We start from the raw sequence: 55,889 nt of genomic DNA on the forward strand, positions 1-55,889 counted from the left end.
GGATCGGCCTCAGCCGCATCGATCAGGAGGCCATCGCCGACCAATCGCTGGTGCCGGCCACGACCTACGGCGACGACGACTTCGACCGCTGGGGTGCGCCCGACGATGAGCGCGCGAGGCTCCGCGAGACGTTCCTCTCCGATGCCGCCGTGGTCGACATCCGTGCCGACCTGCTGCTGGAGCCCAGCGACACTCTCGACATCCCCGGCCGCACGATCCGCGTGCTCGCCACCCCGGGCCACACGGCCGGCAGCGTCTGCTTCGTCGACGAGGATGCCCGGCTGGTGTTCACCGGTGACCACGTTCTGCCGATGATCTTCCCCGGCATCGGACTCGGCGGCCGGATGCCCGGCAATCCGGTCTCGACCTACCTCGACTCGCTCGGCAGCCTCGCGCCGTTCGACGACTGGGAGGTGCTGCCCGGCCACGGCTACCGGTTCACCGGGCTCGGCGAACGCCGCCGGGAGTCGGCCGAACACCACGACCGCCGCACGCGGGAGACCGCGGCCGTGCTGGCCGGGCATCCGGAAGCCAGCGTGTGGCAGGTCGCGGAACAGCTGCACTGGACGGCCGGCTGGGACGGCCTGAAGGGCGCGTACCGCCGTTCCGCCCTCGCGCAGACCGAGATGCACTCGGACCGCGTGCGGAACGGCGACTGGGCGAGCTACATCGGCTGAGCGATCCGGATGCCCCCATCCTCGCCCCACTCCCCCCCAACTCAATCGATCCACCGAATTCTGTCGCTCACAGCCTTGCAGAGCGACAGAATTCGGCGGATCGACGGTGGGGGGCGGAGGCGGTGGGGGCCGGAGGTGGGGTGGGGGTGGGGAGGGGGCGGAGGAGGGGGACGCGCGCGCTACACCTCGAGGTGACGCTCATCGACGCCGTTGTAGGCGCTGAGGGGGCGGATGAGCGAGTTGGCCGCGAGCTGCTCTGCGATGTGGGCGGTCCAGCCCGTGATGCGCGCCGCGACGAACAGCGGGGTGAACGTCGGGGTGTCGAATCCCATCAGGTGATACGCCGGTCCCGAGGGGTAGTCGAGGTTCGGCTTGATGTTCTTGCCGCCGGTCATCGCCTGTTCGAGAGTGTCGTAGAGCTCCGCGAGGTCGGGGCGTTCGTAGTACTCGACCAGGGTGTCGAGCGACGCCTTCATGGTGGGCACCCGCGAGTCGCCGTTCTTGTAGACCCGGTGGCCGAAGCCCATGATCTTGCGCTTCTGGGCCAGGGCATCCGCGAGCCAGCCGGCCGCCTTGTCGGCCGTGCCGATCTCGTCGAAGATGTGCATGACCGCCTCGTTCGCGCCGCCGTGCAGAGGGCCCTTGAGCGCACCGATGCCGCCGACGACGGCCGAATACAAATCGGAGAGCGTGGACGTGATGACCCGCGCCGTGAACGTCGACGCGTTGAAGGAGTGCTCGGCATAGAGGATGAGCGACACGTTGAACGCGTCGACCACAACCTTCTCGGGCACCTCGCCGAACGTGATGTAGAGGAAGTTCTCGGCGTAGCTGAGCTCGTCGTTCGGCTCGATGATGTCGAGGCCGTGGCGGCGACGCTGGTCGTAGGCGACCACTGCCGGGATCTGCGCGAACAGCTGCACCGACTTCGCGAGGTTCGACTCGACGCTCGAGTCGTCGGCATGCGGATCGAGCGCGCCGATGGCGCTCACCGCGGTACGGAGCACATCCATCGGGTGGGCGCTGGTCGGCAGGATGTCGATGACCTGCTTGATCTCGGGGTCGAGCGAACGGAACGACCGCTCGACGTGCTGAAGCTCTTCGAGCTCCGCGTCTGTCGGCAGTTCGCCGTGCCAGAGCAGGTAGGCGACCTGCTCGAATGAGCAGTTCGCCGCGAGCTCCTGCACCGGGTAGCCCCGGTACAGCAGCGAGTTCGTCTCGGCATTGACCTTCGAGACAGCGGTGTAGTCGGCGTAGACGCCGGCAAGGCCCTTGCGGATCTCCGGCTCAGCAGTGGTGGATACAGCAGTGGTGTCGCCCATGACAGTTCCTTCGGTGTGTGGTGCGCGGGTCAGCGCTGGATCTGGAAGTTGAAGACCGACGAGTCGAACGAATTGTACGATTCGTAGTCGAGCAGTTCGTAGAGGTCGGCGCGGTGCTGCATCTCGCCGACCACGCTGTTCAGCGAACCCTCGGCGTTCAGCACGTCGAGCGCCCGGTCGGCCGCACCCATCGCGAGCCGCAGCAGCGACACCGGGTAGATGACGATGTTGATGCCGACACTCTCGAGCTGCGTGGTCGTGAACAACTCACTCTTGCCGAATTCGGTCATGTTCGCCAGCACGGGAACGTCGACGACCGCGCGGATCGCTTCGAACTCGGTCAGGTCGGCCATGGCCTCGGGGAAGATGGCGTCGGCTCCGGCATCCACCAGGGCGCGGGCGCGGTCCTGCGCGGCGGCGAGACCCTCGATCGCCCGCACATCGGTTCGCGCCATGATGAGCAGGTTGGGGTCGCGGCGGGCGTCGGCTGCGGCGCGAATGCGCTTCAACGCGACATCCAGCTCCACCACGGCCTTGCCGTCGAGGTGACCGCAGCGTTTCGGGTTGACCTGGTCCTCGATGTGCAGGCCCGCCACACCGGCGTCTTCCAGGGTCTGGATGCTGCGGGCCACGTTCATGGGTTCGCCGAAGCCGGTGTCGGCGTCGACGAGCGCGGGCAGGTCGGTCATCCGCGCGATCTGCTGGGTGCGGCCTGCGACCTCGGTGAGCGTGGTGAGCCCGATGTCGGGGAGCCCGAGGTCGGCGCTGAGCACGGCGCCCGAGACGTAGACGCCCTCGAAGCCCTTGGCCTGGATCATCTTGGCACTGAGCGGGTTGAAGGCGCCGGGCAGGCGGTGGAGCTTCCCCGTCGCGAGCGATGCGCGGAAGTCTTTGCGCTTGTCGGCAGAGGTCTTGGTGGCGTACAGCATCAGAACAGTCCCTTCGGGGTCTCGACAGAAGCCAGCAGGCCGGGCTTCGCGACGATGGTGAGCTGGCGCACTTCGTCGGCGGTCAGCTCGTAGGTGCGCTCGGCGAGCGCGAGGAACCGCTCGATCTCGGTCTCTTCCAGCACGCCCGCGGCGAGGGTTCGGAACTTGTGGATGTAGTCGGCACGCTGGAACGGCCGGGCACCGAGCGGGTGGGCATCCGCCACGGCGATCTCGTCGACGATGCGTTCGCCGTTCGCGAGCTCGATCTCGACGCGGCCGCCGAAGGCCTTCTCGGCGACGTCGTTCGAGTGGTAGCGGCGGGTCCACTCGGCGTCCTCGACCGTGGTGACCCTGTTCCAGAGCTCGACCGTGTCGGCCCGGGCCGCGCGCGACGGGAGATACGACGCCTCGTGGTTCCACGTGCCGTCCTGCAGCGCGACCGTGAAGATGTACGGGATCGAGTGGTCGAGCGTCTCGCGCGACGCGGTGGGGTCGTACTTCTGCGGGTCGCCGGCACCCGATCCGATCACGTAGTGCGTGTGGTGCGAGGTGTGCAGCACGATCCGCGTGACGTTCGCCGGGTCGACGAGATCCGGATGCTCGGAGTGGAGCTTCCGGGCGAGGTCGATCCACGCCTGCGCCTGGTACTCGGCCGAGTGCTCCTTCGTGTAGCTGTCGAGGATGGCGCGCTTGGCCTCGCCCGGGGCGGGGAGGGCGACGTCGTAGACGCGGTCGGGGCCGCCGAGCAGCCACGCGATCACGCCGTCCTCACCTTCGTAGATGGGGGTCGGGCTGGTCTCGCCGCGCATCGCCCGGTCCATGGCCTCGACCGCCATCTTGCCGGCGAATGCCGGGGCGTGGGCCTTCCAGCTGGAGATCTCGCCCTTTCGGGACTGGCGGGTGGCGGTGGTCACGTGGAGGGCCTGGCCGACGGCCTGGAAGATGGTCTCCACGTCGAGGCCGAGCAGCGTGCCGATTCCGGCCGCGGCACTCGGGCCGAGGTGCGCGACATGGTCGATCTTGAATTCGTGCAGGCTGATCGCCTTCACGAGGTCGATCTGGATCTCGTACCCGGTCGCGATGCCGCGCACGAGGTCGGCCCCGGTCTTGCCGGCGTGCTGCGCCACGGCGAGGATCGGCGGGATGTTGTCGCCCGGGTGCGAGTACTCCGCGGCGAGGAACGTGTCGTGGAAGTCGAGCTCGCGCACGGCCACACCGTTCGCCCACGCGGCCCACTCGGGGCTCGCGGTCTGGTCGGCGGGGAGGCCGAACACGGTCGATCCGGGAGTGTAGGGGTGAGCCTCGGCCTGCGACCGGGCGGAGACGACGGGCCTCCGGGTGAGGGAGGCGGCTGCGACGCTGGCGTTGTCGATGATGCGGTTGATCACCATGTCGATCACCTCGGGTGTGACCTCGACGGGGTCGGCGGCGACCCGTGCGATGCGGTGGGCGAGCTGGTTCTCGCGGGGCAGGTCTTCGTCGCTCTTGTAGGTGCGCACGTTCAGGTGTTCGACCACAGGTGGGTCCTTTCGGTCAGGATGTTGCGGGGGTGCGGGAGGCGGGGGTACGGGAGGTGGAGAGGATTGCCTGCAGCGACTTGTGCAGGTGCACATGGGTGGCGTGGGCCGCCAGGTCGCCGTCGCCGCCCAGGATGGCCTCGACGATCATCCGGTGCTCGCCCGCTGCTTCGAGGAGGCGTTCCGGGTTGTCCTTGGAGAGGCGGCGCACCCGCGCGAGGTGGATGCGCAGGTTCGCGAGGGCCGAGACCAGGTAGGAGCTCTGCACGGCCCCATCGACGGCGCGGTCGAATTCGCGTACGAGCTCGAAGTAGTCGTGGCGTCCGGGATCGTCGGCGGCGAGGAGCGCCGGCGCCGTGCGGAACCGCGCCAGGAGATCGGCGAAGACCGTCTCATCGCGGCGGGCGGCGGCGAGACGCGCCGCCTGCTGCTCGAGCGCCTGGCGCAGTTCGAACAGCTCGGCCACGTTGTCGGTCGAGACGGCGGTGACGATCAGTCCCCGGCCGGACTCGGCGAGCAGCCCGTCGGCCTGCAGACGGCCGAGCGCTTCACGGAGCGGGGTACGGGAGATGCCGAGGCGGGCGGCCGTCTCGACCTCGCCGAGGGTGGTGCCGGGGTGCAGCTGCCACTCGAGGATCTCGTCGCGGAGCATCTCGTAGGCCCGGTCGCTCGCGCGTGATGCCACCGTCGCCTCCCTCGCCGTTCGTCACTCTCTCCTATCGAATGTACACACTGAGAGCCGAGGAGGCCAGCTTTGCGCAGTAAATCACCTCAACCGGCCCCCAATGTACACACACCGCGGGATGTGTACGCCGTTCGCGCGCCCTCCCAGACGCGGAGCGCCCCCAGAATGCCGCATCGAGTGGGCAGTTTGGGCCCCATCCTGGCGGATTAGAGGCCCAAACTGCCCACTCGATGAAAGGGAGGGGGGGAGGTGGGGGGCGGGGGGCGGGGTTACTTGACGGCGGCCAGCACGTCGTCGAGCAGCAGCGACGCCTTCTCGTCGCTGAGCGACTGCGCCAGCGCCAGCTCGGAGACCAGGATCTGCCGCGCCTTCTCGAGCATGCGCTTCTCTCCGGCCGACACGCCCTTGTCTTCGTTCCGGCGCCAGAGGTCGCGCACGACCTCACCGACGCGGTTCACGTCACCGGAGGCCATCTTCTCCTGGTTGGCCTTGTACCGGCGCGACCAGTTTCCCGGCTCCTCGACGAACGGGTTCTGCAGCACGTCGTACACAGCCTGCACCCCGGCGTCGTCGATGACGTCGCGAACACCGACCAGGTCGATGTTGTCGACCGGGATCTTGATGGTGAGCTCACTGGTGTGCACGTTCAGCGTGATGAACCGCTTCTGCTCGCCCTTGACGTCGCGGGACTCGATGGCCGTGATGGTGACCGCGCCGTGGTGGGGGTAGACGAGTGTCTCGCCGACTTCAATCTTCAATTACGACTGCCTCTGTTCAAATCGTCTCGGCCCACCCAGCAGATCCTCTCGACGAGAATCCCTGTGATGCCAGCAGAAAAGGCATGGCACGGTGAGCACAGAGTGCTATTCTACCCGACCGCAGCCCCCGCTCACGCCGCCTGCCACATCAGTGGTTCTGGGCTCTCTCCGGCTGCCAGCCGTGCTCCCCGAGCATCCGCCAGACCGTCTTCGTGAGGTCGGGGTGCTGCAACGCGATCTGGCGGAGCACCCGGTACTCCCGGGCCCCGGATGCCCGTTGGCCCCCATTCGCCTCGATGGCCTCGGCTCGGAGCAGGTACACGACGAGCTCATCCACTGTCGGAAGCTCCTCCATGAACTGCCACGGATCCTCCCCGCCCAACAGGCGTTCGTGCACCACGGTGTCGAGCTCCTCGCGCGCCTCGGCCCGGAGCACCTCGAGGCTCGCGCCGCCGAAGGGCTGGCTGCTGAACGGTCGGCCGTCGGTGTCCCTGTTCACACGACGATCCTGATCCTCGTCACGCGAAGATCTCGTCGAAGAAGGCGCGCATGGCCACCCAGGACCGCGCGTTAGCCGTGGCATCGAACATGGCGCCCTGGTCCGGGGCGTTCGTGTCGGGCATCGTGAACGCGTGCATTGCACCGCTGTAGCTGACGACCTGCCAGTCGGGTGCGTCGGCGGCCCGCAGCTCGTTCTCGAAGTCGACGACCTGGTCGTCGGGAACCACGGGGTCTGCCGCGCCGGTCAACACGAGGAGGGGGGCGGTGATCGCTCCGTTCCCGGCCGGGGCCTCTGTCGCGAGCCGGCCGTGGAACGACACGGCACCGGCGATGTCCGCGCCGGAACGGGCGAGTTCGAGAGCGCCGGATCCGCCGAAGCAGTAGCCCATCACGGCGATGCGCTCGGGGTCGACACCCGGCTCCGCGCGCAGTCGCTCGAGGTTGGATTCGAGATGCGCCCGGAACAGGTCGGTGTCGGCGTAGAACTTTCCTGCCAGCGCGGGCGCCTCGTCTTGCCCGACTTCGCGGCCGTCGCCGTAGACGTCGCCGGCGAGAGCGATGTAGCCGAGCCGCGCGAGCATCTCCGCGCGCACCCGGGCGTGATTGTTCAGCCCGGACCAGTCGCTGATGATGAGCACCGCGGGGCGGGCATCCACTGCCGAAGGCTTGGCCAGGAACCCGCCGAACTCCCCGAAGGTGACAGCGGTGGTCTCGACGGCTCCCGTCTCCTCCACGGTGGCGAGCAGGGTTTCGAGTGCAGGGGTGAGCGGGCTGGGGTACACGGTTGTCATGGGTACAAGCCTACGCACGGAAACCCGGCAACGAGCTACGTGGCGTAGCCTCAGCCCATGTCACCGACAGCTTCTGACCTCTCGTCCACAGGCTCCGCATCTCCCTCACAGCTCCTCCGGCTGGGAGTTCTGCACAGTTCACGGAAAGTCGACGAGAAGCGGCTGCCGCTTCATCCCGCGCACCTGGAGCGCATCGACGAAGACGTCCGCGCGAACATCCTGCTGGAGTACGGCTACGGAGAACGCTTCGGAATCGCGGATGCCGAACTGTCGCCGCTCGTCGGAACGATGGGCACGCGCGAAAAGATCATCGCGGAGGCCGATGTTCTGCTGCTGCCGAAACCGCAGGTGAGCGACCTCGAAGACCTCCGCGACGGGCAGACGCTCTGGGGCTGGCCGCACTGCGTGCAGGACAGAGGGATCACCCAGCTGGCGATCGACAAGAACCTCACCCTGATCGCGTGGGAGGCCATGAACCACTGGAACAGCGACGGCAGCTACGGCTTGCACGTGTTCCACAAGAACAACGAACTCGCCGGGTACTGCTCGGTGTTGCACTCGCTGCAGCTCTGCGGATCGACCGGCGACTACGGTCGCCGCCTCACCGCGATCGTGATCGGGTTCGGCGCCACCGCCCGGGGCGCCGTGACGGCATTGAACGCCCACGGAATCCATGACGTGCAGGTGCTGACCAACCGCAGCATCGCGGCCGTCGGGTCGCCGATACCGTCGGTCGACATCATCCAGTTCGAGCACAACGACGAAGCACCCTATGAGAGCATCGTGAACTCGGCCGACGGCCCTGTGCTGCTCGCGCCGTTCCTCGCCGAGCGCGACATCGTCGTGAACTGCACCCTGCAGGACCCGAATGCGCCGCTCACCTACCTGCGTCTCGAAGACCTCGACGCGTTCCGGCCCGGCAGTCTGATCGTGGATGTCTCGGTCGATGAGGGCATGGGTTTCAGCTGGGCACGCCCGACGACCTTCGCCGAACCGATGGTCACCGTCGGACGGGCGACGAACTACTACGCCGTCGACCACAGCCCGTCGTTCCTCTGGAACTCCACCACCTGGGAGATCAGCGAGGCCCTGATGCCGTTCCTCCGGCCAGTGATGTCGGGGCGGGCGGCCTGGGCGGAGTCGGACACGATCACCCGGGCCATCGAGATCGACGGTGGGCACATCCGGAACGAGGCGATCCTCGAGTTCCAGGGCCGCTCGCCCGAGTACCCGTACCTGCCGCTGGCGCAACGGTGAGCATCGGCGTTCGAGCGATCAGACGGCCTGCAGGAACGAGGCCGGCTCCTCGGCGAAGTGCGCCAGCGCGGGCGGCATCGCCCACCCCTTCGCACGCATCGACTGTGCCCAGAGGCGACCCGCCCGGTACGACGAGCGCACCAGCGGACCGGCCAGCACCCCGAGGAACCCGATCTCTTCAGCCTCCTGCTTCAGCTCGACGAACTCCGACGGGTGCACCCAGCGCGCGACCGGCAGGTGCCGGGGTGAGGGCCGGAGGTACTGGGTCAGCGTGATGATGTCGGTACCCGCGTCGTGGAGATCGTGCAGTGCCTGGCTGATCTCCGCGCGCTCCTCTCCCATCCCGAGGATCAGGTTCGACTTCGTGATGAGCGCCGCCGCTCGGGCCTGGCTGAGCACGTCGAGAGAGCGCTCGTACCGGAACGCCGGTCTGATGCGCTTGAAGATCCGCGGCACCGTCTCCACATTGTGCGCGAACACCTCGGGCCGCGACGAGAACACCTCGGCAAGCAACGCGGGGTTCCCGGAGAAGTCGGTGGCGAGGATCTCGACCCCGGTCCCCGGGTTCGCCCCGTGGATCCGCCGAACCGTCTCGGCATGCAGCCACGCGCCTTCGTCGGGCAGGTCGTCGCGCGCCACACCCGTGATCGTCGCGTAGCGCAGGTTCATGGCGGAGACGGATGCCGCGACCCGGCGCGGCTCGTCGGTGTCGTAGTCCGCGGGCTTGCCGGTGTCGATCTGGCAGAAGTCGCAGCGGCGCGTGCACTGCGACCCGCCGATGAGGAAGGTCGCCTCCCGGTCCTCCCAGCACTCGAAGATATTGGGGCAGCCGGCCTCCTGGCAGACGGTGTGAAGGTCTTCGCTCTTCACAAGCTCCTGCAGCTGCCGGTACTCGGGGCCGAACCTGGCCTTCGTCTTGATCCAGTCGGGCTTCTTCTCGATCGGGGTGGTCGCGTTCCGCACCTCGAGGCGCAGGAGCTTCCGACCCGCGGGCGCCTCGGCGCTCACGCGGCCACCCCCGCGCTGGCGACGGCCGCGCGGGCGGCCACGGCGGCTGCCGCCCGATCGCGCACGAGACGCTCGGCCGCGGCCCGGACATCCACCCACCGCTCGAAGAGCTGGGCGAGCCGTTCCTCGACGAACGGCAGCGCCTCGGCCGGCGTCACCTCGCGCCCCACGACCCGTGAGATCGTGGTCACGCCGGCGTCACGGATGCCGCACGCCACGATTCGTGCGTAGGCGTCGAGGCTGTTGCTGCAGTTGAGCGCGAAACCGTGCATCGCAACGCCGTCGGCGACCCGGATGCCGATGGCCGCGATCTTGTCCTCGGCTCCGGGCTCGCCCACCCAGGCACCGGATCGGCCCGCGACCCGCCGGGCGTCGACGCCGAGGTCGGCGAGCACCGCGATCAGCACGGATTCGAGGTCCCGCACGTACTGGACGACATCGACAGGCTCCGGCAATCTGACGATCGGATAGCCGACGAGCTGGCCGGGGCCGTGCCAGGTGATCTTGCCGCCGCGGTCGACGTCGATCACCGGTGTGCCGTCGTCTGGCCGCTCCGACGCGTCGGTGCGCTTGCCGGCGGTGTACACCGACGGATGCTCGAGCAGCAGCACCGTGCCGCCCGTCTCGCCGGCCACGACGCTCGCGTGCGTGCTGCGCTGCAGCGCCAGCGCCTCCGTGTACGGCACGAGTTCGTGCCCGACGCCCAGTTCCCGAATGTCCACCATGGAGCGAGTATAGCTTTACTGGACCGAGTCCAACAATAATGCCCGGGAGGGAGACATCCGTTTCCCGCAGTGCCCCGTATCATCGGGAAGACACCAGCAGGAGGAGTGCAGATGTCGATCTCGATGGCCGTGACCCGGATGCTGCTCCGAACGAGACCGGTCGGCACGAAAGATGCCGCCACGGTGCTCGACCGGCTCGCCGACCGGAAGCCCGCCGCCCCGATCCCGCGGGCCATCCACCGCCTCGCCACCGTCCGGGAGCTGAGCGTCGAAGGTCGGCGTGTCGTGCAGCTCACACCCCGAGCCGGCACAGGCGGCGCTCACCTCATCTACACGCACGGCGGAGCATACGTCTACCCGTTGGTCGCCCCGCACTGGCAGATCATCGCCGCACTCATCGCCTCGAGCGGAGCGGTCGTCACGGTACCGTTCTACGGCCTCGCACCCGATCATCACGTGGACGAGGCGTACACCCTGCTCGACGCCGTCTACGCCGCAGCCGTCGAGACCCACGGCGACCGGGTGTTCCTCGCCGGCGACTCGGCCGGCGGTGCGCTGGCACTCGGGCAGGCGATCCGGTACCGGGATGCCGGGCTCACCCCTCCCGCGGCCGTCATCCTGTTCTCGCCCTGGCTCGACATCACGCTCTCGAATGCCGACATCCCCGCGGCGGCGAAGCTCGACCCGATGCTCGCCCGGGACGGACTGGTCGCCGCCGGCCAGTGGTGGGCGGATGACACAGACCCCCGGTCCCCGCTTCTCAGCCCGCTCTTCGCGGACCTCGGCGGCCTGCCTCCGGTCTACGTCTACCAGGGTGCGCGCGATCTGCTGGCGCCGGATGCGAAGGTGCTGGCCACCAGGGTCGCAGCGGCCGGAGGGAGGATCGAGTTGAGGCTCTACAGCGGGGCGTTCCACGTCTTCGTGGGAGCCCCGTGGACCCCGGAAGCCCGGCGCGCACTCGGTCACGCCGGCAGTGTGCTGAGCGGTGCGGCCGCACCGGTGGACCGTAAGCTCAGGATCATGACCTCCTCCGGCGTGCCCGCTGCCACGCCCTCCCCCGCGCCCGGCACCCCGCTCGCCCTGTCGGACGAGTCGTTCATCTCGCTGACGACGTTCCGGAAGACCGGTGTGGCGGTGTCGACGCCCGTGTGGGTCGCCCGCGACGGCGACGCAGTGCTGGTGGTCACGCCGTCGGACAGCGGAAAGGTGAAGCGCCTCCGCAACAACGCGCGTGTGGAGCTCCGGGCCTCTGACCGTCGCGGACGGGTCGCCGAGGGCGCGGAGACCGTCGCGGGCGAAGCCCGGATCGTCGCCGACCCTGCGGAGGTGGAGCGCCTGACGGCCGCGTTCCGGGCGAAGTACGGCTTCGAGTACCGGGTCTTCATGCTCGTCGAGCGCATCGTCGCCCGCCGCAGGAAGCCGCGCGTGATGCTGCGCATCACCGCCCCCGCACCCACCCCCGCGTAGCCCCCACACCCACCCCCGCGTAGCCACCCCGCCGACTTTCTCGTTTGCGCGGCAGCGCGTGCGTTTCGCTGCACAAAAGGGAAAGTCGACAGAGGGGTTGGACGGGGGCAGGTGTCAGCCGCGGAGCGCGTCCCGGAGTTTCACGCGGGCGCCCGTGCGCAGTAGCGAGTTCGCGTAGATGCGGGATCCGAGCACGATGACCCCGGCCGTCACGACCACCAGCACTACGAGGGAGATGAGCGGCTCCCACCACTCAGCAGTGCCGAGGAACAGCCGCATGGGCATCCCGACCGGCGCCGAGAACGGCACATACGACATGATGCCGAGCACCAGCGCATTGTCGTTGAAGAAGATCACCAGGAAGTACGGGATCATCACGAGCATCATCACCGGCGAGGTCACCGATCCGATGTCTTCCTGCCGGGACACGAGCGCAGCGGTCGCCGCGAAGAGCGACGCGAGCAGCACGAACCCGAAGACGAAGAACACCACGAACCAGATGATCGACGGCCCGAGGCTTCCGAGGAGCGCGGTCTGGCCGCTGATGAGCAGCCCGATGCCGGCCAGGATGGCGATCGCAGCGATCTGCCCGAAAGCGAGCAGGCTGTTGCCGAGAACCTTTCCGGCGAGGAGCGCCCGCGCGGAGATGGTCGACAGCAGGATCTCGACGACGCGGGTCTGCTTCTCCTCCACCACGCTCTGCGCGATGGTTGTTCCAAAGGTGATTGCCGACATGAAGAAGACGAGCCCGAACGCCAGCGCCACGAAGTAGACGATCAGCGGGTTCTGGTCGCTCGGTTCGAGCAGTTGCACCGTCGGCGCAACGCTCAGCGCCTGTACGACTGCCGTCGGGGCGGAATCCAGTGCGACGACAGTGAACGGCGAGGCTCCGGATGCTCCAGCCCCCGTATCGGCGCCGAGCACGGCCGCGTCGACGGTGCCGTCGCGAACAAGCGCTTCCGCGGCATCCGTCGACGGCGCGACCCGCACATCGAGACCCTGGATGGCCTGCACGGTGCTCGCCACGCTCGACCCTTCGACGACACTCACCTTCGGCGCCGAACTCATGCCCCCGACGAGGCCGCCGATGACGACGGATGCGAGCACGGCCAGCATCAGGATCCCTGTCGAGATCAGGAACGCCTTGCTGCGGAGCTTCATGGACATCTCGCGCTGGGCGACGAGCCAGACGCTCTGCGAGAACCGCGGGGCGGGAAAGCGCGGCGCTGCGGCCGGGCGGGTGGCAGTCATCGGATGACCTCCTTGAAGATCTGGGTGAGTGAGAGGTGTTCGGGGGCGAAGCGTCGCACGGCGCCGTGCTGGAGGGCTTCGGCGAGAACGCGCTGGACAACGGCATCCGCTTGGCCACCCTGGACCTCGAACAGCGCGTAGCCGCCGTCGAAGTCGACGACAGTGACTCCGTCGACGTCGCGCAGCCAGCCGGCATCGTCGGACAGCTCGATCTCGTAGCGTGAGCCGCCATGCCGGGACTGCAGCTCCTCCTTCGAGCCACTGGCCCGCACCGAGCCTCCCGCGATCACGACGAGGTCGTCGCAGATCCGTTCCACGATGTCGAGCTGGTGGGAGGAGAACAGCACAGGCACCCCGCGGGCTGCGTACTCGACGAGCACACCCTGCACCGTCTCGACCGCGATCGGATCGAGTCCTGAGAACGGTTCATCGAGCACCAGCACCTCCGGTTCGTGCACCAGCGCCGCAGCGATCTGGGCGCGCTGCTGGTTCCCGAGGGAGAGGCTCTCGACGGTGTCGCCGGCGCGCTCGCCGAGTTCGAGGCTGTCGAGCAGGCGTTCGGTGTTCGTCGTGGCTGCTGCCCGTGACATCCCGTGCAGTCTGCCCAGATAGACGATCTGCTCGGCGACCTTCATCTTCGGATACAGTCCCCGCTCCTCGGGCATGTACCCGAACAGCGCGCGGTCGGCGGGGGTGAGAGCGCGGCCGTCGAGCGAGACCGAACCTGCGTCACTCGAGAGCACCCCGAGGATGATTCGCATGGTGGTCGTCTTACCGGCACCGTTGCCGCCGACGAACCCGGTCATCCGGCCGTCGCCGACCGTGAAGCTGACGTCGTCGAGAGCACGGCGGCCCCCGAACGACCTGGACACATTTGCGACTTCGAGCATGCTGTCTCCGATCTCTCGTGGTACTTCCACGCTACGAAACCTGGCACCGCGAGCGCATCCGCCGCGAGACGGGCGTGTCTCACCCGGCAGGCGGAACCCCGGGCACGACGATCCCGTTCTCGTAGCCGAAGACCACAGCCTGGATGCGGTCGCGAAGGCCCAGCTTCGAGAGGATCTTCGAAACGTGTGTCTTCACCGTCGCTTCACCGAGGTAGAGTTCCCGCGCGATCTCGGCATTCGACCGCCCGGCTGCCAGCAGCCCCAGCACCTCCCGTTCGCGCTCGGTGAGATCGTGGAGCTGGGGCACCTCGGCGGGAGGGCGGCCGGGGCTGCGCGGGCCGGCGGCGGTACCGCCGACCAGATGTTCGATCACGGTGCGGGTCACCTCGGTCGACAGCAGCGCCTCCCCCCGCGCAACCACCTGCACGGCCTCGACGATGCTCTCGGGCGTCGCATTCTTCAGCACGAATCCGCTCGCCCCGGCCTTCAGGGCGTCGAACAGATAGTCGTCACGGTTGAATGTCGTCAGCACCAGGATGCCCGCGGCCGAGCCGCTCGCCACGATCCGTCTGGTCGCTTCGAGCCCGTCCATTCCCGGCATCTGCAGGTCCATGCAGATCACATCCGGGGCCAGCTCGGACGCGAGCGCGAGTGCAGCCGTGCCGTCCGCGGCCTCGCCGACAACCTCGATGCCCTCCTCGGTCTCGAGGATCATCCGGAGCCCCACGCGCACCAACTCCTGGTCGTCGACGAGCAGGACGCGAATTGGATCGGAGATCATCACGCCGCCACCTCCGCTGGAACGAGGGGCAGACGCGCGCGCACAATATATCCCCCGCGGGCTTTGGGACCCGTTTCGAGGATGCCTCCAGCGGCATCCACTCGTTCGCGCATCCCGACGAGCCCGAGCCCCCGAGGCCCCGAAGCGGCCGAGGCAATGGGCGTGCTCGACCCGCGACCGTCATCGCCCACCTCGATCTCGATGGCGTCGTCGAGATAGCGGAGGCGTGCATCCACCCGCACTGCACTGCCCGCGTGTTTGCGGCAGTTGGTCAGAGCCTCTTGAGCGATGCGATAGACGTTCAGGCCGGTGGCGGGAGAGACGGGCCGGGGCGTGCCCACGATGGAGAAGTCCACGGCCAGGCCTGCGAGGCGGGACGAGTCGATGAGCGCGGGGAGCTGCTCGATTCCGTGCGTGGTGGCGTCCTCGGCGACAGGGATCCCGCTTGCGCCCGGCTGGCGGAGGGCACCGAGAAGGTGGTGGAGGTCATCCACCGCCTGTCTGGCGTTCTGCTCGATGACGGAAACAGCCGCCACCGCCTTGGCCAGTTGCGCCGGATCCGCAGCGCCATTTCCCCGCACAGTGGCGAGCACACGCCTGGCGGCGCCCGCCTGCACTCCCATCACCGAGACGTGATGTGCCACGACATCGTGCAATTCCCGAGCGATGCGCACCCGCTCCAGCACAAGCGCCTGCGCTTGGCTGATCTCACGCTCCGCCTGCAGTTCACTCGTGCGCATCTCGAGCTGGCGCCGATGCAGCGCCGACGACCAGGCGCTGTTTCCGAAGTGATAGGCCGCGGCGAAATAGAGGAGGTTCTGCATCACCTGGAACGCCGCGAACGCGACGAACGGATCCAGCACCCCGTGGCCGCCCACCGGGCCGAGGTACGACGGGGTCGACGCCTTCAGCAGCAGAAAGGAGAACAACCAGAGGAACATGCCGACGATGATCACCACGCGGACGATGGTCGCGACTCTGCGGTTCACCCCCCACGCGCCGAGGGAATAGATGGCGAGGTAGAGGCAGATGTTACTGAAGAGCACTTCTGGAACGACCATCAGCTGGCCGGCCAGGAACGCACCCGACACCACGACCGCCACGAGAGCAGGGAACCGCCGGCGCGCGGCCAGGGATCCGGCGATCACGATCGCCCACGGCACCGTCACCCACCAGGTTGCGGGTTCAGTCGTGACGATGGAGGCGTAGATGAACGCGCTGGCCGCCGTCGCCAGCACGAGAAGGCCAGCCACGAACACATCTCGCCGGAGCGCCTGCGCGGACGGACGGGGGCGTTCCCAGGTACCGAAACTCACGGTGCGTACAGCCATATCGCCACGCTAGCAAGCACGAGGCCTCTGAACATCCCTCTGCAGGCAGAGCTGTACGCACGGCAGTCGTACACTGAGGCTGGCCGGGCGCGTCTGACGAGACGGGACGCCGCACCGCCGCTCTTTTGTACTTCTGAGGAGATGACGCATGAGCGAGACCCGGAACACCCGGAACATCCGCGCCGCACGGGACCAGCTGATCGAACTCGCGAACGACTACGACCGTGCCGTCGCCGAGTTCCGCTGGCCGGAGATCGGGCCCACCTTCAACTGGGCGAGCGAATGGTTCGACGTCATCGCCCAGGGCAACGACCGGCCCGCCCTCTGGATCGTCGAAGAAGACGGCACCGAGGCGATCTTCAGTTTCGCCGAGCTCTCCGAACGCTCCGACCGGGTCGCCGGCTGGCTGGCCGCCCAGGGAATCGTGCAGGGCGATCGGGTGATGGTGATGCTCGGAAACCAGGTCGAGCTCTGGGAGAGCGTGCTCGCCCTCAGCAAGCTCGGGGCCGTCATCGTGCCCGGCGCAACCGCGCTCGGCCCGAGCGAACTCGTCGACCGGATCGCGCGCGGTCGGATCGTCCACGTTCTGACGAACCGCGCAGACACCGGCAAGTTCGACGGCGTCGACGGCGACTACACCCGCATCGCGGTGGGCGCCGGGGCTCCGCTGGAGGGGTGGTTGGACTACGGCGACGCTCTGGATGGCGGGGGTGCGTCATTCGGCTTCCCGCGCGCGGAGCCCGCCTCCGGCGACCCGCTGCTCGTCTACTTCACCTCCGGAACGACCAGCAAGCCGAAGATGGTCGAGCACACCCAGACCTCCTACCCGGTCGGTCACCTCTCCACCATGTACTGGCTGGGTATGCGGCCGGGCGATGTGCACCTCGCGATCAGTTCGCCGGGCTGGGCCAAGCACGCCTGGAGCCTCATCTTCGCCCCCTGGATCGCCGAAGCCACGGTGTTCGTGTACAACTACGCGAAGTTCGACGCCGTGAAGCTGACCGCCGAACTCGACCGCGCCGGGGTCACGACCTTCTGCGCGCCACCGACCGTCTGGCGCATGCTCATCCAGACTCCGGATGCCGTCAGGCCGCACGCCCTCCGCGAAGTGCTCTCGGCGGGCGAGCCGCTGAACCCCGAGGTGATCAGCCGGATCGAGGCACGCTGGGGGCTGACCATCCGCGACGGCTACGGCCAGACGGAGATGACGGCTGCGGTCGCCAACACCCCCGGCAGCCCGGTGAAGCCCGGCTCGATGGGGCGCCCACTCCCCGGCGTTCCAGTGGTGCTGGTGGATCCCGTCTCGGGCGAGCCCTCCGACGAGGGCGAGCTCTGCCTCGACCTCGCCGAGAGTCCGTTCACCCTGATGACGCGGTACCTCGACGACCCCGAACGAAACGCCGAGGTCACGCTGGGCGGGTACTACCACACGGGCGACGTCGCCTCGCGGGACGCCGACGGCCACATCACCTACATCGGCCGCACCGACGACGTCTTCAAGTCGTCGGACTACAAGGTGTCGCCGTTCGAGGTCGAGAGCCTGCTGATCGAGCATCCGGCCGTGGTGGAGGCGGCAGTCGTGCCCGCCCCCCACGCGACGAGGCTCACCACCCCGAAGGCGTATGTCGTGCTCGCCGACGGCTGGGCTCCGGATGCCGAAACCGCGCGTGCGCTGTTCGTGCACAGCGCCTCGGCCATGCCGTCGTACATGCGGGTGCGCCGGATCGAGTTCGCCGAGCTGCCGAAGACGATCTCGGGCAAGATCCGCAGGGTCGATCTCCGGATGCTCGAGGTCGAGGCCGACCGCGTCGGCGAACGGCGGGGTGGCGAGTTCCGAGAAGAGGACTTCGCCGGCCTGCTCGACGGCGTGACGCGCCGGTGATCGCGACATGAGCGGCGAGGCTCGCGGTCGGTTTCCGCGTCGCGTGTTCGGCCGGGGATCCGAACCCGATCCGCGATTCACTCTGGCGAACGAGCGCACGTTCCTGGCGTGGATCCGCACCTCGCTGGCCCTCATCGCCGGCGGAGTGGCCCTCGAAGCACTCGGTCTGCCGATGCAGCCGGGGCTGCGGCTGGCGGCCTCACTCGTGCTGGTGCTCGCCGGCATCCTCGCGCCTCTGCAGGCGTGGTTCGGCTGGGCACGGGTCGAACAGGCGATGCGTCTTGGTCGCGCCCTGCCCGGGTCGGTGCTGACGGCGCCGCTCGCGGTCGTGGTCAGCGTGGTCGGTGTGCTGCTCCTGCTCGGGTACGCGCTGAGATGAGGGGCGGCGATCGGATGACCGGCTCCGGTCACACGAGGGCTCACGGATGACCGGCGGAGCCACCCCGGATCCCCCCAGCCGAGAACGGTTCGACGACGGCCTCCAGGTCGAGCGCACCGCGCTCTCCTGGCAGCGCACCGGACTCGCCATCACGGCCGGTTCGCTCGTGGGCGCGCGCCTCCTCGCTCCCGGTACCGGCTGGTGGGGCATCGGGCTCGGAGTCGCCGGCGCCCTGCTCGGGCTGTTCGTGCTCGTGAGGTCGGGCATCCGGCACCGGCACGTGCACCGCGTGCTGACCACTCGGCTGAGCACTGCGCCGCACGCCGTCCCGCTTGACGTCGCCACAGCATCCGCCTCCGCGCCGACCCAGCTGCCCGGTGCGGTGCTGCCGGCCGTGGTCGCCGCCGCCGTGCTCATCGCGGGTCTCGTCGCGCTCGGGTACGTCATCGCTGCTGCCACTGCCGCCGCCGCTTCTGCCGGGTAGAGTTTCGACGTGAACAGCATCAGCCGCCCCTTCGCCACCCGTTGGAACGACAACGACGTCTTCGGTCACCTCAACAACACGGTCTACTACACCGCCATGGACACCACGATCACCGGCTGGCTCGTGTCGGAGGGTCACTTCGACATCGGGACGTCCGATGTGCTTGCCTTCTGCGTCTCGTCGTCGTGCCGGTTCATCGAGCCTGCCGCGTTCCCCGACACGCTGGATGTCACGCTGCGGGCCGGAAGGATCGGCACGACGAGCATCGCCTGGGTGCTCGACATGTTCCGCGCGAGCGACGGTGCGCAGGTTGCGACCGGCGAGTTCGTGCACGTGTTCGTCGGGCGGGATTCACACCGCCCCGTGCCGATCCCGGAGTCGCTCCGCGCCGCGGTCGAGACCGAGCTCGTCGGCTGACGGGAGACGTCCGTGACGAGCATCCTCGGCCGACTCGACCTGCGGCCCGTGCGGCCCCGGGACAAGAACGAGCCTCATCGCGTCGCTTCGACGCTGGAACTGTTCTTCGACCTGGTGTTCGTGGTCGCCGTGTCACTCGCCGCCCAGACCCTCCACCATCTCGAGACCGAGCAGCACGTCGCGGTCGGGGTGGGCGCGTACCTGATGGTGTTCTTCGCCATCTGGTGGGCGTGGATGAACTTCACGTGGTTCGCCACAGCCTTCGACAACGACGACTGGCTGTACCGGGTCACGACGATCGCGCAGATGGCAGGCGTGCTCGTGCTGGCAGCGGGCGTCGAGGCCGCCATGGTGCACAGCGACTTCACGGCAGTGACGTGGGGCTACGTGATCATGCGGCTCGCGATGGTGAGCCAGTGGCTGCGGGCCGCCGCGAACTCGCCGGAGTATCGACAGACCGCCCTCCGCTACGCCGCCGGCATCACGCTCGTGCAGGCGGCCTGGCTGCTGAGACTGCTGCTGCCCGTGGAGACCGGGGTGATCAGCTTCGTCGTGCTGGCGGTCGCGGAGGTCTGCGTGCCCGTCTGGGCGGAACACCGGCAGGTCACCCCGTTCCACAATCACCACATCGCCGAGCGGTTCGGCCTCTTCACCCTGGTCGTGCTCGGTGAGGGGCTGCTCGGATCGGCCAACGCCATCATCGACTCCCTGAAGGACACCGAGCACATTGTTCCGCTGGTCGCCCTAGCGGGCTGCTCGCTGGTGATCGTCGCCGCGATGTGGTGGCTGTACTTCGCCACCCCCCTGCACAGCCGGTTCGGCACGCTCCGACAGTCCCTCACGCTGGGCTACGCGCACTACGTGATCTTCGCTGCCGCCGCCGCGATGTCGGCAGGCATCGAAGTGCTGGTCGACTTCTACGGCCAGGAGACCGAGCTGCCTGCGGCACAGTCGGCTGCCACGCTCACCGTGCCGGTCGCCGTCTTCGTCCTGGCGGTGTGGCTGACCGCTGTGCGGCCCTCGGCCACCAGGGTGGCAAATGTGATCATCCCCCTCGCCGGGCTGGCGATTGCGGCCAGCGCGCTGCTCCCTGCTGCGGAGATCTTCACGGCGGGGCTGCTCGTGGTCATCGTCGCTACGCTGGTGGTGACCGGCCATGACAGCAGCCACCACTCTGCCGGGTCCATCACGAAGGAGTGAGCATGCGGCTCGGCATCACCATCGACTACGCCGAAGACTTCGCGGGCGCCGCCACAGAGGTGCGCGACTTCGAGCGCGCGGGTGCCGACGTGATCGCCGTCTCCGAGGCCTATTCGTTCGACGCCGTCAGCCGCCTCGGCTACCTCGCCGCCGTCACGAGCACGGCGACGCTGATGTCGTCGATCCTGCCGATCTACTCGCGCACGCCGGCCCTTCTCGCCATGACGGCCGCCGGCCTCGACTCCGTCTCCGGAGGGCGCTTCGAGCTCGGGCTCGGCAGCTCCGGCCCGCAGGTCATCGAAGGCTTCCACGGGGTGCCCTTCGAGCGGCCGCTCGGGCACCTTCGGGAGACGGTCGAGATCTGCCGTTCCGTCTGGCGCCGTGAGCCCCTCGAGCACTCGGGGCGCAACTACACAGTGCCGCTCGCCGAGGGGCAGGGCTCGGGGCTCGGAAAACCCCTGAAGCTGATCAATCGGCCGGTTCGGGCATCCATTCCCGTCGCAATCGCAGCACTGGCCCCGCGCGCCGTGCAGCAGGCGGCGGAGATCGCCGACGGCTGGCTCCCGTTCCTCTACCACCCCGAACGTGCTGCCGATGCCTGGGGCGAGGCGCTGGCTGCGGGCGCGGCACTCCGCGACCCTGCCCTCGGCCCGCTCGACGTCATCGTGGGCCTGCCCCTCTACGTCGGCGACGACGGCGACCGGATGCTCGAGGCCTACCGCCAGCGCATGGCCCTCTACCTCGGCGGGATGGGCGCCCGCGGGGCCAACTTCTACAATGATCTGGCCGTGCGCTACGGCTACGCCGACGATGCCGCGCGAGTGCAGGAACTGTACCTCGCGGGCGAGAAGGCGGCGGCAGCGGATGCCGTGCCCGAGGATCTGGTGCTCGCATCGTCCCTCATCGGCACCGAGTCGCGGGTGCGCGAGCGTCTCGCCGCTCTCGCCGCCTCGGGCGTGACGACCGTGGTGGCGCAGCCGCTCGCGCCCTCCGCCGCCGGCCGGCTCGCCTCGTTCGAGGCCGCGCGCGCCGCGCTCCCGCCGGCGCGCTGACGCCCGCCCTCCCGACTGCGCGCTGACGCCCACCCTCTCTCTCGAGCGTAAAAGAGGATCAGCCCTATCGACGCGTGCGTCTGTGAGCCATCGCCGCTCCCATCCTCTTTTACGGAGGGGGCGAGACAGCGGGGGCGGGCGGCGGGGGCGGGGGCGACGGGGGCGGGGGCGACGGGGGGCGGCACGGGCGGGCGGAGGAGCGGCGGGGGCGGGTCAGCGGTCGAAAGTCGCGAAAGCCTGGCCGAAGAGGGCGGCGAGCCGGGCATCCACCACAGCACGGTCGTCGTCGAGGTAGGCGTTGACGGCGGCACGGGCATCCACCGCGGCCCGATCAATGGGACCCTGAGCCTCGATGCGCCGGCCGAGGGTCTCCGCCGCACGGACCTTCTGCACCTGCGACGGACTCGACAGGTCGGGCAGGTTCACCAGATCGTCGTGGGCGAGCTGCTCGAAGGCCCAGCAGAGATCCCAGAGCAGGTTGAACGACGGCTGCCGGAGGGCCTGCAGAACGACCGCGGTCTCGAGGTAGTACGACGACACGGGCACACGGTTGACGTGCTTCCAGACGAGCAGGAGCCGGATCAGCGACCGGAGGTGCGAGTCGTCGATCCGGTCGATCAGCTGCTCGCGGGCGCCGGGCCGGTTGAGCACCCACCGCCTGGCGGCGTCGGGGACGACGACCACTGCGCTGCCGGCGTCGCCCGGCGCCTCGACCGCGGGGATGAGTCGCAACCGGACCGGGGGCGCGGCGGAATCGTCTTCGAACTCGCCCTCCGCCGGAGCCTCCGCGGGCGCGGGCGCGTCTACCAGCACCGAGTCGGATGTCGCGGTGACGACCAGGTCGGGCAGTGCATCCTGAACAGCCGAGCGGATGCTCGCGAGCGCTCGCCCGAGGGACTTCGGCCGCGCGCCGCCCAGCACGACGAACGCATCGAACCTGCTTGCACCCCGAACCGCGGTGCCGTGCCGGAACGACCCCGCATCGACGAGCCGCAGCACCGTGGGCGAGGCGCCGCTGCCGCCGGGTCCGCCAGATCTCCCGCCGCGCCCCACCAGCGCACCGGCAACCCGATCGCGCACCGCCGCATTCTCTCGCACATCGTCTGCCGTGACTCCGGCCGCGGCGGCGAACCGCTCGAGAACCTCTTCGATCCCGTCCACACGTGCTCCAGACCTTGCCCGCCCCTGAGCCTACGAGACCAGGGCCGCGCCGTCACCCCCGGTGTTCGCTGCCTGTCATTCCGGAACGTACTCCTGGCGGAACCCGGGGCCCACAGCGTCGGCGATGTGACCGAAGTCACGATCCGAGTTCAGGACGATCGCGTCATTCCTCATGGCGTACGCAGCGATGAGGCAGTCGAAGGCGGCCGCGGCCCGCACGCGGCCGATCATCCAGAGCGCTTGCTGGATGACCAGTGCGTCACTCTCACTCGGATGATCGATGGCCGGGAAGAGGACTTCCATATGAGATCTCAGCAGCAGATAGTCAGCTCGATTTCGAGCAGAATGACAGTATTCGAGCACTTGCGGCGGGCATGTCATGACGAGATGCTGAGTGGATACATCCCGCAGCCGCCTCGTGATGCGGGTACTCCGAGCGGCCTTCTGCCAGATGCTGTTGTCTACGAGATAGGTGCTCACGCGACAGAAGCGTACGGCCCCTCCGGTTCGATCGTGGGAGCGTCGATCTGATCTGTGGAGAACTCGTACGCAATGATCTGCTCGATGACCTCTGGCTGGCGCTGCATGGCGATCAGGGTCTTCAATGCTCGGTCGACGGTGTCCCTGTTGCTCGCAGCACCGATGAGGGTCCGAGCCGTCGAGAGCAGATCCGGGTCGATATCGATGGACGTCACGGTCATGATCGCCTCCCTTTTGCTTATACAACGCAATATATACACGAACCCAAGTCGCCACAAGAGGCTAGGATTCCAGCCAGAATGCAGCCGATTCGGGCGAGGCGGCACCCGGTCGATAGGTTGGAGGGGTTCCCGACACGCCAACGAGAGGCCCCGATCACGTTCTCCGCCGCACGCCCCCGCACCCTCGCCGCCACCACCCTCGGGCTGGCGGCCCTCCTGCTGATCTCCGGATGCTCGGGGGGCCTGTCTGCTCGGGAGGAGTCCCTCGGCGGGCCGTCACCGGCTCCCGCCACCGGCATGCCCGATCCGTCGGCGCTCACCCCGGCCGGCAGCGTGGTTCCCTCTGACACGTGGGCTGTCGTGCAGATCGCGGATGACTCGGGTGAGGGTGCGAAATCCACCCTCGCGTTGAAGGCCGGCCTGCTGCGCGTGGGCGACGCCGACGATCTCAAGGATCTGAAGGTGATGAACGGCACCAGCAACACCGCCGTAGGCACTCCTTACTACATCAACTACGCCTGGGTAGTCCTCGAAGGTTCGGAGAACGCCAGCCCCGTGCAGTCGATCACGGCGGTCGACTCGGCCAGCGGGGAGACCGGCAACACCCTGCTCGTTCCGGCCGAGTACGAGAAGTGCTCCGACCCGGTGACCGGCCAGTTCGGCGGAACGAAGGTCGTGAATGTGGAGTGCTCGGTGGACGTGTTCCCGGGCGAGGTCATGCCAGATCGCCTGGTGTTCGACGGCGATCCCGCCGACTACAAGGGCACCAGCGCGGTGCAGCTCGCCATCCCGAAGGCCTGACCGCGTACGCGGAGCGACCCTCGTGTGCGCAACGCGGAGTGCTACATCAGGGCCCCGATATAGGAGTACTTGACGAAGACCTCGGCCGCGATACCGGCCTCGTCGAGCACACCCTGCAGGGCGGTGAGCATGTACTTCGAATCCCAGCCCATGTAGAGGTAGTGCGACTCGTCGAGGGCATCCCAGTGGCCGTTCCATGCCTGGGCCTCGTAGATCGGACCACCGCGATCGGCGCTGAAGGCGATGACGCTCGGCCGGGCATCCGCCCACAGCCGCTTGAAGATGCGGTTGAAGAGGTATTTGACGTCGTAGACCTCCCAGTGCTCGCCGCGGTATTCGACGTACTCGAACTCCCGTTCCCAGCCACGCGGCCAACCCCGCCGCCGCTCGGCGTCGAGGATGGGCGTGAGGCCGTCGTCGTCGATCCCGACGGTGGCCGGCCGCGCCCAGACGTCGAGGAACACCTCCGTGAGCCGGGCGGTGCGCCGGGCGATGGCCGCCGTGCCCCACTCGCTCACCTCGGCGAGTTCCGTCGTGGTCGCGATGCCGCTGGACTCGTAGAGCGCGCGCTTCGCCGGGAACGACCGGTCGACGGCCCGCTCGGCGAGGCTCTGTTCGAGGAGGGCGAGGTTGCCGAGCGTCTGAGCCAGAGCGCGGTGGCTGTTCTGCTCGTCGTCGGTGTAGTCGGCCCACTGTCTCACGCCGTCACCACTCCACGAGTCGGAGGGTGCGAGCGGGAAGATGTTCTCGACGTCGAGCCCGGCGAGCCCGTCGAGCCCGTTGAGCCCGGTCGGTCCTGCCCCCGCGACATCCGTCCCCCGTCCGGTGCGATCGGCGATGCGCCCCAGAACGTAGCCGGGGTGCGGAAGGTCGCTGAACTTCAATGCGACGCGAACGCGCGCGTCTGACGGGGTGATGCGCGCAATCGCCAGCCTGAGGGCGTCGGGGCCCAGCTCGCGTGCGCGGCAGAGCCTCGCGACGAGCCGATCCGTCGCCACTCCCACCACGGTTCGCCGCAGCACCAGCGACTGCAGGTGCTCGAGCCCGCCGATGAGCGTCTCGGCGGTGATGTCTCCCCGCGACCAGTCCCGGTACGCGCGGAGGGCGAGCGGATACATCCCCCTGCCGAACGTGTTCAGGAACGCGAGCTGGCGGGCGACCTCACCGTCGGGAGCCCGGGACGGCTCGAGAAGCACGCGGTAGTCGGCCGAGAGGTCCCGCCACTCTGCCGCCCGCGCGCGGAGAGTGGCGACATCGAGCCGCGGGAACTGCTGGCGGAAGGCGTCGTACACCCCGCGCCCACCGGTGACGGCGACCTCGCGACCGGTGATCATGACCAGGTAGTGGCGCCAGAAGCTCGCGATCGACTCGCCCGTGTTCTGTTCGATCGGCAGCCAGAACGAATCCTCGATCTCGTTCTGTTCGGCGTGCGAGAGCCCCATCAGCACATAGTTGTGGATGAGTTCGTGGTCACGGAGCGGCTCGCCCGTGGAGTTCAGACTCTCGAAGATCTGCTGGGCATTCGCGTCGGCACCCAGGGTGATCGCCACGTGTTCGAGTCTCCGGAGCCCCCGCCAGATGCGCGGAACCTCTTCGGCGAGAACCTGGCTGCGAAAGAAGGCGTAGTTGTCGTCGAATCGCGAATCGCGAAGCTGGTCGCCCGGCGCGCGACGGTCGAGCACGACGCTCTCGAACACGTCGGCCCAGGCACGGTGCGGTCGGAGCTTGGTGCGGTCGGGATCGGATGCCCGCACGAGCACGGCCTCGAGTTCACGGGCCAGCCCCGACCCCTCTGGGCCCTGCTGCAGCACAGTGTGGTGAAGCGCCGCCACGAGCAGCATGAGCGTCGTGATGCGCTGCTGCCCGTCGATCAGCACGAGCTCCTCCGGCGAAGCGGCCGCACCGGAGCCCGGGGCATCCTCGCCCGCGGCTGTCGAGAGGATCGATCCGATGAAGTGCCTGTGGCGATCATCCGAATCGGCCACCGCACGGATGTCGCCGAGCAACTGTTCGCAGCCGCCGATGTCCCACCGGTACTGGCGCTGGTAGACCGGAACGACGATCGACGTCTGGGGGGCGGAGAGCCACTCGACAGTGTTGACCGCCGTGGCTTCGACGTTGGTGGCGCTGGACATGGTTCCGATCGTACAGACACGTGCAGACACGTTGCGGCGGCCATGGCCCGCACAGGGGCCGGATGTTAGGCTGACCTAACCTGGACCTGTTAAAACGTGCTGGTCCAAGACGAAAGGGCAAGATCTCACCATGGGATACATCACATCTGCCGCTCTGGAAGAAACTGGCTACGTAGTGCTCGACCGCTACAACCAGCAACTCGACCCCACTGAGTGGCTCGACATCGAGTACAACGACTGGAAGTCGTCGGGCGACACCCGCTTCGCTCCCCTCGCCAGCGCCTTCGGGGCGATCGAGTGCAACGGCTTCTGGAACCACAAGCCGCCGCGCACCGACAAGGACGGCGTCTGGATCGACTCCCAGATCGAGAAGGCACCCAACCTCACGCGTCGCGCGCAGGAGCCGGGTGCGAACGTCGGTCGCTGCCGCGTGATCGAGCTGCAGCCGAACGAGTACGCCGACACCCTCTACAACCTCCACCAGGACGACAACAACCGCCTGAACCCCGATGGCACCGGCTGGGTCGTCCGCGGCTTCTTCAACCTCACGGATGACGCCACCAGCTTCTTCGTGTTGCGGGAGAACCGCACCGACCCGCAGGGTGAGACACGCATCGCGCTGCCCGCCGGTGCGCAGCTGATCGTCGACACCCAGCGTCTCTGGCACGCCGCCACCCACCCCGGCCCCGACCCGCGCTACTGCCTCATCACGTCGTGGGAGTCGGGCCCCGAGCTCGACGCCTACATCGAGAAGTACAACGGTGTGAACCATGTCGAGAGCGTCGAGGTTCCGCAGGACGTGCTCGACGCAGGCCAGGCCGAGCAGGCCCGCCGTCTCGCCGCCCGTGCCGCCGCCCTCGCCGCCCGCGGCCAGCGCGAGCAGGCCGTGATGAGCGAGGCCTAAGCCTCACTCCCGCTGCCGACTTTCCCGTTTGCGCTCCGGAATGCCCGGATCACCGCGCAAACGGGAAAGTCGACGGGTGTCACGCGCGCGAGCGAGCTACTTCACGAAGGCGATTCCGACGGCTGCCGCGGTGCGCTTGGCCGCGTGGTGCCGCTGGCCCCGGATCGTCACGATCCCCACGACGGCGACCCACGCCAGGAACGGGAACGTCGCGAGGGCGGTCACTGCCCCGCCGCCGGCGGAGAACGGATCGGTCGCGCTGGTGCCGTTGAACATCGCCGGCACCGTGACCAGGTTGGAGGCCGCGACCGCGAACGCGAACCAGCCTGTCCAGCGGGGTAGGACATCCGAGGCGAACGTCACGTAGCCGGCGGCAGCGACGACCAGCGCCGTCAGCACGCAACCGATCGATCCGAACATCACGATGTGGCCCTCGGTGAGGGCGCGGATGACCGTTCCGCTGGCCGGCTGCTTCACGGCGTCGAGCGCGGCTCCGGCATCCATCGCATCGCCCACCAGAGTGATCGCCACGAACACCAGGCCCGCGCCGTAGCCGAGGTCGGCCACCCACTGCATGTCGTGCCGGGTATGCGTGATCAGCTGGCGGAAGCTCGCGAGGAACACGATCAGCGCCGCCATCAGGAACGTGTCGAGGAGGATCACGAACAGAGTGGGATTCGCCGCTGCCGTCATGAACTCGGCGAGGGCACCCTCCTGGGAGAGCTCGGGGCGCGTGCCGACCGTGGTCACCTGCGTCACGAACTCGGCCGCCATCAGGGCCGCGACCGCTATCGCAGAGATGCCTGTCCACCGGCGCACATCGGGTCTCAGTGTCTCCGCACGAAGTATTCTGACCATTCCCCACACTCCCTCTTCCCGCTGATTCTCACACAGGTTCGGGTGCCGCTTCGGCGTCGTCACGTGCCCGGCGGGAAGCCCCACTGCTGGGCGAACTCGCCGGTGGGCAGTTCGAGCAGGTCCCGGCGCGCCGCGGCGAGCAGTCGTTCGGAATACTCCTCGTCCCCGGCTGGCACCAGATGCACGACTCTCGTGTCGTCGACGCTGAAGAAGATGAGGTCGGCGGCTCCGGATGCGCGCCCGACGAACGCGGAGACCACAGCCCTCGACCCCCACCCGGTGCGCTTCCAGCCCTCGAGCGAACGCCGGCGGAGCTCCACCCGCCAGATCTCCGCCGCCACCGTCATGGTTCCAGTCGAGCATCCTCGGCCGCCCGTCCGGCAGCCCTTGTCATTTACGCTCTGCTGTGGATGGCGGGGATGCGCGGCGACACTTCGGGGCTGCGCGCCAGGCGGATCAGGCGTTCCAGGGGGTCGGGAGGGCGTCGAGGGTCGCGCCCGCGGGGGCGCCCTCTGCAGGGCAGACCAGCAGACCGTCAGCGTCGGCGAGGCCGCGCATCATCGCCGAGCCCGTGAAGGCGTTCAGCACGGCCTGACCGTCGACGAGGCGGTACGGGCTCAGCAGAACGGCGCCGGCGCGACCTTCGAGAGCATCGCGGGTCACAACCGACCGGACCGGCGGCAGTGATTCGCCTGCAGATCCTGCGAGGAGCGGATGCCCGAGAACGACCAGCGCGACCATGGCTGCGAGGGGGTTGCCGGGCAGACCGAGCAGCAGGCATCCGTCCGGCAGGCGTGCCACCAGCGACGGCCCGCCCGGGCGCATGGCGACCCGGTCGACCAGGAGTTCGGCACCGAGTTCGCGGAGAGCGTCGTGCAGGTGGTCGACACCGGAGGCCCCGGTGCCGCCCGTGGTCACGATGAGATCGGGGGCTGGCGCACCGCTCTGGGAGTCCCGAAGGGCACCCAGCAGGTCGGCGAGCGAATCGCGTGATCGCAGCAGCGAGACGACCTCGCCGCCGAAGGATCCGATGAGCGAGGGGAGCGTCACGCCGAAGCTGTCACGAACGAAACCGGGCCGCGGGATGCCCGACAGCTGCACCTCGTCACCGGTGAGAACGAGCGCCACCCGCGGGCGGGCGCGCACCGGCAGCCCGTCATGCCCGCACGACGCCGCGACCGCGATGTGGGCCGGGTTCAGTCGGATCCCCCTGTGGAGCACGATGTCTCCCTGCCGCGCCTCCTCCCCGGCCGCGCGGATGTGATCGCGGCCGACCGCGCCGCTCTCCTCGGTGAGCAGGACGGCGTCGACCGTTCCGCGTTCACTCGGCACCACGCGGTCGGCACCGGCAGGAACCAGCCCGCCGGTGACGATGAGCTCGGCCGTGCCGGGCGCGAGCACGGTCGCTGTGAGCGGGGCGGACGACGGATCGGGTTCGGCGGCGGAATCCGTCAGCGCTCGGCGGCCGGCGGGCACGAGCATCCACGGGCCGTCGCCTGCGACCGCCCAGCCGTCCATCGCCGACGAGGCGTAGTGCGGAACGTCGGCGAGCGCGGCGATGTCGGTGGCGAGGATGCGAGCGGCGGCAGCGGCGAGCGGAACGACAGCGGCAGGAAGCCGGGCGGGCGCTCGGTGGGCGATGTTCCGGGCAGTCTGCCAATCGGGGCGGCTGTGCGGGGCGGGCGGCTTCGCGCTCACGACTCGGGCACGGGAGGCGCGGCTGGGGCTGCAGGCGCTGCGGGCTCTGCTGCTGGCTCAGCCGCACCGTCCGACGCATCCGCCTCGAACGCCTGGCGTTCGGCGAGCAGGATGCGGGTCGCGGCAAGGGCTTCCGCCACAGCCGCGGCGGGATCGGCGCCCCCTCCCGCCGCACGGCCGGCCGCGAATCCCACGACGAAGGTGGTCAGCGGCGCGGCGGGACGGAGCACCGCATGAGCGGCGTCACCGGCCAATGAGAGGATGGCCGCGACATCCACGGCCAGGGGTACATCGAGGCCGGCCAGGCGGAGGGCATCCCGGAGATCGGCGGTCCACTCCTCGAGCGTCTCGCGCTGGGCATCGTCATCGGTGCGGGTCATGGGTGCTCCAGGTGGGTCAGGTGTCAGGTCGTTCGTCGGGTCGCGCCGGATCCACCGCGCACCGGCTCGGTGTTCACGCTAGTCGGATTCCCGCCCGTTCGGCATCGGCCGCAGTGTCGATGTCGTCGGTGGAACCAGGTGGTACGTCGACAGGTTGCGTGCAGAGACCTGCGAACAGAGAACGGATCGAGAGGTTCTCGAGGTCGCCTGCGGCGCGATGAGAGCCGACCGCCGAGGCCAGAGCGGTGGAGGTGTACAGGGCGGCGAGGGGTTGCATCCGCCCGTCGGGACTGCGCGCCACGAAGGCATCTGCGGGGGCAGGGGCGGCAAAGGCTGAGGCGGCAGCTGCAGCGGAAGCAGCAGCAGCAGCAGCAGCCAGCAGCGCGACAACCGCCTCGGTCGCCCACGGCATGTCACAGGCGAGCACCAGCACGAAGTCGGCCGGCGCGGGCGGGGCCCCACCAGCCGTAACCTGTTCCAGCGCTTCGAGGCCGGCCGCGACCGCCGCTGCAGGGCCCGCGAAGGGCGGGTTCTCGCGCGCGAACAGCACTGCGCGAGCGCCGAGCGCCCCGGCAAGAGCATCGCGATCACCGACGATGACGCGCCGGCGGGCATCCAGAGCCGCATCCAGCGCCCGCCCGGCCAGGGTCTCGCCATCGAGCAGGAGGAGGGCCTTGGGCACGCCGCCCAGGCGGGAACTCCGCCCACCGGCCAGCACGATCGCGTCGAAGATCATGGCGTTCAGCCTACGAGGGTGAGCGGATGCACATCCCCAGCCTGTGCGCGCCGCATTGTGCCGAAGCAGGTTCGGTGATACCTCTGGAGGATGGGCAGAATCACCGTTCGACGCCGTGTGACCCGCGTGACCGTGGGCGAACCGGGCCGCTCCCGCGAAGACATTCTCGCTGCCGAGGAACCGCTCGAGATCAGAGTGGGCGGTCGTGCCCTCGCGATCACGATGCGCACTCCCGGCCATGACTTCGATCTGGCCGCAGGTTTTCTCGTGTCTGAGGGCGTCATCTGGCGGGGCGACCAGTTCGCGACGGCCAGGTACTGCGCGGGCGCCACCGAAGAGGGATTGAACACGTACAACGTGCTCGACGTGGTGCTTGCCGCGGGCGTTGCACCACCGGATCCGAGCCTCGAACGCAACTTCTTCACGACGAGCTCGTGCGGGCTCTGCGGAAAGGCGAGCATCGACGCCGTGCGCACCCTTTCGAGACACGAGGTGGCCGGCGACCCGCTCGTGGTCTCGTCGGAGCTGCTCGCCTCGTTCCCCGACGTACTGCGCTCCCACCAGGACGTCTTCGAGAAGACCGGCGGACTGCACGCTGCCGCGCTGTTCGACGGGCGAACGGGCGAGCTGCTGGTGCTCCGTGAGGATGTGGGGCGGCACAACGCCGTGGACAAGGTGGTCGGCTGGGCCGTCACCGCCGACCGGCTCCCGCTGTCGGGCACCGTGCTGATGGTCTCGGGGCGAGCCAGCTTCGAGCTGGTGCAGAAGGCATCGATGGCCGGGATCCCGGTGCTGGCCGCCGTATCGGCGCCATCCTCTCTCGCGGCTGAACTGGCGGTCGAGATGGGGATCACGCTGATCGGATTCCTGCGCGGGTCATCGATGAACGTCTACTCCTGCACAGAGCGTGTCGACGACGGGTTCTCCACAGATTCCGCCGGGCGTTCCCCTGCGCTGGCACCGACGGCACAGGATGAACGTGCCGAACCCCGACTGCAGCAGAAAGTGACCGCCCGATGAGCCGTAAGCCTCCCGTCGAAGACCCCAACTACGACGACATGACGGTGCACCCGCCCGAGAAGTGGGCGGTGGGTCTTCCCGCGATCTACTCGGCGAGCGAGCCTGCCCTCATCGAGATGGGGCCGGGGCGGGCGTTCACGCTGCTCACGAAGGTCAACCAGAAAGACGGCTTCGACTGCATGAGCTGTGCGTGGCCCGATCCCGACCACCGCAAGGTGGCCGAGTTCTGTGAGAACGGGGCGCGGGCCATCACGTGGGAGGCCACGCCCGTCACGGTTCCGACCTCGTTCTGGGCAGAGCACTCGGTGACCGACCTGCTCTCCAAGAGCGAGTACTGGCTCGGCATGCAGGGGCGCCTCGTCGAACCCGTCTACAAGCCCGCGGGCAGTGACCACTACGAGCCGGTGAGTTGGCAGAAGGCCTTCAGCCTGATAGCCGACAAGCTGAAGGGGCTGGCCTCCCCCGACGAGGCTGCCTTCTACACGTCGGGTCGGGCTGCGAACGAGACGGCCTTCGTCTACCAGCTCTTCGTGCGCGCCTTCGGCACGAACAACCTGCCGGACTGCTCGAACATGTGCCACGAGTCCACCGGAACGGCGCTCGGCGAGACGATCGGTGTCGGCAAGTCGACCATCGCCTACGACGACTTCGAGAACACCGACCTCATCATCATCATGGGCCAGAACCCCGGCACGAACCATCCGCGCATGCTCACGGCTCTCGAAGACGCGAAGAAGCAGGGCGCGAAGATCGTTGCCGTGAACCCGCTGCCCGAAGCCGGGCTGCTGAGGTACAAGAATCCGCAGACGGCGCGTGGCCTGATCGGGCGGGGGACGGCGATCGCCGACCAGTTCGTGCAGATCCGGCTGGGCGGCGACATGGCCCTGCTGCAGGCGCTGTCGAAGCGAGTCCTCGAGGCAGAGGACCGAAGCCCGGGCACCGTTCTCGACCACGGGTTCCTGCAGACATACACCCAGGGTCTGGATGCCCTGCGGGAGCATCTCGCAGACCTCGACGAAGACACCGTGCTCGAAGCGACCGGGCTGACGAGCGCCGAGATCGACGAGCTCGCCGACCGGTACATCGCTTCCGAGAGAACCATCATCACCTGGGCGATGGGGCTGACACAGCATCGCAAGTCGGTGGACACCCTCCGGGAGGTCGTGAACCTCCTGCTGCTGCGCGGCAACATCGGGCGCCAGGGGGCCGGAGCGTCGCCCATCCGCGGCCACAGCAATGTGCAGGGCGACCGCACGATGGGCATCTGGGAGCAGATGCCCGAGACCTTCCTCGACGCGCTCGACACGGAGTTCGGCATCCGGTCGCCGCGTGCGCACGGGGTCGACTCGCTGAAGGGCATCGAGGCGATGCAGCGCGGCGAGATCAAGTTCTGGTTCGGCCTCGGCGGAAACCTTGTCGCCGCTATCTCCGACACCGCCGCGGCAGAAGCGGCGATGCGTGGCACGGAGATGACTGTGCAGGTCTCGACGAAGCTCAACCGCTCGCACGCCGTCATCGGCCGCGAAGCGCTCATTCTGCCGACGCTCGGTCGCACCGAAGTCGACCTGCAGTCGGCCGGGCCGCAGTTCCTCTCGGTCGAAGACACCGTGTGCGCCGTTCACGCCACGCACGGCGCCGTTCCGCCGGTCGCCCCCACGCTCCTGTCCGAGGTGTCCATCGTCACACGATTGGCGCGCGCCGTTCTCGGCGACGACGGTCCCGTCGACTGGGAAGGGTTCGAGAACGACTACGACACCATCAGGGAGTCCATCTCGCGGGTGGTTCCGGGGTTCGAGAACTTCAACGCCGATGTGCGCCGAAAGGGCGGTTTCGTTCTGCCGAACGGCCCACGCGACTCGCGCACCTTCAACACCGCCACGGGCAAGGCAATGCTGACGGTGAATCACCTCGAGCCGCTGGAGCGGCCGGCCGGGCGACTGATCCTCCAGACCATGCGCTCGCATGACCAGTTCAACACGACTATCTACAGCCTGAACGACCGCTACCGCGGCATCAAGAAGGGCCGGAACGTCGTCTTTGTGAACCCCGACGACATCCGTGAACTCGGGCTGGCCGACGGCGACACGGTCGACATCTTCAGCGAGTGGAAGGATGAACCCGACCGGGAACTGCGCGGCTACCGTGTGGTGTCGTACCCCACGGCGAAGGGTTGCGCGGCGGCCTACTTCCCGGAGGCGAACGTGCTCATCCCTCTGGCGAGCGCCGCCCTCGAGAGCAACACTCCGGTCTCGAAGGCGATCGTGGTGCGGCTCGAGAAGGTGAGCGCGCCGGCCACGGTCTGACGGGGCGCTACGCCCCGCCCACGGCCTGACGGGGTGCCCCGCCCCGCCCACGGCCTGACGGGGGGCGCTACGCGCCGGGGCGGCGTGCCCGGCGACGCTCTCGCCACGGCAGTGCCCGGTAGGCGGCCTCATCGGCCGCGCGCTGCTGCTCAGAGGCGACGAACCGTGCGTCGCGCCGCTCGCGCCAGCGCTCGATCTCGGCTTCGACGTCCCGCGTGGCCGTGACGACCGGTGGGCCGCCCTTCAGCTGCCGGCGCGCCTCGACGACCCGGGTATTGAAGTCGTCGAGCAACTCGCGAACCCGCTTCTCGGAGGGTGCGGCATCCATCTTCTCGTCGAGACCCGCACTCTCACTCCGGAGCGTGAGTGCGGGAGGCCCGAGACCCGTGATGTTCTCGCGTTCGATCTTCTGCTTGATCCACCAGTCGGGGTCATAGGCGTCATGGAGGTTCTTGAGCGGCTTGCCGGAGCCCGGCAGATTGTCGAACTCGCCCCGGCGCATCGCCTGCTGGATCGAGATCTCGACGTACTGCGCGCGAGCTTCCATCGATCGCTGCCCGGAGAGGGCGGTGTCGTCGTCCTCCGCCGCCCCCGCCTCGCCGGCTTCGCGTCTGCCGTCTCCCGGCAGTGAGCCGTCCGTCTGGTAGCGGGACACGTTCAGGCGCGAATCGCTTCGCTTCCTGCTTCCGGCCATGTCTGCCAGCCTAGGTTTCGCCTCCGGCCCGGTCGACCCCCGACGCAGGAGTTTCGCGCTCGGCGAAAGCCGCGCATCCGGGGGCCCGACCGGCCACGGCGTGCACGGCATCGACCGCGAACGCCAGGCCCGGCACACCGTTCGGCGAGGGGGCACGGGTCATCGGTGCCATCACGAAGCGGTTGCAACCGGGATGGCCCCCGTGCACCCGCCGTTCAGAGCGTTCGCGGGTTGCCGTACTCGAAGAAGCCACCGCGCGTGACGGACTGCGTGAGCAGCTCCCAGGCCTCGCCCTGGAACCGGAGGATCCGCTCGGGCTCACCGTCGGCACCGATCGGCAGAGCGACCTGCACCCCGTGGTCGGCGGTGTTGGTTCCGCGCAGGAGCAGCGCGTACGGAGGGGGAGAGTCGGTCATCCGTCCGACTGTACGCCCCTCGCCGACTCGCCATCACCCGACCCGGCGGCCAGCAGCGGCAACAGGCGGCGACGCGGCTCAGCGCAGGTACGCGTTCACGATGAGGTCGCCACGGATCTCCCGCAGACGCTCGAGGATGCGCTCGATCAGCGAGGCCGTCACCCCGCCGGCCACGAGGTCGAACCCGCCGAGCGGCTGAAGCCTGCCGCAGCGCACCCGGATGACCTCCCAGCCGGCTTCACGAAGCAAACGGTCCTTTCGGCGGTCCGTTGCCTCGCGAGTGCCGACATGTTCGAGCCCGAACTTTCCGATCGTGTCGTACTCGATCGCGACCTTCAGCTCTGCCAGAACGATGTCGGGCCACACCTCCCGGTGCGCGAAGAACGGCCTCCGCACCTCGACCGCATTCGCGGCGCGGAGGTCGATGTCGAGCCGTTCGGCGAGCCGGCTGCGCAGGTCGCCCTCGGCGGCGGATGCCGGCCGGGGGGCCCGCCCGCTGTGGAACGCCTCACCCGCGGCACACTTCGCCAGCGTGGTGCGGGGAGCTGAAGCGACGACAGCTGGTCGCGAAACGGCCCTCCGGGCATCCGGAACCGCCTGCTGGTCGGGCGGGAGGTGACGGTTGACGATCCGCTTCGGCGCCGCGAGCGCGAGGCACTCGGGGCACCACGACGATCTGCGGCGAACTCCGCCCGGTCTGTGGCGCTGCTCGTCGGGGGTCGCCACGAACACATGCCCGGCGTCGCACTGCCAGGTGAGGTACACCTCGGCAGCGGGCGGGATCTGAGTGAGAGTGATGTTGCGGTTCAGGTCGGGGTGGTACTGGCGCACGAGCACGGGGTAGCGCTCCCATTCGGTGCGGTACGCCCCGATCTCGTAGGGCACGTCGCGCTCCTTCGAGCGCTGCCGCCTCGCCCACCACGCTTCGATGTTCTCTGCCACGGCCAGATCGTAAACCGAACCTCCGACAGCCGACCAGATCAGGGAGAAGTTCTGCGAGGCTCTTGTCGCTGAGCCTCTTTAATGAGGTAATTTCAGGTAATGATTTCCTGTGGGAGTCAATCGGTCGGGGGCCTTCGACGTTGCGTCGGAGGGCCGAGTCCATCCAGCCGATGATTCTCCCGAAAGGGGTCGCAGTGCCTCACGATCCATACCAGAAGCGGCCGTCAGGCCTCCACCTCGTGCTGTGCAGCAAGGTTGCCGTCACGACGGTGGCGCTCGTGGCCCTCACCGCCGTGGCTCTCGTGGCCCCGGCGCCGCCGGCAGAGGCAGCCTCCGTCTCGATCGCAACAATCCAGGGAACGTCCGCCTCCAGCCCGCTCGTCGGCAGCTCCGTCACCACGACCGGTTTCGTGACCGCCGCCTATGCCACCGGTGGGCTGAACGGGTACTTCCTGCAGTCGGCCGGCACGGGAGGCGCCATCGACCCGCGCACGCATCGCGCTTCCGACGGGCTCTTCGTCTATCTGGCCGGCACCCCCCTCTCCGCACGGATCGGCGACTACCTCCAGGTGTCGGGCCTCGTCTCGGAGTTCGGCGGGCTCACCCAGCTGTCACCGCCCACTGCCGGCTCGATCGTTCCGCTCGACCCGACCGGCGTGGCTGCACCCCTGCCCGCAGCGACGAAGTACCCGGGCACGGACAGCGATCGGGAATCCCTCGAAGGGATGCTCATCCAGCCTGCCGGCGACTTCACGGTCACCGGCCTCCAGTCCGCCGCCCAGTACGGGCAGATCGAGCTCGCCGCTGGCACCGTTCCCCTGGCGGCGCCGACGAGTGTCGGTGCCGTCGGCAGCGCGGAGTACGCGGCCACCGCCTCGAACAACAGGGCCCGGGCCGTCTGGCTCGACGACGGGGCGACAACCTCGTTCACTTCTGCGTCCGGCTCAGCGAAACCTCTCCCCTATCTCTCCGGCCCCGCTCGTGTCGGCGCACCCGTCACCTTCACCCGCCCGGTCGTGCTCGACTACCGCAACAGCGCCTGGCGGTTCCAGCCCACGACCGAGGTGACCGGCACGAACGAGGCCACCACCTCTCCCGCCCGGTTCGGCGCCACTCGCACAGCGGCGCCGACAGACGTCGGAGGCAGCATCCGCCTGGGCACGTTCAACGTGCTGAACTTCTTTCCGACCACAGGTGACGAACGCTCCGGATGCACGTACTTCTCCGACCGCGCGGGCAGTCCCGTCACCGTGAACAACAGCGACGCCCCGGGCTGCGGAGTGAGGGGCGCAGCGACCCGCGCCCACTTCCTGCAGCAGCAGTCGAAGATCGTGAGTGCGATCCTGGCGTTGGGCGCAGACATCGTGTCGCTGGAGGAGATCGAGAACTCGGCGAAGCTCGGGATGCCCCGCGACCACGCGCTCGGCGTGCTCGTCGACGCGCTGAATGCGGCCGACCGCCCTGCCGACTGGCGCTTCGTGCCCTCCCCCGCCGCGGTTCCCGCCCTCGCAGACGAAGACGTGATCCGAACGGGATTCATCTATCGGTCCTCGGTGGCGGAACCGGTGGGACCGACGTCGATCCTGGTCGGATCGGCCCCCTTCGACAACGCGAGGGAACCCGACGCTCAGGCATTCCGGCCGGTGTACGCGACCGGCGCGGAGACGTTCCTGGTGGTCTCGAACCATTTCAAGTCGAAGTCGGGTCCAGACGCCACGGGCGACAACGTCGACACCGGCCAGGGCGCCTTCAACGGCGACCGCACCAGGCAGGCCCTGGCGCTGCTCGACTTCGCGAAGACGGTGAGCAGAGCGAGCGGCACCGACCGCGTCTTCCTCGTCGGCGACTTCAATGCGCTGTCGCACGAGGATCCGGTGCTCGCGATCGTGGCGGCCGGGTTCGCCGATCTGGGCGCCGGCACCGGCAAGGCCTCCTACAGCTTCTCCGGGGAGTCGGGATCGATCGACCACATCTTCGCCTCCGTCGAGGCGAAGGCCCTGGTCACCGGAACGGACATCTGGAACATCAACTCGGTCGAAGCGCCGGTGCGCCAGTACTCGGCCGCCAACGCGAACGTGTCGACCTTCGTGAATCCGAAAGACCCGTTCCGGTCATCCGATCACGACCCGCTCGTCGTCGGTCTCGCTCTGCCGCAGCACACGCCACCCACCATTCCGAATCCCCCGACTGGAGAATCACGATGAAACGCGCGCTCGCCCTCACTCTCACTGCAACGCTCGGCCTCACGGGCGCGGCCGGGTTGGGTGCCGTCGCGGCTCCCAACGCCTCCGCCGCATCGAGCGTCACCATCGACCTTCTGAGCATCAACGACTTCCACGGCAGGCTCTCCGCCGACGGCGTCATCGCCGGGGCCGCGGTTCTGGCGGGAGCCGTGAACCACTACACGGCTCTGAACCCCGACACCCGGCTGATCTCGGCCGGAGACAACATCGGCGCCTCGACGTTCACCTCGTTCATCCAGCAGGACAAACCGACGCTCGACGCTCTGAACTCGATGGGACTCGCTGCGTCTGCACTCGGCAACCACGAATTCGACCGGGGTCGGGCCGACGTCGATGGGCGCGTGCGCACCGCCGCTGCCTTCCCCTACCTCGCAGCCAACCTCTACGACACGGCCACCGGCCGACCGGCCTACGACCAGTTCTCCATCTCCGTGATCGACGGCGTCAGAGTGGGCTTCATCGGCGCGGTGACTGAGCAGCTGCCGACTCTGGTCAGCGCAGGATCCCTGCCCGGGCTCGAGGTGAGGAGCATCGTTCCGGAGGTGAACGCTGTGGCCGACCGACTCTCGGATGGCGACGCTGCCAACGGCGAGGCCGACGTGGTCGTTCTGCTCGTGCACGAGGGGGCGGCCACCTCCGGCGTGGGATCGTCGACGGACACGTCGACCTTCGGCCGCATCGTGTCAGGCGCCGACGCGAACGTCGATGCCATCGTGTCGGGGCACACTCACCAGAGTTACGCCCACACGATTCCGGTACCGGGGTGGCCGGCCGGGCTCGATCGTCCCGTGATCCAGGCCGGGGAATACGGAGAGACGATCGGCCACCTGTCCGTGGTGGTCGACAGTGCGACCCACCGGCCGCAGGCGATGACTGCAGAGCTGGTGCCCCTCACCAATCCCGACAGGACACCACGATTCACTCCCGATCCGGCAGTCGCGGGGATCGTCTCGGCGGCCGAGGCCTACGCCTCGGTGCCCGGCTCCGTCACGGTCGGCACCATCACCGCCGACCTGAACAAGGCGAGGCAGTCCGACGGAAGCGACAACCGGGGCGGCGAATCCACGCTCGGCAATTTCGTGGCCGATGCGCAGCTCGAAGCGACGGCAGACGTCGGCACCCAGATCGCGCTGATGAACCCTGGCGGACTGCGGGTCAACCTCACCTACGCTTCGAGCTCCGCCAAGGATCCGGACGGCAATGTGACCTACAGCGAGGCGAACGCCGTGCAGCCCTTCGCGAGCACCCTCATCGCCCTCGACCTGACAGGCGCCCAGCTGAAGGCCGTGCTGGAACAGCAGTGGCAGCCCGCCGGGAGCGGAAGACCGTTCCTCAAGCTCGGAGTGTCGCGCGGCTTCCAGTACCTCTACGATCCGACCTCCCCGAGGGGATCCCGTGTGCTCCGGATGACGCTCGACGGTGCCGCTCTCAGTGCGACGACGACCTACCGGGTTGTGGCCAACAAGTACCTCGCCGACGGGGGTGACAACTTCACTGCGTTCACGGGCGGCACGAATCGTTCCGACACCGGCAGGATCGACCTGGATTCGATGATCGGTTCCTTCACGAAACACCCGGCGGTGAGCCCCGATCTCGCTCAGCGCGCTGTCGGCGTGCACCTGGGCGCCAGTGCCAGGGGCGGTCTCGCCCCGGGCGACACCGTCACGATGGCCCTGTCCTCCTTGCTCTTCAGCGGTGGTGAGGCTCCCGCCGGCAGCGTCGAAGTGCTCTACCGCGGGGCGGTCATCGCCCGGTCAGCCATCGACCGTGCCGTGGTGGACACGACCGACGAGGTGGGTCGCGCCACCGTCACCGCAACTCTTCCGGGCGATGGCGAGGCAGGCAGCGCCGCGCTGACCGTGCGGGTGCCTGCGACCGGAACGTCGATCGATGTGCCCATCACAGTGCGGGCAGTACCCCCGCTGGCCGCTTCCGCGCTGACGGACGGTAACGCTCAGAACTTCGGCGTGGTGAGCATCTCGCCTGTTTCGGCAGCGGCGGGAACCACGGTGCAGGTTCAGATCACGGGGCACGAGGGTCGTACCGTGAGGGTCGTCGGCTACGCACCGCAGACCCCTCTGACGACCGGAATCGTCGCAGGTGGCCGCGTGGGGGTGCGGATCCCTGCGGGCTACAGCCCCGGCGTGCATCCCCTCGCCGTCTACGCGGGCGACGGTTCGCTGATCGGGTGGGCATCGGTCACCGTCGCGGCGCGCGGACGCCTGTGACGGCCGGGTCCTCAGTCCGGGCGGTTGAGCGAGTCCGGGCGGTTGAGCGCCCGGAGTGCGCGGTCAGACGAGCCGCCGATCCCCCACTTCGTCGAGAGGGCATGAATGGTCGAGAGCTGCTCGGAGGCGAAGGCGGAGCTCGAGCCTGGGGCGGTGCTGGAGTCGAGATCCAGGTTCCGCACGACCTCCACCACTCGCGGTGCCACCGCGAGATAGTCGCTCGCCGCAGCGAGCCTCGCCCGAACCGAAGCCGACAGTGCAGCAGCGGGATCGGCCGCCGCCGCAACGATGCCCGCGAGGTCGCCGTGTTCCGCGAGCAGGGTCGCGGCGGTCTTCTCTCCGATGCCCACGACGCCGGGCAGTCCGTCGGAAGCGTCACCCCGCATCACGGCGAAGTCGACGTACTGACGGGGCGAGATCCCATACTTCGACACGATCACCTCATCGGTGACGAGTTCGAGGCGGCTCATTCCGCGCGCCGTGTAGATGACGCGGACCTGGGCACGATCATCCACCAGCTGGAAGAGATCGCGATCACCGGTGACCACGTCGACCGGGCCTGTCGCCCGAGTCGCGAGAGTGCCGATCACGTCGTCGGCCTCGTGGTCGGTTGCCCCGACGATCGGGATGCCGAAGGCCGAGAGAACCTCCCTGATCAGAGGAATCTGCTGCGTCAGGTGCTCGGGGACCTCCTCGACGTCGACTCCCCCGGCGACCTCCTGCAGAACGCGGTGCTGTTTGTATGACGGAATCAGGCGCACCCGCCACGTGGGCCGCCACGCGTCGTCCCAACAGGCGACGACAGCGGTGGGCGAGAAGTCCGCCACCAGCTTGGCGATCATGTCGAGCAGGCCACGCACGGCGTTGACCGGGGAGCCGTCGGGCGCCCGAACCGTGTCCGGCACGCCGTGGAAGGCGCGGAAGTAGAGCGAAGCGGTGTCGAGGAGCATCAGTCGCCCAGTCATGAGCCGATCATCCCACGCCGGGCCGCCGCGCACCCGCTCGCGTACCAGGCCCAGCGGAGCGGTTTAGGCTTGAACCGCACCCAGGAGGAGCCGATGACCGACAGAAGCAGCAGCAACCGCCCGCTCGTGAAGCTCGGCTTCCTCACCATCGGGTTCTTCGACGAGCACGACCCGATCGGCGGCCACGAGAGCACCCTCCAGATCATCGAACTGGGTGAGCAGCTGGGCTTCGACAGCGCGTGGCTGCGGGATCGCCACCTGCAGTTCGGCATCTCGTCACCCCTAGCCGTGCTTGCCGCCGCGACACAGCGAACGAGCCGTATCGAGTTGGGCACCGCGGTCATCCCGCTCGGATTCGAGAACCCGTTCCGTCTCGCGGAAGACCTGGCGACCGTGGATGTGCTCAGCCGTGGGCGCCTGAATCCGGGTATCAGCGTGGGAGCGCCGACCCACTTCGAGGCCATTCGAGAGCACCTGTACCCCGATTCGTGGCAGAACGAGAACTTCAGTCACGAGCGGGCGGAGCGTCTGCTGGCGAACCTCCGCGGCGAAACGGTGAGCACCTTCACCGGAACCGAGGGCATCGAGGCCTACTCTTCGCGCATCCAGCCGTTCGCGGCGGGTCTTGCCGATCGCGTCTGGTTCGGCGCCGCCGGGCTCTCGTCGGCGGCCTGGGCAGGTGAGCACGCGCTCAACCTGCTGTCGAGCAGCGTGGTGCGAGCGGAGGAGGACGACGACTTCGCCCGCATCCAACGGGCACAGATCGACCTGTTCCGCTCGAGACATCCGCTCGGCGACGCAGCGCGCGCCTCCCAGGGACTCGTCGTCATCCCAACCGACAGCGCCAGCCCCGAGCAGGCCGCGAAGTACCGCGCGTACGCCGACGGCCGTTTCGAACGCACCCTCACCCCCCAGGGACCCGGTCGCATGCTGTTCGCCCCCGACATCGTCGGCAGTTCGACGGAGATCGCGGATGCCCTTCACGCGCATGCCGGGTTCCAGGCTGTCGACGAGGTGGTGTTCGCCCTGCCGTTCTCGTTCGAGCACGAGGACTACGTGCAGATCCTCACCGACATCGCGACGCGGCTGGCACCGCTGCTCGGCTGGGCTCCCGCCGGCGCCTGACGCCCGGTGGCCGATGCGGGGCCCGAGCCCGTGACAGCGTCGGGCGCTTCTGGCAGTCTGGGCGCATGACAGCTGAGATTCCCGCGGACTACGTCCGCCTGCTCGAAGACCCCAACTACGGCGCGCTCGGTACGGTTCGCCCCGACAACACCGTGCAGGTGAACCCGATGTGGTTCCTCTTCGATGGCGAGACGCTGCGCTTCACCCACACCACGAAGCGCGCGAAATACCGCAACCTCATGCAGAACCCCTCGATGAGCCTCGCGGTCATCGACCCGCAGAACCCGTTCCGCTACCTGGAGGTGCGCGGCCGGTTGTCCGAGGTCGTCCCCGACCCCACCGGCGCGTTCTATGTCGTGCTCGGCAAACGGTGTGGCAACCCCGAGCAGACGCCGCCGCCCGACTCGGCCGACCGCGTCGTCCTCGTGATGAGCATCGACCGAACGACCCAGCAGTAACGAGGCACCTGCCGACACCGGCAACGACCGAGCACCAGCGGAGCCGCCCACGCTCGGTACGAACATCCTGCAGCGCATCACGACTACATCACGGGGGACCCCATGGACGCACACGACATCCGAAACGCCTACCTGGCCTACCAACGCGACCGGGGGCACGTGCAGATCGCGCGCGCGAACCTCGTGCCGCGGGGCGACGGCAGCACGCTCTTCACGGGCAGCGGCATGCAGGCCCTGCTCCCCTATCTGCTCGGCGAGCACCACCCCGACGGGATCCGGCTGACCGACAGCCAGCCGTGCCTCCGCGCCCAGGACATCGAGGAGGTCGGCGACAACCGCCACACCACGTTCTTCGAGATGCTCGGCAACTGGAGCCTCGGCGACTACTTCAAAGAGCACCAGATCCGCGCGTTCTTCACCTTCCTGGTGGATGTCGTCGGACTCGACCCGACGAAACTCGCAGTGAGCTGCTTCATCGGTGACGACCAGTACGGCATCCCGCGCGACGACGAGGCCGCCGCGATCTGGCAGGCCGTCTTCGCCGAACGCGGAATCGAGGCGGGTATCGCCGTCGTGGGCAGCCAGGCCGACGGGGATGCCCGTGGGGTCGAACCCGGCGAGAAGATCTTCTTCTACGATTCCGGCGAGAACTGGTGGAGCCGCGGCGGAAGCCTGCTCGGCACCCCGCTCGGCGACCCCTGCGGGCCCGACAGCGAGGTCTTCTACGACTTCGGCCCCGACCACCACGACGCGAGCTTCGGCAAGGCGCACCCGGCGAGCGACAGCGGCCAGTTCATGGAGATCGGCAACCAGGTCTTCATGCAGTACCGCCGCGAGCAGAACGGCTCCTTCACCCCGCTCGACCAGCGGAACGTCGACTTCGGTGGGGGTTTGGAGCGCATCGCCGCCGCAGCCCTGGACACACCCGATGTGTATCGCATCAGCCTGCTGTGGCCGATTGTCCAGACGCTCGAGCGCCTGTCGGGCGCCTCGTACGAGGCCGATCCTAAGCCGTTCCGCATCATCGCCGACCACCTGCGGGGTGCCGTCTTCCTCGCGGTCGACGGCGTGCGGCCCTCCAACAAGGAGCAGGGTTACGTGATGCGCCGACTGCTTCGGCGCGCCATCCGCACCGCCTACTCGATCGATCTGCGCGACACGTTCTTCGAGGGTGTGGTCGGCCAGATCGCCGACCTCTATGAGAACGACTACCCCGAGATCCGAACGTCGCGCGAGGAGATCGTGGCGGTGTTGCTGCGGGAGGAGAAGTCGTTCCGGCGCACCCTCGAGGCAGGTCTCCGGATGATCGGGGGGTTCTCCGGGCGCACTCTGACGGGCGAAGACATCTTCCGGCTCTCCGACACCAACGGTTTTCCGAGGGAACTCAGCATCGAAGAGGCCGAGCGACTCGGCATCCCCGTCGAGGAGCGCTGGGCGGAGGGCTACGACGCAGCACTCCGGGTGCAGCAGGAGCGTTCGCGGGGCGCTTCGCACCTCGGCGCGGCCGACCCCGCTTAGCGCCGCCACCACGCCCGGGAGGAGGTGGGGCGATCCTCCGCCGTATTCGCGTCGGTTGGGCTGAGCTCCTCCCGAACGAGCGGTCCCTTGCCTATCCCGGCGGGCGGAGCGCGGCGCGGCGGCGTCAGTCCGCGAAGAGGCCGCCGAGCGCGGTGTTCGCGGGGTCGTTCCGGAGCGCGTCGAGGGCGCGGGCGTACACGCCCCGCTTGATCGCGCGGAGGGTGGCCGCGTCCTTGCCGACGAGCGAGGCGGCCAGCGCAATAGCGCGGTCGGTGACGGCGTCGGCCGGGGCGATCTCATCGACGATGCCGGCTCGGAGGGCATCCGGAGCCGTGTACCGCGTTCCGAACAGCATCGCGTCACGGGCCGCCTGCGGGGTGAGCTTTCCCGCAACGAGGTCGGCCATGCCCGGCGTGAATGGCACGGTGATGTCGATCTCGGGAAAGCACAGGAAGCCGCGATCCTCCCGCATGATGCGGTAGTCGTGGGCGATCGCGAGCATGGCGCCGGCCGCGTAGCAGTGACCCTGGATCGCGGCGACGGTCGGCAGGCTCGACTCGAGGGCGCGGGCGAAGAGTTCGTGTACGTCGCCGAGGAGAGCGGCCGCTTCGGCGCGATGGGTGGTGATCCAGTCGAGGTCGAGGCCGTTGGAGAAGAACTTGCCGGTGCCCGAGGTCACGAGAGCAGCGGGGCCGGGCGCGGACTCCGCCTCGTCGAGCAGCCTGAGGTAGTCCCCCACCCAGCCCGGATTGAAGCGGTTCTCGGTCTCGTCGAGGCGGATGACGAACACCTCGCCGATGCGTTCGAGCTTCATGGCATTCCCCTTGTCGACGGTGTCCGTCATGCAACCGTAGCGGCTGCCTTCGGCTCGCGGATGCCCGGCTGCACCATCTCACCGCACCCTCCTTCGCGGCCCGCGACCCCGCGAGCCCGGTTACGCCTTGGCGAACTGCTCGGCGTCGAACTGCGGGTCGGAGGCGCCGGGCGCGAGCGGTTCCGCCGCCTGCTTCTCGGAGCGCACGAATCCGATGCCGACCAGAATGAGCGCGCCGCCGATCAGCTGCCCCACCGAGAGGGCTTCGCCGAGCAGGAGCCAGGCGTAGAACGTGGCGGCGACCACCTCGAGCAACCCGACGAACGACGCCAGGCGGGAGCCGAGCATCCCACTCGCCGCAATGCTCGTCGCGTAGGCGATCGCGGTGCTGATGACGCCGACGATGAGCAGCGGAATCCACCAGGGCGCTTCACCGCCGAGCAGGCCGACCTGGCCGAAGGTGGCCGTGAACGGCACGGCGCCGGTGAGACCGACCGCCCCGAGCACGACTCCGCCGAGGAGCAGCCCGAATCCGGCGAGCGCCACTGCGGGCAGGCCGTCAGCGGGTCGGGCGGCGATCACGTAGTAGAGGGCGCAGCCGACCATGGCGATGAGGGCGAAGATGATCCCCAGGGCATCCATCGGCCCGCCGCCGCCCGGCGAGACCACGAGTACGAGACCGACCAGCGCGATCACCGATCCGATGAGAACGACAACCTTGGGCCGGCGGCGGGTGATGACCCAGACGCTCGCGACCAGGAGCAGGGGCGCCATGTACTCGACCAGGATGCCCGTGCCGACCGGAATGCGCTGGATGGCCGCGAAGTAGACCAACTGGGTGCCGGCGACGCCCACCAGTGCCATCGCGAGTACCCGCCAGCGGCCGCGCCAGAGCGCCGACCAGCGTCCGCGAAGTGAGAGGAGAGCGAAGGGAAGGAGAACGATTCCGCCGATCAGGGCACGCACGGTCACGGCGGCGGCCGGGCTCCAGCCCGCCTCGAGCAGCGGTTTGATGAAAGCCCCGGATGCTCCGAATGTGGCCGCGGCGAGGATCGCGACAGCGAGCCCCTTCGACATCGACGTCTTCGCCATGCTCATCCTCACCGCTCTTCTCGCTCACACCCTCTTCATGACGCTAGTGTTGCTCACAGTAAGGAGTCAAATTGCATTTTGCCCCTGACACCGAAGACACTCTGAGCTTCGCGGTCGACGTCATGAACACTGTCGCTGGCGCGACGAAGAGCGGCCTCGACGAGCTCGCAACACCCCTCCAGCTCGGCACCATCCTGACCTCCTGGCAGTACACCGGCCGCATCGACCTCGACGACCTCGAGCTCGCGGAGGTGCGCGCCACACGCGCCAGGCTCCGCCGGGTCTGGATGCTCGCCCGCACCGACGCGGTCACAGAAGTGAACGCGATGCTCTCCGACGCGCGCGCACTCCCGCAGCTCGTGCGGCACGACACGCTCGACTGGCACCTGCACGCCACGGACCCCGAGGCGCCCCTGGCCGAGCGAATCCGGGTGGAGGTCGCACTGGCTCTCGTCGACGTGATCCGCTCGAACGAGAACGGGCGGCTGCGGGCGTGCGCTGCCGACGATTGCGATGGGCTGCTGCTCGACCTGTCGCGGAACGGTTCGAAGCGCTTCTGCAGCGTGCGCTGCGGCAACCGGATGAACATGGTGGCGTTCCGCGGGCGCGCCGCCGACGCGTAGCGCCCCGGGACTCACGCGCGGAACGCGCTCCGTACGAGGTCGAGCGCCTCGTCGGCGTCGAAGCCCAGGTGCCGGGCCCTCTGGGCGAAGGCGAGGGCCGCCGCGTGGCCCTCGCGCATCCGCGGGTCGCCCGATGCAGCCACGAAGGATCCGCTGCGGCCCCGGGTCTCGATGATGCCGTCCGCCTCGAGTTCGCGGTAGCTCCGCGCCACGGTGTTCACGGCCACCCCGAGCTCCTCGGCGAGGGCGCGCACCGTGGGGAGCTTGGATCCGGGAACCAGGATGCCCGACTGCACAGCCTCGGCGACCTGGCGTCGCACCTGCTCGAACGGCGGCTCCGAACCGGACGCATCGAGGCGCACCGCGAACCCGCCCCGCCCACCCGACTCTGCACCCGAAGGCCCGCCCGACTCTGCCATGCCGACACGGTACCGCACCGCCGCCGGCGTGCACCGACACCCCGGCGGGCACCGACCCCCCGGCCGGCACCCAGAGAAGTCCGGGGGCGCCTGGCTGGAGGGTCGAACGGGAATAGCCACACACCCCCGTGCTGTTACTTCTCACATGACAACAATCGGAATCATCGGAGCAGGACACATCGGCAGCCAGGTCGCACGCGCGGCGATCGCGGCAGGCTACGACATCGTGATCAGCAACTCGCGCGGTCCGGAGACGCTCGCCGACCTCGTGGCCGACCTCGGCCCGAAGGCCCGCGCCTCCACCGCCGCGGAAGCCGCCGAGGCCGGCGACTTCGCCGTCGTGACGGTTCCACTGAAGGCCTACGAGTCCGTGCCCGTCGCACCGCTCGCCGGCAAGATCGTGATCGACACGAACAACTACTACTTCGAACGCGACGGCCGCATCGCCGCCCTCGACAACGGCCTCGACACCGTCTCCAGCATGCTGCAGCGGCACCTGTCCGACAGCAAGGTCGCCAAGGGGTTCAACCACATCAAGTCGGATGACATCACCACCGACGGCACACCGGCCGGCACCGAGAACCGCCGTGCACTCGCGACCGCAAGCGATTTCGAGGAGGCCGCCGAGCTCGTGACGAACCTCTACGACGAGCTCGGCTTCGACACCGTGAACGTCGGCCCGCTCTCGGAGAGCTGGCGGGTCGAGCGCGACCAGCCCGCGTACGTGGTGCGCCAGAACAGGCACGAGCTGGTCGAGAACCTGACCAAGGGCGTGCGCGCGACCGCGACGGCCTGATCCGTTCGGATCACGCTTCGACTGGCGGGTGCCCCGGTGACGGGGTGCCCGCCTTCTGCGTCGGCAACGGCTCCGGATGCCCACCAGCACTCCCCGCGCGCGGCACCGGATGACCAACCGCATTCCCCGCTCGCGGCTCCGGATGCACGTCCGCACTGCCCTCGCGCGGCACCGGATGCCCGGCGCGCCCACCCCGGCTCACGGCCACCACCCCCACTATGACGATCACCCCGCCGGCCATCTCGACCACCGTCGGCACCTCGCCGAGCCAGAGGTACGCGATCAGCACCGCGACCGGCGGCACGAGGTAAAGCAGCGACGTCGACGTGACGACGGGGAGCCGCGCCACGGCGTAGCCCCACAGCACGAACCCGAGCGCCGACGGGAAGACACCGAGGTACCCGGCCGCTAGCCATGCCCCCGGTGCCGCCGAGCTGAGTTGCTGCCAGCCGAGGGGAACGAAGGGCAGCGTCATGATGGTTCCGGCGACCATCGCGTAGGTCGCGACCTCGAGCCCGGAATAGCGGCGCAGCAGCGGCTTGGTGAGCGGGTGGTAGATGCCCTGCACGAGCATGGCGCCCACGACGATCCAGACCGATGCCGAGAGGCTGACCCCCGCCCGCGAGAGGCAGACCAGCAGAACGCCGGCCAGGGCGATCGCGCTGCCGATCATCCGGAGCGCCGTCAACCGTTCTCCGAACAGCACGGCTGCCAGCGCCGCCGAGACGAGGGGCGCGGCCACCACGATGATGCTGGCGGTTCCCGCGGGAACCGTGTGCTCGCCGGCGTTCAGCAGCAGTTGGTACGCGGTCATCCCGAAGAATGCGCTGGCGACGATCAGGGGAAGGTCGCGCCGAAGGGGCAGCCGGACCGCCATCAGCGGCGCCACGACCAGCAACACGGCGGCGGCGATCACGAGACGCGCGGCCGAGAGTCCCACCACTCCGAGCTCGGGGGTAGCGACCTGGATGGCGGGGAAGGCGCTCGCCCAGAGAACGACCACCGCCAGCCCCGCACCCACCACCTTCGCTGCTGTCATGATCCGATTCTGCTCGACCGCATCACTCAGCACCATTTACTTTTCGTTCACTCAATCGTAATGATTGATGATGCTCGATGTCAGAAAGCTCCGGATGCTCGCAGAACTCGACGAGCGAGGCACGATCGCGGCCGTCGCAGACGCCCTGCACCTGACCGCGCCCGGCATCTCGATGCAGCTCGCGGCGCTCGAACGGGACGTCGGCGTGCAGCTGACCGAGCGGCACGGACGACGAATCCTGGTGACCCCCGCCGGACGGGTGCTGGCCCGGCACGCTCGCGACATCGGCGACCTGCTCGCCGTGGCCGAGATGGAGGCCTCAGCGCTCCGGGAGGGCTCCCGCGGAACGTACCGGATCGGCGCGTTCCCGACGGCGGCCCGCAGCTATGTCGCCGAGGCATGGCGCGCGCTGGCCGAGGCGGCCGAGCCGGCCAAGCCCACGAAGAGGGCCGAGCCGGCCGAGCCGGGCATCCAGCTCCGCCTCACCGAGAGTGAACCGTCGATCTCCCTGCCCGCGCTGGCGGCCGGGGAGGTGGAGCTTGCGGTGACGCACTCGTACTCGAACATGCCGCCGCTCACGTCTGAGGGCCTCATCAGCACGCCGCTCGGCAGCGAACACGTCGTGCTTGCTTTGCGCTCAGACGACCGGATGCTCGGGGGAACCGAACCGGACGCCACCGCAACGTCAGCAGCACCAACACCCGCCACAGCACCAGCCCCCGTCGACCTCGCCGCCTTCGCCCGGCACGACTGGGTTCTCCCGCACCGCGAATGGTCCTGCCGCGAAATGGTGGAACGCGCCTGCGGCATCGCCGGTTTCGAACCGCGGGCCGTCGCCTGGGCCACCGACTTCAGCGTGCAACTCTCGCTCGTCGCATCCGTCGGAGCCGTCGCCCTCATCCCCCGCCTCGGCGTCGCCGCCCTGCCGCCGGGGGTGGTGATCCGGGAGCTCGACACCCCCGTGCTCCGACACCATTTCGCGGTCATCCGCCGCGCAGCATCCGCCGACCGGGGTCTTCGCCGGGTGCGAACGCAGCTGGAACGAACGGCATCCACCCGGCTCGAGCCGGTAGGGTTTCAGCCCATGGGAGACTCCGAATGACGCCGCTCATCGTTGTCGCGGGCGTGTCGGGCGCCGGCAAGTCGACCATCGGTCTCGCCGTCGCAGAGCAGCTCGGTATCCCGTTCGCCGACGCCGATTCCCTGCACTCGGCCGAGAACGTCGCCAAGATGGCCGGCGGCACACCGCTCACCGACGAGGATCGCGCACCGTGGCTCGTGCGCATCGGGGTAGAACTGCAGCAGGGCCGCAACGACGGCCTCGTGCTGGCGTGCTCCGCCCTTCGCCGCCGTTACCGCGACACCATCAGGGAGGCCGCTCCCGACACCTTCTTCGTCACTCTGACCGGCTCGCGCAGCCTGCTCGAGAAACGCCTTGGCGCCCGCACGAACCACTTCATGTCGGCCGCTCTCCTGGATTCCCAGCTCGCCGCCTTCGAGCCTCTGGACCCGGATGAACGGGGCATCAGCCTCTCGATCGACGCCGACGTGCCGACCCTCGTTGCCCAGACCGTTGCGGCTGCCACGGCGTCGCGGTAACCACACGCACCGGCGGCAGCAACCGTCCATCATTCCACGGCAACCCACGCCCGAGCGGCGGCAACCGGCGCCCTCCGCAAGGGGTGCCGCCATCCCAGCGCGCGCGGCTACGCTCGGGGCATGACGAACCTCGAAGGTGCAGTGGTGCTGGTGCTCGGAGCGTCGGGCGGACTCGGCGGCAGGATCGCGAGCCGCCTGTCGGATGCGGGCGCGACCGTGGTGCGCGCCGCGCGCAACCCCGCGACGCTGGCCGGTCCCGATGCCTTCCTGGCCGACCTGCGGGCGCCCGAATCGGCGGATTCCCTGCTGCTGGCCGCCGCTGCCGCCCATCCCGAGCACCTCGATGGCATCGTGATCGCAGCGGGCGCCGTGGCGTTCGGGCCCGTCGGCGATCTCGACGACGAGACCCTCGATGCGCTCTTCGCGGTGAACACGACAGCGCCGATCCGGCTGATCCGCAGTGCACTCCCGCGGCTGGCGGAATCCGCCGCCGCCGACCGCAAGCCGTTCGTCGTGACGATCAGCGGCATCGTCGCCGAGTCCCCCACGGCCGGCATGGCGGCCTACTCCGCCTCGAAGGCCGGTCTGGCCGCCTTCGTGCAGGCGGCGTCCCGGGAGCTCCGGCGGGCGGGCGTGCGGGTTCTGGATGCCAGGCCCGGGCACACCGAGACCGAACTGTCGCGGCATCCGCTCGCCGGCACCGCGCCCGCGTTTCCCGCAGGCCTCGACCCCGACGCTGTCGCAGACCGGATCGTGCAGGCGATCGTCGCCGACGAGAAGGATCTGCCGAGTTCGGCCTTCCAGGCGTAGGGAATCCTCGGCGCACCGCGCCGGTTCTGTGCACTTTTCCCAGACGACGCTTTCCGGCCGTGATGGATCCGGTTGCCACCGATTCCGAAGCGTTTTGACACGCAGACCTCCGAAGACTGGCGCGAAGGTGCCTGCGGGCACTACTGTCTGTCTATCCCGGTGACACCGGTGAACCGCCAAAAGAGAGTGGTGCCCGATGACAACAGCCCCCGCACGAGGCAGCACCGATGTCGAGAGCAAGGGGCTGAAGGGTGGCGCCCTCGGTCTCGTCGGCAGCGTGGTGGTGGGCGTCGCCTCGACCGCCCCGGCCTATTCGCTGGCCGCGAGTCTCGGTTTCATCGTCGCCTCCGGAGGTTCACTGCTCGCCGGAGTGAAGTCTCCCGGAATCATCCTGCTGGCCTTCGTGCCGATGTACTTCATCGCCGTCGCCTACCAGGAACTCAACAAGGCCGAACCCGACTGCGGCACCACCTTCACCTGGGCCTCGCGGGCGTTCGGACCGAAGACAGGATGGATGGGCGGCTGGGGCATCATCGCCGCCGACGTGATCGTCATGGCGAACCTCGCGCAGATCGCGGGGTCGTACTCGTTCACCCTGGTCGGCAAGCTCTTCAACGACGACGCGATCAGCGCCCTCTCCGGTGATGTGTTCTGGTCCACGGTGGCGGGTCTCGCCTGGATCGCCATCATGACCTACATCTGCTACCGCGGTATCGAGGTCTCCGCCCGGCTCCAATATGCTCTTCTCGGCATAGAGGTCGTGATCCTCGTCGTCTTCGCCGTGTTCGCGCTGGTGAAGGTCTACACCGGCACCGCCGAGAGCTACTCCCTGACTCCGGATATCTCGTGGTTCCTGCCGTTCGACCTCGACTTCAGTACGGTGATCGCCCCGGCCATCCTCACCGCCGTCTTCATCTACTGGGGTTGGGACACCGCCGTCTCCATCAACGAGGAGAGCGACGACCCGGGCCGCACCCCCGGTCGCGCCGCCATCATCTCGACCCTGCTGCTGCTCGTGACCTACGCCCTGGTAGCCGTCGCCACCATCGCCTTCGCCGGTGTGGGAACCGACGGGGTGGGCCTCGGAAACCCTGAGAACGCCAGCGACGTCTTCAGCGCGATCGGCCCCGACCTGTTCGGCGACTCGGCATTCGGCGGCATCATGCTGGCGCTGCTCTACATCTCGATCCTGACGTCGGCGTCGGCGTCGACGCAGACCACGATCCTGCCGACGGCCCGAACCGCGCTCTCGATGGCTGTCTACAAAGCGGTTCCCGAGAGCTTCGCGAAGATCCACCCGAAGTTCCTCACCCCGACCTGGTCGACGGTCGGCATGGGCATCATCTCGGCCGCGTTCTACCTGCTGTTCACCCTCATCTCACCCACGCTGCTGAGTGCGCTGATCGGATCGGTCGGGCTTCTGATCGCGTTCTACTACGGCCTCACGGGTTTCGCCTGCGTCTGGTACTACCGCCGCACGCTCACGGCGACGTTCCGCGACTTCATGATGCGCGGGGTGATACCGCTGCTCGGCGGGCTCATGCTCACAGCCGTCTTCGTCTTCGGCCTCATCCAGTACGCGCTGCCCGACTGGCTGACCGACGAGAACGACGAGAACGTGACGATCTTCGGCATCGGTGCGGTTGCGGTCGTCGGCGTGGGATCTCTCGTGCTGGGCGTCATCCTGATGCTGATCATGCGCTGGCGGAGCCCCGCCTTCTTCAAGGGCCAGACGCTCGAGCGCCGGAGCGACCTGATCCTGGCCGGCGAGCACTACCCGGTGGGCATCCGGCTGCCCGACTCGGAGGAGACCACGGTGATCGCCCGCGACCTGTCGAACCTTCCCACCGGGCTCATCGCGGTCGACCTCGAAACGGGAAAGCGGTTCCAGAAGAAGAAGCGGGGCGCGCCCGACACCACGGATGCTCCGGATGCTCCGGATGCTCCCTCCGGCGACTCCACTCCGTAGGCTCTCCTCGATCGTGCTGCGTCTGCCGCCCGCGTTACGCGGCACCGAGGGGCAGCGCGATTGCGATGCCCGCATACCTGGCGGGGGCCGATCGCGTCACTCACCTCGGAGAGCGCCGTCGCAGACCTCCGCACAGCGTGACTCACCCGCCGTTCCGGGCAGGAATGCCGTCGGCGTTCACCAGGTGCCGGGCGGCGAAGCGATGACCGGCACCGGTGTGTACGACCAGTGTGCCCCGTTCGCGTAGTGGCTCGACGCCCACGGTGACGCCCAGATGGCGCTCTCGATCTGGGCCGTCGGAGCCGAGGCGGCGAACCCGGCGACGATCGCCGAATAGCCGCCCACGCTGTGCAGGGCCTCCGCGCAGTTCGCCGCCGCGGTGACCAGGGTGTCGTAGCTGCCGAAGCCGCTGCCGCCGCCCGAGCCCCAGCCGTTGTTCAGCGGATTGTTGCGGTTCCACCAGTCGGGTGGACCGTTCTCCTGCCGCATCCAGCGCATCATCACGGTCACGTTCGACTCGGTCATCGGGAACCCGGCGAGAAACAGCACGAGCGTGGCCCAGTCCTTGTTGGTGCTTCCGGCGGAGAGAGTCTTCACCCCCGCCGTGGCCGAATAGTCGTCGCGGGTCACCGTCACCCCTGCCGCATCCCCGGGAACCGTCACGATCTGCAGCGACCCCTGGGCGCTGGTCTGCACGTAGCCGTAGGCGTCGCTCGAACCCGGAGCCTGCGGAGGGGGCGCGAGCGAGACCAGGGCGACGAGAGCGAAGGCCGACACACCGGCGGCGACGGCGAGCAGGCGGGTCACCCGTCGGCCGTGCAGGTGGGCGGCTGTCACGGCCCTCACGCCGGGCGCTCGTCGAGGAGCTCACCGAGGCGCTCGTCGAGGCCGCGGCGCACGTCCGGCCACTCCGCCTCGAGCACCGAGAAGTAGGCCGTGTCGCCGCGGCTGCCGTCGGGCGAGGAACGGTGCGAGCGGAGCACCCCTTCCGGCACCGCTCCGAGACGCTGGATGGCGGCGGCGCTCCGCGTGTTGCGCGCATCGCAGCGAAGCGCCACCCTCGCGACACCGAGCTCGTCGAACGCGTGGCCGAAGAGCAGGCGTTTAGCCGCGGGATTGGTGCGTCCGCCCCAGAACTCCCGGCCGTACCAGGTGCTGCCGACCTCGATGCGTCGCTGCGCAGCCGAGTACTCGTAGAAGCTCGTGGTGCCGCGCACGGTTCCGTCGTCGCCGAGCAGCACGAAGGCGAATGTGCCGGGCGCCTGGAGCTGGGCGTCGATGTGTGCGGCGTAGGCGTCGGCATCCAGGGGCCGTGGTGACGTCATCCCCGCCCAGAGCGCGTCGTCGGTGAGGGCCTGCAGCGCCTCGGCGTGCGCCGTCGTCACCGGTTCGAGCCGGATGCCGTACCCCGCCAGGTGGATCTCGTGCCGCACGTCATCGCCCTCTCGTCGCTCTGCTCCCAGCGTACGCGCGCCTCCTTCCTTCCCCGTCCCACCGCCGCCGCCGCCGCCCGCTGCGGTCGCAGCCAACGGCCATCGACTGGGGAGTTGCGGTCGGTTCGGGGATGGCTTACCGACCGGAACTCCCCAGTCGATGAAGCGGAGGGGCGGGGCGGGCGGCGGCGGGGCGGGCGGCCGCGCCGCCGCATCACCGCAGTCGCACGCTTCCGCGCACGTTTGTCGCTTCCGCGCCTGCGCGCGCACGCGCGAAGGCGACAAATGGGCGCGATTCCCTGGCGACGCGGGGTCAGCGCGGCGCGCGGGGGCACGGATGACGCCGCTCGGCGAGCGCGTCAGCGAGCGCGTCAGCGAGCGCGTCAGCGAGCGCGTCAGCGAGCGCGTCAGCGAGCGCGTCAGCGGGCGAGGCGCTCGCGGAGCGCCTCGAGGGGCGGTGCCACGTCGAAGCCCTGCGCCGCCACCCAGCCCGCGTCGTAGTACGTGTCCGAGTAGCGGTCGCCGCCGTCGCAGAGCAGCGTGACGATGCTGCCGGTCTCGCCGCGCGCCACCATGTCCCGGGCCAGGTCGAGCGCCACCACGAGGTTCGTGCCCGTCGAGGGGCCGGGCGCCCGGCCGAGCACGTCGGAGACCACGGTCATCGCGGCGATGGACGTCGCATCCGGCACCGTCTGCACCCAGTCG

The 55,889-nt window shown here is 68.7% G+C and carries 58 protein-coding genes (2 of these 58 cut by a window edge); 24 read left to right on the top strand and 34 right to left on the bottom strand.

Annotated elements, in window-relative coordinates; genetic code table 11:
• Positions 1–677, top strand: partial view of an MBL fold metallo-hydrolase gene (locus tag B7R21_RS14775; RefSeq protein ID WP_172592192.1) — the 3' portion only. 328 nt of this gene lie to the left of the window's left edge; only the last 677 of its 1,005 coding nucleotides appear in the window; its start codon lies off the left edge, out of view; its stop codon occupies positions 675–677.
• Between the two features lie 179 nt (positions 678–856).
• Here B7R21_RS14775 and B7R21_RS14780 read toward each other — a convergent pair whose 3' ends face one another.
• The 7 genes from B7R21_RS14780 to B7R21_RS14810 all read right to left on the bottom strand — a co-directional run bounded on the left by B7R21_RS14780 (position 857) and on the right by B7R21_RS14810 (position 7,180).
• Entirely contained in the window at positions 857–1,999 is a 1,143-nt protein-coding gene (locus B7R21_RS14780; protein WP_116283991.1) for a bifunctional 2-methylcitrate synthase/citrate synthase, read from the bottom strand.
• A gap of 29 nt (positions 2,000–2,028) precedes the next feature.
• Positions 2,029–2,928 (bottom strand): methylisocitrate lyase, encoded by a 900-nt coding sequence (gene prpB / locus B7R21_RS14785; RefSeq protein WP_116283992.1) that lies wholly within the window; start codon positions 2,926–2,928, stop codon positions 2,029–2,031.
• The gene (locus B7R21_RS14790; RefSeq protein ID WP_253259835.1) at positions 2,928–4,445 is read right to left on the bottom strand and encodes an MmgE/PrpD family protein; all 1,518 of its coding nucleotides are present in this window, start codon (positions 4,443–4,445) and stop codon (positions 2,928–2,930) included. Before B7R21_RS14790 ends, prpB begins: the two co-directional genes overlap by 1 nt.
• A gap of 16 nt (positions 4,446–4,461) precedes the next feature.
• Positions 4,462–5,130: a GntR family transcriptional regulator gene (locus B7R21_RS14795; RefSeq protein WP_301182567.1), complete on the bottom strand. Its 669-nt coding sequence runs from the start codon at positions 5,128–5,130 to the stop codon at positions 4,462–4,464.
• A gap of 269 nt (positions 5,131–5,399) precedes the next feature.
• Positions 5,400–5,888: a CarD family transcriptional regulator gene (locus B7R21_RS14800; protein ID WP_116283994.1), complete on the bottom strand. Its 489-nt coding sequence runs from the start codon at positions 5,886–5,888 to the stop codon at positions 5,400–5,402.
• A 148-nt stretch (positions 5,889–6,036) separates the two neighbouring features.
• A complete protein-coding gene (locus B7R21_RS14805; protein ID WP_116283995.1) occupies positions 6,037–6,387 on the bottom strand; it encodes a tryptophan synthase subunit alpha in 351 nt (116 codons plus the stop codon).
• Between the two features lie 19 nt (positions 6,388–6,406).
• Positions 6,407–7,180 (bottom strand): dienelactone hydrolase family protein, encoded by a 774-nt coding sequence (locus tag B7R21_RS14810; protein WP_116283996.1) that lies wholly within the window; start codon positions 7,178–7,180, stop codon positions 6,407–6,409.
• 57 nt (positions 7,181–7,237) lie between these two features.
• On the opposite strand from B7R21_RS14810, the gene B7R21_RS14815 reads away from it, so the two are divergent.
• The gene (locus B7R21_RS14815; protein WP_116283997.1) at positions 7,238–8,437 is read left to right on the top strand and encodes a N(5)-(carboxyethyl)ornithine synthase; all 1,200 of its coding nucleotides are present in this window, start codon (positions 7,238–7,240) and stop codon (positions 8,435–8,437) included.
• Between the two features lie 18 nt (positions 8,438–8,455).
• Here B7R21_RS14815 and lipA read toward each other — a convergent pair whose 3' ends face one another.
• Together lipA and lipB are read right to left on the bottom strand one after the other, a co-directional pair.
• Positions 8,456–9,445, bottom strand: a complete 990-nt coding sequence (gene lipA / locus B7R21_RS14820; RefSeq protein WP_116283998.1) for a lipoyl synthase — start codon at positions 9,443–9,445, stop codon at positions 8,456–8,458.
• Positions 9,442–10,170, bottom strand: a complete 729-nt coding sequence (gene lipB, locus B7R21_RS14825; RefSeq protein WP_116283999.1) for a lipoyl(octanoyl) transferase LipB — start codon at positions 10,168–10,170, stop codon at positions 9,442–9,444. The genes lipA and lipB overlap by 4 nt, the downstream gene beginning before the upstream one ends.
• 111 nt (positions 10,171–10,281) lie before the next feature.
• Here lipB and B7R21_RS14830 point away from each other — a divergent pair, with 111 nt between their 5' ends.
• Positions 10,282–11,637, top strand: a complete 1,356-nt coding sequence (locus tag B7R21_RS14830; protein WP_116284000.1) for a PPOX class F420-dependent oxidoreductase — start codon at positions 10,282–10,284, stop codon at positions 11,635–11,637.
• 114 nt (positions 11,638–11,751) lie between these two features.
• Here B7R21_RS14830 and B7R21_RS14835 read toward each other — a convergent pair whose 3' ends face one another.
• The 4 genes from B7R21_RS14835 to B7R21_RS14850 all read right to left on the bottom strand — a co-directional run bounded on the left by B7R21_RS14835 (position 11,752) and on the right by B7R21_RS14850 (position 15,890).
• The gene (locus tag B7R21_RS14835) at positions 11,752–12,888 is read right to left on the bottom strand and encodes an ABC transporter permease (protein ID WP_116284001.1); all 1,137 of its coding nucleotides are present in this window, start codon (positions 12,886–12,888) and stop codon (positions 11,752–11,754) included.
• Positions 12,885–13,778, bottom strand: a complete 894-nt coding sequence (locus tag B7R21_RS14840) for an ABC transporter ATP-binding protein (RefSeq protein ID WP_116284002.1) — start codon at positions 13,776–13,778, stop codon at positions 12,885–12,887. Before B7R21_RS14840 ends, B7R21_RS14835 begins: the two co-directional genes overlap by 4 nt.
• Before the next feature lie 79 nt (positions 13,779–13,857).
• Positions 13,858–14,559 carry a response regulator gene (locus B7R21_RS14845; protein ID WP_116284003.1) on the bottom strand — a complete coding sequence of 234 codons (702 nt, stop codon included), beginning with the start codon at positions 14,557–14,559 and terminating at the stop codon, positions 13,858–13,860.
• Complete coding sequence (locus B7R21_RS14850) at positions 14,559–15,890, bottom strand: sensor histidine kinase (protein WP_116284004.1); 1,332 nt, start codon at positions 15,888–15,890, stop codon at positions 14,559–14,561. The genes B7R21_RS14845 and B7R21_RS14850 overlap by 1 nt, the downstream gene beginning before the upstream one ends.
• A 148-nt stretch (positions 15,891–16,038) precedes the next feature.
• Between B7R21_RS14850 and B7R21_RS14855 the strand changes: the two genes are divergently transcribed.
• The 6 genes from B7R21_RS14855 to B7R21_RS14880 are packed head-to-tail and all read left to right on the top strand — an operon-like array spanning position 16,039 to position 21,304.
• Positions 16,039–17,772 (top strand): AMP-binding protein, encoded by a 1,734-nt coding sequence (locus B7R21_RS14855; RefSeq protein WP_116284005.1) that lies wholly within the window; start codon positions 16,039–16,041, stop codon positions 17,770–17,772.
• A 7-nt stretch (positions 17,773–17,779) separates the two neighbouring features.
• Positions 17,780–18,151, top strand: coding sequence for a YidH family protein (locus tag B7R21_RS14860; protein ID WP_116284006.1), 372 nt, complete (start codon positions 17,780–17,782; stop codon positions 18,149–18,151).
• A 46-nt stretch (positions 18,152–18,197) separates the two neighbouring features.
• Positions 18,198–18,635 (top strand): DUF202 domain-containing protein, encoded by a 438-nt coding sequence (locus B7R21_RS14865; RefSeq protein ID WP_116284007.1) that lies wholly within the window; start codon positions 18,198–18,200, stop codon positions 18,633–18,635.
• A 9-nt stretch (positions 18,636–18,644) separates the two neighbouring features.
• Positions 18,645–19,052, top strand: coding sequence for an acyl-CoA thioesterase (locus B7R21_RS14870; RefSeq protein WP_116284008.1), 408 nt, complete (start codon positions 18,645–18,647; stop codon positions 19,050–19,052).
• A gap of 12 nt (positions 19,053–19,064) precedes the next feature.
• Entirely contained in the window at positions 19,065–20,252 is a 1,188-nt protein-coding gene (locus B7R21_RS14875; RefSeq protein ID WP_253259836.1) for a low temperature requirement protein A, read from the top strand.
• Positions 20,253–20,254: 2 nt separating this feature from the next.
• Positions 20,255–21,304 carry an LLM class F420-dependent oxidoreductase gene (locus B7R21_RS14880; protein ID WP_116284009.1) on the top strand — a complete coding sequence of 350 codons (1,050 nt, stop codon included), beginning with the start codon at positions 20,255–20,257 and terminating at the stop codon, positions 21,302–21,304.
• A gap of 213 nt (positions 21,305–21,517) precedes the next feature.
• Here B7R21_RS14880 and B7R21_RS14885 read toward each other — a convergent pair whose 3' ends face one another.
• The 3 genes from B7R21_RS14885 to B7R21_RS14895 form a co-directional block, all read right to left on the bottom strand.
• Positions 21,518–22,465, bottom strand: coding sequence for a hypothetical protein (locus B7R21_RS14885; RefSeq protein WP_116284010.1), 948 nt, complete (start codon positions 22,463–22,465; stop codon positions 21,518–21,520).
• Between the two features lie 75 nt (positions 22,466–22,540).
• Positions 22,541–22,945, bottom strand: a complete 405-nt coding sequence (locus B7R21_RS20990; protein ID WP_116284011.1) for a PIN domain-containing protein — start codon at positions 22,943–22,945, stop codon at positions 22,541–22,543.
• Complete coding sequence (locus B7R21_RS14895) at positions 22,942–23,166, bottom strand: type II toxin-antitoxin system VapB family antitoxin (RefSeq protein ID WP_116284012.1); 225 nt, start codon at positions 23,164–23,166, stop codon at positions 22,942–22,944. Before B7R21_RS14895 ends, B7R21_RS20990 begins: the two co-directional genes overlap by 4 nt.
• Positions 23,167–23,244: 78 nt before the next feature.
• Between B7R21_RS14895 and B7R21_RS14900 the strand changes: the two genes are divergently transcribed.
• On the top strand, positions 23,245–23,967 hold the full coding sequence (locus B7R21_RS14900) for a hypothetical protein (protein ID WP_147305905.1): 723 nt from the start codon (positions 23,245–23,247) through the stop codon (positions 23,965–23,967).
• A gap of 41 nt (positions 23,968–24,008) precedes the next feature.
• Here B7R21_RS14900 and B7R21_RS14905 read toward each other — a convergent pair whose 3' ends face one another.
• Positions 24,009–26,102, bottom strand: a complete 2,094-nt coding sequence (locus tag B7R21_RS14905; RefSeq protein ID WP_116284014.1) for a DUF262 domain-containing protein — start codon at positions 26,100–26,102, stop codon at positions 24,009–24,011.
• 130 nt (positions 26,103–26,232) lie between these two features.
• Between B7R21_RS14905 and B7R21_RS14910 the strand changes: the two genes are divergently transcribed.
• Positions 26,233–27,006 carry a hypothetical protein gene (locus B7R21_RS14910; RefSeq protein ID WP_116284015.1) on the top strand — a complete coding sequence of 258 codons (774 nt, stop codon included), beginning with the start codon at positions 26,233–26,235 and terminating at the stop codon, positions 27,004–27,006.
• Between the two features lie 96 nt (positions 27,007–27,102).
• On the opposite strand, the gene B7R21_RS14915 is transcribed toward B7R21_RS14910, so the two are convergent.
• The 5 genes from B7R21_RS14915 to mobA form a co-directional block, all read right to left on the bottom strand.
• Complete coding sequence (locus B7R21_RS14915) at positions 27,103–27,864, bottom strand: hypothetical protein (protein ID WP_147305906.1); 762 nt, start codon at positions 27,862–27,864, stop codon at positions 27,103–27,105.
• A 59-nt stretch (positions 27,865–27,923) separates the two neighbouring features.
• Positions 27,924–28,211, bottom strand: coding sequence for a hypothetical protein (locus tag B7R21_RS14920; RefSeq protein ID WP_116284017.1), 288 nt, complete (start codon positions 28,209–28,211; stop codon positions 27,924–27,926).
• A 109-nt stretch (positions 28,212–28,320) separates the two neighbouring features.
• Positions 28,321–29,562, bottom strand: coding sequence for a molybdopterin molybdotransferase MoeA (locus B7R21_RS14925; RefSeq protein WP_116284018.1), 1,242 nt, complete (start codon positions 29,560–29,562; stop codon positions 28,321–28,323).
• Entirely contained in the window at positions 29,559–29,942 is a 384-nt protein-coding gene (locus B7R21_RS20470; protein WP_116284019.1) for a DUF6457 domain-containing protein, read from the bottom strand. The genes B7R21_RS14925 and B7R21_RS20470 overlap by 4 nt, the downstream gene beginning before the upstream one ends.
• Before the next feature lie 73 nt (positions 29,943–30,015).
• On the bottom strand, positions 30,016–30,678 hold the full coding sequence (gene mobA / locus B7R21_RS20475) for a molybdenum cofactor guanylyltransferase (protein ID WP_116284020.1): 663 nt from the start codon (positions 30,676–30,678) through the stop codon (positions 30,016–30,018).
• Positions 30,679–30,768: 90 nt separating this feature from the next.
• Between mobA and fdhD the strand changes: the two genes are divergently transcribed.
• Both fdhD and B7R21_RS14945 read left to right on the top strand, forming a co-directional pair.
• Entirely contained in the window at positions 30,769–31,698 is a 930-nt protein-coding gene (fdhD, locus tag B7R21_RS14940) for a formate dehydrogenase accessory sulfurtransferase FdhD (protein WP_116284021.1), read from the top strand.
• A complete protein-coding gene (locus B7R21_RS14945; protein WP_116284022.1) occupies positions 31,695–34,001 on the top strand; it encodes an FdhF/YdeP family oxidoreductase in 2,307 nt (768 codons plus the stop codon). Before fdhD ends, B7R21_RS14945 begins: the two co-directional genes overlap by 4 nt.
• A 67-nt stretch (positions 34,002–34,068) precedes the next feature.
• Here the strand turns inward: B7R21_RS14945 and B7R21_RS14950 are convergent, their stop codons facing one another.
• The 4 genes from B7R21_RS14950 to B7R21_RS14960 all read right to left on the bottom strand — a co-directional run bounded on the left by B7R21_RS14950 (position 34,069) and on the right by B7R21_RS14960 (position 36,053).
• Complete coding sequence (locus tag B7R21_RS14950) at positions 34,069–34,695, bottom strand: DUF1992 domain-containing protein (RefSeq protein WP_116284023.1); 627 nt, start codon at positions 34,693–34,695, stop codon at positions 34,069–34,071.
• A 10-nt stretch (positions 34,696–34,705) separates the two neighbouring features.
• The gene (locus B7R21_RS20195) at positions 34,706–34,858 is read right to left on the bottom strand and encodes a hypothetical protein (RefSeq protein ID WP_172592193.1); all 153 of its coding nucleotides are present in this window, start codon (positions 34,856–34,858) and stop codon (positions 34,706–34,708) included.
• A gap of 52 nt (positions 34,859–34,910) precedes the next feature.
• Positions 34,911–35,111 (bottom strand): hypothetical protein, encoded by a 201-nt coding sequence (locus B7R21_RS14955; RefSeq protein ID WP_116284024.1) that lies wholly within the window; start codon positions 35,109–35,111, stop codon positions 34,911–34,913.
• A gap of 78 nt (positions 35,112–35,189) precedes the next feature.
• Entirely contained in the window at positions 35,190–36,053 is an 864-nt protein-coding gene (locus tag B7R21_RS14960) for a zinc-ribbon domain-containing protein (protein WP_116284025.1), read from the bottom strand.
• 194 nt (positions 36,054–36,247) lie between these two features.
• Here B7R21_RS14960 and B7R21_RS19765 point away from each other — a divergent pair, with 194 nt between their 5' ends.
• Together B7R21_RS19765 and B7R21_RS14975 are read left to right on the top strand one after the other, a co-directional pair.
• Positions 36,248–38,257: an ExeM/NucH family extracellular endonuclease gene (locus B7R21_RS19765; RefSeq protein ID WP_172592194.1), complete on the top strand. Its 2,010-nt coding sequence runs from the start codon at positions 36,248–36,250 to the stop codon at positions 38,255–38,257.
• On the top strand, positions 38,254–40,524 hold the full coding sequence (locus B7R21_RS14975; protein ID WP_147305908.1) for a bifunctional metallophosphatase/5'-nucleotidase: 2,271 nt from the start codon (positions 38,254–38,256) through the stop codon (positions 40,522–40,524). The genes B7R21_RS19765 and B7R21_RS14975 overlap by 4 nt, the downstream gene beginning before the upstream one ends.
• An 11-nt stretch (positions 40,525–40,535) precedes the next feature.
• Here the strand turns inward: B7R21_RS14975 and B7R21_RS14980 are convergent, their stop codons facing one another.
• Positions 40,536–41,489: a 5'-3' exonuclease gene (locus tag B7R21_RS14980; protein WP_172592195.1), complete on the bottom strand. Its 954-nt coding sequence runs from the start codon at positions 41,487–41,489 to the stop codon at positions 40,536–40,538.
• 93 nt (positions 41,490–41,582) lie between these two features.
• Here B7R21_RS14980 and B7R21_RS14985 point away from each other — a divergent pair, with 93 nt between their 5' ends.
• The 3 genes from B7R21_RS14985 (at position 41,583) to B7R21_RS14995 (ending at position 44,590) form a co-directional block, all read left to right on the top strand.
• The gene (locus tag B7R21_RS14985) at positions 41,583–42,614 is read left to right on the top strand and encodes an LLM class flavin-dependent oxidoreductase (protein WP_116284030.1); all 1,032 of its coding nucleotides are present in this window, start codon (positions 41,583–41,585) and stop codon (positions 42,612–42,614) included.
• Between the two features lie 65 nt (positions 42,615–42,679).
• Positions 42,680–43,072 (top strand): PPOX class F420-dependent oxidoreductase, encoded by a 393-nt coding sequence (locus tag B7R21_RS14990; protein ID WP_116284031.1) that lies wholly within the window; start codon positions 42,680–42,682, stop codon positions 43,070–43,072.
• A 102-nt stretch (positions 43,073–43,174) separates the two neighbouring features.
• The gene (locus tag B7R21_RS14995) at positions 43,175–44,590 is read left to right on the top strand and encodes an alanine--tRNA ligase-related protein (RefSeq protein ID WP_116284032.1); all 1,416 of its coding nucleotides are present in this window, start codon (positions 43,175–43,177) and stop codon (positions 44,588–44,590) included.
• 124 nt (positions 44,591–44,714) lie between these two features.
• On the opposite strand, the gene B7R21_RS15000 is transcribed toward B7R21_RS14995, so the two are convergent.
• Together B7R21_RS15000 and B7R21_RS15005 are read right to left on the bottom strand one after the other, a co-directional pair.
• Positions 44,715–45,434 carry an enoyl-CoA hydratase/isomerase family protein gene (locus B7R21_RS15000; RefSeq protein WP_216364254.1) on the bottom strand — a complete coding sequence of 240 codons (720 nt, stop codon included), beginning with the start codon at positions 45,432–45,434 and terminating at the stop codon, positions 44,715–44,717.
• Positions 45,435–45,524: 90 nt separating this feature from the next.
• Positions 45,525–46,502 carry an EamA family transporter gene (locus B7R21_RS15005; RefSeq protein ID WP_367379408.1) on the bottom strand — a complete coding sequence of 326 codons (978 nt, stop codon included), beginning with the start codon at positions 46,500–46,502 and terminating at the stop codon, positions 45,525–45,527.
• A gap of 65 nt (positions 46,503–46,567) precedes the next feature.
• Here B7R21_RS15005 and B7R21_RS15010 point away from each other — a divergent pair, with 65 nt between their 5' ends.
• Positions 46,568–47,119: a CGNR zinc finger domain-containing protein gene (locus B7R21_RS15010; RefSeq protein WP_253259838.1), complete on the top strand. Its 552-nt coding sequence runs from the start codon at positions 46,568–46,570 to the stop codon at positions 47,117–47,119.
• Between the two features lie 11 nt (positions 47,120–47,130).
• Here the strand turns inward: B7R21_RS15010 and B7R21_RS15015 are convergent, their stop codons facing one another.
• Positions 47,131–47,538 carry a GntR family transcriptional regulator gene (locus tag B7R21_RS15015; protein WP_116284282.1) on the bottom strand — a complete coding sequence of 136 codons (408 nt, stop codon included), beginning with the start codon at positions 47,536–47,538 and terminating at the stop codon, positions 47,131–47,133.
• Here B7R21_RS15015 and B7R21_RS15020 point away from each other — a divergent pair.
• Positions 47,537–48,334, top strand: coding sequence for an NADPH-dependent F420 reductase (locus B7R21_RS15020; RefSeq protein WP_437184192.1), 798 nt, complete (start codon positions 47,537–47,539; stop codon positions 48,332–48,334). The two genes, B7R21_RS15015 and B7R21_RS15020, sit on opposite strands and share 2 nt — an antisense overlap.
• A 10-nt stretch (positions 48,335–48,344) precedes the next feature.
• Here the strand turns inward: B7R21_RS15020 and B7R21_RS15025 are convergent, their stop codons facing one another.
• A complete protein-coding gene (locus B7R21_RS15025; RefSeq protein WP_116284283.1) occupies positions 48,345–49,373 on the bottom strand; it encodes a DMT family transporter in 1,029 nt (342 codons plus the stop codon).
• A 70-nt stretch (positions 49,374–49,443) separates the two neighbouring features.
• Here B7R21_RS15025 and B7R21_RS15030 point away from each other — a divergent pair, with 70 nt between their 5' ends.
• The 4 genes from B7R21_RS15030 to B7R21_RS15045 all read left to right on the top strand — a co-directional run bounded on the left by B7R21_RS15030 (position 49,444) and on the right by B7R21_RS15045 (position 53,751).
• Entirely contained in the window at positions 49,444–50,475 is a 1,032-nt protein-coding gene (locus B7R21_RS15030) for a LysR family transcriptional regulator (protein ID WP_172592196.1), read from the top strand.
• Positions 50,472–50,972, top strand: coding sequence for a gluconokinase (locus B7R21_RS15035; RefSeq protein WP_116284036.1), 501 nt, complete (start codon positions 50,472–50,474; stop codon positions 50,970–50,972). The genes B7R21_RS15030 and B7R21_RS15035 overlap by 4 nt, the downstream gene beginning before the upstream one ends.
• Before the next feature lie 120 nt (positions 50,973–51,092).
• Positions 51,093–51,782, top strand: coding sequence for an SDR family NAD(P)-dependent oxidoreductase (locus tag B7R21_RS15040; protein WP_116284037.1), 690 nt, complete (start codon positions 51,093–51,095; stop codon positions 51,780–51,782).
• Positions 51,783–51,978: 196 nt separating this feature from the next.
• Entirely contained in the window at positions 51,979–53,751 is a 1,773-nt protein-coding gene (locus tag B7R21_RS15045; RefSeq protein ID WP_116284038.1) for an APC family permease, read from the top strand.
• A gap of 177 nt (positions 53,752–53,928) precedes the next feature.
• On the opposite strand, the gene B7R21_RS15050 is transcribed toward B7R21_RS15045, so the two are convergent.
• From B7R21_RS15050 to B7R21_RS15060, 3 genes are all read right to left on the bottom strand, one after another.
• A complete protein-coding gene (locus tag B7R21_RS15050) occupies positions 53,929–54,588 on the bottom strand; it encodes a hypothetical protein (RefSeq protein ID WP_172592197.1) in 660 nt (219 codons plus the stop codon).
• Between the two features lie 5 nt (positions 54,589–54,593).
• Entirely contained in the window at positions 54,594–55,184 is a 591-nt protein-coding gene (locus B7R21_RS15055) for a GNAT family N-acetyltransferase (RefSeq protein ID WP_116284040.1), read from the bottom strand.
• A gap of 419 nt (positions 55,185–55,603) precedes the next feature.
• Positions 55,604–55,889, bottom strand: the final stretch of a protein-coding gene (locus B7R21_RS15060) for a PLP-dependent cysteine synthase family protein (protein ID WP_116284041.1). Its footprint extends 773 nt past the window's final position; only the last 286 of its 1,059 coding nucleotides appear in the window; its start codon lies beyond the right edge, outside the window; its stop codon occupies positions 55,604–55,606.

The sequence above is a fragment of the Subtercola boreus genome, from assembly GCF_003399625.1.
Classification (GTDB): domain Bacteria; phylum Actinomycetota; class Actinomycetes; order Actinomycetales; family Microbacteriaceae; genus Subtercola; species Subtercola boreus_C.

Coding starts and splice junctions, on each gene's coding strand:
- B7R21_RS14855 (WP_116284005.1), top strand. CDS start 16,039: ATGAGCGAGACCCGGAACACCCGGAACATCCGCGCCGCACGGGACCAG.
- B7R21_RS14950 (WP_116284023.1), bottom strand. CDS start 34,695: ATGGCCGGAAGCAGGAAGCGAAGCGATTCGCGCCTGAACGTGTCCCGC.
- B7R21_RS14780 (WP_116283991.1), bottom strand. CDS start 1,999: ATGGGCGACACCACTGCTGTATCCACCACTGCTGAGCCGGAGATCCGC.
- B7R21_RS15020 (WP_437184192.1), top strand. CDS start 47,537: ATGCCGACACGGTACCGCACCGCCGCCGGCGTGCACCGACACCCCGGC.
- B7R21_RS14945 (WP_116284022.1), top strand. CDS start 31,695: ATGAGCCGTAAGCCTCCCGTCGAAGACCCCAACTACGACGACATGACG.
- B7R21_RS14830 (WP_116284000.1), top strand. CDS start 10,282: ATGTCGATCTCGATGGCCGTGACCCGGATGCTGCTCCGAACGAGACCG.
- B7R21_RS15000 (WP_216364254.1), bottom strand. CDS start 45,434: ATGACGGACACCGTCGACAAGGGGAATGCCATGAAGCTCGAACGCATC.
- B7R21_RS14955 (WP_116284024.1), bottom strand. CDS start 35,111: ATGACCGACTCTCCCCCTCCGTACGCGCTGCTCCTGCGCGGAACCAAC.
- B7R21_RS14815 (WP_116283997.1), top strand. CDS start 7,238: ATGTCACCGACAGCTTCTGACCTCTCGTCCACAGGCTCCGCATCTCCC.
- B7R21_RS14880 (WP_116284009.1), top strand. CDS start 20,255: ATGCGGCTCGGCATCACCATCGACTACGCCGAAGACTTCGCGGGCGCC.
- prpB (WP_116283992.1), bottom strand. CDS start 2,928: ATGCTGTACGCCACCAAGACCTCTGCCGACAAGCGCAAAGACTTCCGC.
- B7R21_RS14860 (WP_116284006.1), top strand. CDS start 17,780: ATGAGCGGCGAGGCTCGCGGTCGGTTTCCGCGTCGCGTGTTCGGCCGG.
- B7R21_RS14865 (WP_116284007.1), top strand. CDS start 18,198: ATGACCGGCGGAGCCACCCCGGATCCCCCCAGCCGAGAACGGTTCGAC.
- B7R21_RS14920 (WP_116284017.1), bottom strand. CDS start 28,211: ATGACGGTGGCGGCGGAGATCTGGCGGGTGGAGCTCCGCCGGCGTTCG.
- fdhD (WP_116284021.1), top strand. CDS start 30,769: ATGGGCAGAATCACCGTTCGACGCCGTGTGACCCGCGTGACCGTGGGC.
- B7R21_RS14980 (WP_172592195.1), bottom strand. CDS start 41,489: ATGACTGGGCGACTGATGCTCCTCGACACCGCTTCGCTCTACTTCCGC.
- B7R21_RS15045 (WP_116284038.1), top strand. CDS start 51,979: ATGACAACAGCCCCCGCACGAGGCAGCACCGATGTCGAGAGCAAGGGG.
- B7R21_RS14900 (WP_147305905.1), top strand. CDS start 23,245: ATGCAGCCGATTCGGGCGAGGCGGCACCCGGTCGATAGGTTGGAGGGG.
- B7R21_RS14915 (WP_147305906.1), bottom strand. CDS start 27,864: ATGGTCAGAATACTTCGTGCGGAGACACTGAGACCCGATGTGCGCCGG.
- B7R21_RS15015 (WP_116284282.1), bottom strand. CDS start 47,538: ATGGCAGAGTCGGGCGGGCCTTCGGGTGCAGAGTCGGGTGGGCGGGGC.
- B7R21_RS20195 (WP_172592193.1), bottom strand. CDS start 34,858: ATGACCCGTGCCCCCTCGCCGAACGGTGTGCCGGGCCTGGCGTTCGCG.
- B7R21_RS14905 (WP_116284014.1), bottom strand. CDS start 26,102: ATGTCCAGCGCCACCAACGTCGAAGCCACGGCGGTCAACACTGTCGAG.
- B7R21_RS14835 (WP_116284001.1), bottom strand. CDS start 12,888: ATGACTGCCACCCGCCCGGCCGCAGCGCCGCGCTTTCCCGCCCCGCGG.
- B7R21_RS14975 (WP_147305908.1), top strand. CDS start 38,254: ATGAAACGCGCGCTCGCCCTCACTCTCACTGCAACGCTCGGCCTCACG.
- B7R21_RS15040 (WP_116284037.1), top strand. CDS start 51,093: ATGACGAACCTCGAAGGTGCAGTGGTGCTGGTGCTCGGAGCGTCGGGC.
- B7R21_RS14840 (WP_116284002.1), bottom strand. CDS start 13,778: ATGCTCGAAGTCGCAAATGTGTCCAGGTCGTTCGGGGGCCGCCGTGCT.
- B7R21_RS14810 (WP_116283996.1), bottom strand. CDS start 7,180: ATGACAACCGTGTACCCCAGCCCGCTCACCCCTGCACTCGAAACCCTG.
- B7R21_RS20470 (WP_116284019.1), bottom strand. CDS start 29,942: ATGACCCGCACCGATGACGATGCCCAGCGCGAGACGCTCGAGGAGTGG.
- mobA (WP_116284020.1), bottom strand. CDS start 30,678: ATGATCTTCGACGCGATCGTGCTGGCCGGTGGGCGGAGTTCCCGCCTG.
- B7R21_RS14910 (WP_116284015.1), top strand. CDS start 26,233: ATGGGATACATCACATCTGCCGCTCTGGAAGAAACTGGCTACGTAGTG.
- B7R21_RS15030 (WP_172592196.1), top strand. CDS start 49,444: ATGCTCGATGTCAGAAAGCTCCGGATGCTCGCAGAACTCGACGAGCGA.
- B7R21_RS15025 (WP_116284283.1), bottom strand. CDS start 49,373: ATGACAGCAGCGAAGGTGGTGGGTGCGGGGCTGGCGGTGGTCGTTCTC.
- B7R21_RS14895 (WP_116284012.1), bottom strand. CDS start 23,166: ATGACCGTGACGTCCATCGATATCGACCCGGATCTGCTCTCGACGGCT.
- B7R21_RS14995 (WP_116284032.1), top strand. CDS start 43,175: ATGGACGCACACGACATCCGAAACGCCTACCTGGCCTACCAACGCGAC.
- B7R21_RS14990 (WP_116284031.1), top strand. CDS start 42,680: ATGACAGCTGAGATTCCCGCGGACTACGTCCGCCTGCTCGAAGACCCC.
- B7R21_RS15005 (WP_367379408.1), bottom strand. CDS start 46,502: ATGAGCATGGCGAAGACGTCGATGTCGAAGGGGCTCGCTGTCGCGATC.
- B7R21_RS15035 (WP_116284036.1), top strand. CDS start 50,472: ATGACGCCGCTCATCGTTGTCGCGGGCGTGTCGGGCGCCGGCAAGTCG.
- lipB (WP_116283999.1), bottom strand. CDS start 10,170: ATGGTGGACATTCGGGAACTGGGCGTCGGGCACGAACTCGTGCCGTAC.
- B7R21_RS14850 (WP_116284004.1), bottom strand. CDS start 15,890: ATGGCTGTACGCACCGTGAGTTTCGGTACCTGGGAACGCCCCCGTCCG.
- B7R21_RS14845 (WP_116284003.1), bottom strand. CDS start 14,559: ATGATCTCCGATCCAATTCGCGTCCTGCTCGTCGACGACCAGGAGTTG.
- B7R21_RS14985 (WP_116284030.1), top strand. CDS start 41,583: ATGACCGACAGAAGCAGCAGCAACCGCCCGCTCGTGAAGCTCGGCTTC.